We start from the raw sequence: 57671 nt of genomic DNA on the forward strand, positions 1-57671 counted from the left end.
TCAAAAGAAAAGGTGCAGGCTATTTTTGACCAAGTAGAGGCAGGCACACTAACGAAAGAAGAAGGCATGAAGCAACTTGATGCAGCGCTAGGCAAAAAAGGAGATAAAAAAGCTGTAACTAAACCAGCGAACTTTGATGAAATCTCAAAAGAAAAGGTGCAGGCTATTTTTGACCAAGTAGAGGCAGGCACACTAACGAAAGAAGAAGGCATGAAGCAGCTTGATGCAGCGCTAGGCATTAAGGAAGATAAAAATAAAGTGAGTGGTCCAGCGAGTAAACCTGTAAAGTAGCTTTCAATAAACCTTAAAAACAGAGAAACTATCCATTGTTAGCCAACAGGCAATCTGACATTTAGGGAATAAAAGTAAAAGTGACAGTATAGAAGCACCAATACATTTGTAGTTTTCACTTGTATTGGTGCTTTTTAAATTGAGAAAAATATGATTTCTCATCTTATAGATGATGATGAAAAGCACATTGCTTTAACGAAAGAAAACGAACTGTTTTCAGATTTCCTTCAACAGTTACGTATTTCTCGATTATCTAATTTTTGCTTTATTACCGTTTGTGATTTCTAGTCACCCTAAAAAAGCTTCATGCCCAAGCTAATCGACAAAAGGTCGTAGTTTTCAGTATAACCTGCTATTCTATCAATTGAACGGTTCTTTGAACAGCTATCTATTTTTGTTAAAACTACTTATTACTTTAACCTAACTATTCACACACTTTATTTCATGGTGAAGCCTAATGATTCAATTATGATAGGTGTTCCTCTAAATAGAGTACCATTGTAAGGAGTAATGGTTAAGGCAGTAGCTGATATTGTATAAATACCGCCTTCTTGCATGACAGCATTAATATACAGATTGACGTAGCCATTTGGTGAAAAAATCACAAATTCAGTAATGGGATCTGTATGATCATTCCAAAAGAGAGTTGCAGGCAAGGTTGCTCCGTTTGTTAAATCAAGATCGCTTGTTAAAATGTAAAAATATCTATTAATCGTTGGAATTATTATACCTTCTGGGACAATTTCGATGGGAGGAACGATTGGACCGTTAGTGGCTTTTATACGGGGCCAAATAAATTGCTCCTCATTGCTACAATCACAGCTTCCATTGTTTATTCGACCATGTTTAGGGTTGACCATGTGTTATCACACTCCATTCTTGTAAAATTAACCTTTGCCCCCAATTCGTTTACTATAAAATATGAAGAAAATAAAATTCAAGCTAGTTGAGCATCTATCATTCCATAAGGTTTCTTTCAGATAACCATGTTTTTTTAACAATACTAGTCAAATTGAAGCGTTGGCATACATGCCTTTTACCGTAAATTAGTGTTATACTTTGCTAGTTGAATAAGGTAGAATACTAATTATGAATAATTAACGAAAAAGGGGTTACTGGTTTCATGAAAGATTTTGATCAACAATTGGAGGGGCTACTAAAGCAAGCCGCTTTGCAATACATAATATATCAGCATAATGGTGATACGGAGCGCATGGATAAAACATCACTTTTTGCTCGAAAAATTCAGCAAAAAGAGTATGTGATTGGTTTTGCAGGCCATTTCTCCGCCGGGAAGTCGAGTATGATTAATGCGTTGTCTGGCGAGAATTTATTAGCATCAAGTCCGATTCCAACAAGTGCAAATATCGTTAAAGTGCATAAATCAGAGGAAGACTTTGCAGTTGTTTATATGCACAAGGAAAAGCCTGTTAAATTTGAGGCAGGCTATGATTTTAAAACGGTAAAAGAGCTTAGTAAAAATGGGGATTTGGTATCTCAAATAGAAATTGGCCATAGCGCATCAACATTACCGTTTGGTGTTACAGTGATGGATACACCTGGAGTAGACTCAACAGATGATGCTCACCGCATGTCGACGGAATCTGCACTCCATATTGCCGATATCGTATTCTATACAATGGACTACAACCATGTGCAATCGGAGTTAAATTTCCAATTTACGAAGCAATTAATGAAATATAATCCAAATGTTTATTTGATTGTTAATATGATTGACAAGCATAAAGAAAATGAATTGAGCTTTGAAGAGTTTAAAGCAACGGTTCATAATTCCTTTGCGGCATGGGGCGTTGTGCCGAAAGGTGTATTTTTCACATCTTTGAGAGAGCCTGAGCACCCACATAACGATTTTGAAGCCGTAAAGAAAATTGTTATGGATAGTATGAACGATTGGCAGGACCAGCTTGTCCAAACAGCAACAAATACATTGCGTTTATTGCAAAGTGAGCATGATAACTATTTAATAGAAGAAAGACAGGATCGTTTAGCGATTGATGAAGAAATTTTAAGTGCGGATGACTGGGCACACCATCAAGATATTTTAGAGCAATACAATAAATTAAATCGTCAGGTTGAATTATTCTCTGTTGAGGCGTGGAACGAAACATTTGAGGAGCAACGTAAAGAATTGCTTGCCAATGCTGCGATTATGCCAGCCGACTTGCGTGATCGCTTACGTCTTTATTTAGAAAGTATGCAGGAGGGCTTTAAGGTAGGGGGGCTCTTTACTGCGAAGAAAAAAACAGAGGAAGAGCGGAACCGTCGTAAAGAAGATGCTTATAGTGCTTATCAAAATGTCGTCCATGCGCAAATTACAGGGCATTTAAAGGGCCTTATGAAAAAAGCATTAAAGGACGTGGGTGCTTTAAATGAGGAACGTGCCTCAGCTATTGATGCTTATCCGTTTGACTTACCATTTGCATTGATTGAGCAGCAAGTTCAAGCAGGTGCACTGTTAACAGGTGATGCGGTATTAAACTTCGCCAATCGTGTGGCAGAGGCAACAAAGCGTTATTTTATTCAGGAAACAGATAGCTGGAAAAAAGCACAAGCGACAACATTAGAAGCAGTGGCAACAGAAACAGCTGCTCCTTCGAAATTAAAAATGGCAGGCATGCAGGATAAAGTGGATGCTATTAAGGCTGTACTTGAAATCGAGGGTTACCAACAATATAGTGCGAGCATTATGCATCAAGCGAGCAATGAAATCCGGAACGTAGCGAATGATCAGTTAACAAATTGGGAAAATTCCTTTAAACAGGATTTAGCAGAGATTCGTTTGTTTGATGAATCCATGCTACAACCAAAAGAACAAGTCATTCAGGAAGAAGCAGTGCAGCAAGCAGTTAGTGCAACGAGTTTGCCAATCGATGGCGTTATTAATCGTGCCCTGCATACCGCCAATGCTGTAAAAGAAGTACAAGGCTTTGCTGAAGTTGCTCAATATCTTGAAAATAAAGTGGAACGATTACAGAAAAAAGATTTTACCATCGCTTTGTTTGGGGCTTTTAGTGCTGGGAAGTCATCCTTTTCTAATGCATTAATGGGGGCGAAGGTATTACCTGTATCCCCAAACCCAACAACTGCAGCTATCAATAAAATTCGTCCTGTATCGCCTGAGCATCCACATGAAACAGCCGATGTACAGCTTAAAACAGCTGAGCAAATGTTAGAGGATATTCAAGGGTCCTATGCAGCGATTGGTTTATCTGTCCAGTCATTAGAGGAAGCGTATAATCGTGCTGACGAAGGGCTTGCAGTACAGTTGACAGATGAGCGTTTAAATGTGCACAAATCATTTATTCGTGCTTATAAGGAAGGGTATCCAACGTTTAAGTCTGAGCTTGGTACTATTATTCGTGTGGATCGCGTTGAATTTGAAAAATTTGTCGCGCAAGAAAATAAATCATGCTTTGTGGACAATATCGATTTCTATTATGATAGTCCATTAACGCGCATGGGCGTTACACTTGTGGATACTCCAGGAGCAGACTCTATAAATGCTCGTCATACAGGTGTAGCCTTTGAATATATTCGGAATGCCGATGCCATCCTATTTATTACGTATTATAATCATGCTTTTGCCAAAGCTGACCGTGAGTTTTTAATTCAGCTTGGTCGTGTAAAAGATGCCTTTGAGCTTGATAAAATGTTCTTTATTGTGAATGCTATTGATTTAGCAACAACGGATGAAGAGCAGGAAGATGTAAAAGGCTATGTACGTTCAGAATTACAGCGATTTGGTATTCGTTTCCCGAGACTGTATGGTGTATCGAGTCTTTTAGCGTTAAAGGAGAAGGTGGAAGGTTCAGATTTAACATCAGGCATGCCACCGTTTGAAAACGACTTCCATACATTTTTAAATGATGAATTGAGTGCATTAGCAGTGCAGGCTCTTGCGGAGGAAGTTGACAAAACAGAGCAACGCTTAGCGGATTTAATTGCACAAACGGAGGAAAACCTCAAACGTAAAGACGAGCGCTTAGAGGAATTAACCGTACTTGAAAAGCATGTGCAATCCAAGTTTAGTGTGCTGAATACAAGTATGCTGGAAAGTGAGACAAAGCAAGAGCTTGATGAGCTTCTCTATTATGTTCTACAACGTGTCTACTATCGTTACCCTGAATTCTTTAAGGAAGGATACAATCCTTCAACATTTGCGGCCATGCCAGCACAGCAGGCATTGGAGCATGCGTTGAAGGAAGTGATGCAAAGCTTACGTTTTGACTTTACACAGGAAATGCGTGTGACAAACTTCCGTTTATCACAGTTTATAAGCAAAAAAATGCAGCACCGATTTAAGGATGAAGTACGGGAGCTAAAAGAGCTTAACCGTAGCTTCTCGTTCTTAGCATTTGAATCTTCTGAGCCAAATTTACTTGATTTTGAAGGCCCATTTGGTGATATTTCGAAATATACTAGCGTAAAATCTCACTTCCGTAATCAAAAAGCTTTCTTTGAGAAGAATGAAAAAGTGAAGCTGAGCGATGCGTTAGAAGCATTAACAAAGCCGGATGCCCAGGATTATTTAGATGCACAGAAAGTTTCTCTCATGACTTGGGCCATTACGTTTATTGCAGAGGAAGCAGAAAAATTACGTTTATATATTTATCATCAAGCGCTTGAGCAAATTGAAACAGAGCGATTGGCGCTTCAAGAAGAAAGCCGTTTAGCTTCTTGGAAAGCGATTTACGCACAATTACAAAACGCATGAGGTGATTCCTATGGGAAAAGTATTCAAATCAGTAGATGAAATTCAGTTTGATGGTGTCCGTTTTATCGATGCTCGTTTTGATTTACAAGACAAAGAAGCTGGAAAAAAAGCATTTGAAGAAGGTCATGCAACAGGAGCAATCCATATGGATTTAGAGCAGCAGCTATCTGATATGGACAGTCAAGACGGTCGTCACCCAATGCCGAACAAAGAAAAATTGACATCTGTATTTCAAGAATTAGGCTTACGTTATGAAGATCAAATCGTTATCTATGATCAAGGAGCAGCACCTTTCGCTCCACGTGCTTGGTGGATGCTGACGTATGCTGGTTTCCCAAATGTTGTCATTGTTAACGGGGGAGCATCGGCATTGGAAACGAAAGTGCCATTTACAAAAGACGTCGTAAAATACCCACCAACAATCATTGATTTTGATTGGAAGGATGAGCTGTATGCACCACGCCAAGCAGTAAAGGCGATTGTGGACGGAGAAGTGAAAGCAACTTTACTCGATGCTCGTGCGGCTGAGCGTTATCGTGGGGAATTCGAGCCATTAGATAAAGTAGCAGGTCATATACCAACAGCAAAAAACTTTGACTGGGAGCAATTAAAGAAAGATGGACAATTGCAGGCTAACGATGCATTGCGTCAAAAAGTTGCACAAGATGAACATGTGGTTGTCTACTGTGGCAGTGGTGTAACCGCATCCCCGCTTTATGCCGTATTAGCAGATGAAGGCTATGAAAACATTCAGTTATACGTAGGTAGCTTTAGTGATTGGATTACACAATATGAGGTTGAAAAAGGTACAAATGAATAAGGGTTAAAGCAAAAACGCTCACTTTGGTGGGCGTTTTTTTGGTGGTGGATCGGGTGCGGGGGAAAGTGATGGATAGAAGTGGGAAAGTGACGGATAGGAAGGAGAAAGTGACGGATAGGATAATCCTGGAACGGACGGATAGAAAGGAGAAAGTGACGGATAGGATGCCAAAAGTGACGGATAGGAAGCTGAAACTGGGGGATAGAAAGCCAAAACCGACGGATAGAGCCAAAAAAGCGTCTCCCGTCTAGCTCGCTCGAAACAAATAGATAGAGTTACTGAATCTATGGCTCAAATGCCAAAACAAACGGATAGCCAACCCTTAAAAAAGCCGATCGAATTCAAAATGACTCACCATTCATTTTATGCTACACTCTTTTAAAAGGGGGAAAGTGGATGTTTAAACGTGAGACGAGCATAGGAGTTCAACGCCATGGTGATGTACAATGTGCACTTGGAAAGGTAGCTGTTCAGGGGTTTGGTATGAGTGTGTATAGCTTTTTTGTTGATGGCTTATTAATCGATACAGGCTCAAATTCGCTGGCACAGGAGTTTCAATCATTTTTTAAGGAGCTACCAATGGAGCAAATTGCCCTTACTCATTCGCATGAGGATCATGCGGGCAATGCCGCCTGGCTTCAACAGCAAATGGATATTCCTATTTATCTTCACCGTGAATCTCTTCAGGCTTGTACGAAGAAGGGTGATTATCCTTTGTACCGTCAAGCATTATGGGGGGAGCGGCCAGCTTTTCTAGCGCAGCCAATAGGCACTACATTGCAAACAAAAACAGCTGTCTGGGACGTTATTGAAACACCTGGGCATACGACAGATCATCTGGCCTTCTATAATCGTCAATCAGGTGCTATGTTCACGGGAGATTTATACATTCAAACGAAAACGAAGGTAGTACTCGATGAAGAAAATATTGTACATACCTTAGCATCGTTAAAAAAATTATTAACCTATGATTTTAACGAAGTTTATTGTTGTCATGCAGGCTATTTAACAGATGGCAGAAATAGAATACTAGAAAAAATAGCGTATATTGAAGAAATGGAAGAGAAGGTTCGTCACTTGTTTGTACAAGGTTATTCAGTAGAGGAGATGACGTCCAATATTTTCCCTCGAGAGTATCCCATTATTAAAGTGTCTGGCGATCAATGGTCTTCTAAGCATATAATCAGAGCATTTATTCGTCATTTTACTGAAGAGTCCTTGCAATAGGGCTCTTTTTTTGTTGGGCTTAAATGCGGTAACAGCAATAGTAAAAAACTTTGTGAAAAAATGTGAATAAATTGTGACAAACTCACTTGGCTCAATGGATACGCTTACAAAAGTTTGTGAAAAAATTCTCTTTTACACAAGAAAAATACTATGTGAAATATTGAACAGCTTGAAAGGCGATAGTTGTACATTTCCCAATATTCATCCTTATGATATTAACTATTTTAAAATAATTGATTGTGAAAAGTTTAATTTGACAGAAAGGCGTGTATGAAGTCTTGTAATGCTGTGTTTTCGAAATGAAAAATAAATTGACAGAAAATTCGTTGACTATATTTTCACAAAGTAATATGATTCTAAAATATAATGAAAAACAAAGGGAAAAGGATGGGATGGAATGGACGTCATGAAGAAAGCTTTAGAAATGCATGCACATTATAGCGGTAAATTAGAGGTGATTTCAAAAGTTCCAGTACAGGATTCTTATGATTTAAGTCTTGCTTATTCACCTGGAGTGGCTGCACCATGTGTGGAAATTGAAAGAAACCCATCGCTGGTTTATGACTATACAATGAAGGGGAATATGGTGGCAGTTGTGTCAGATGGTACGGCAGTTTTAGGATTAGGGGATATTGGTCCTAAAGCTGCATTACCAGTTATGGAAGGGAAAGCGATTTTATTAAAGCGTTTTGCCAATGTTGATGCTTTTCCAATATGTTTAGATACAAAAAGTACGGATGAAATCGTCAGCATTGTGAAGGCGCTTGCTCCGACGTTTGGGGCGGTGAATTTAGAGGATATTTCAGCACCTAGATGTTTTGAAATTGAGGATCGACTGCGTCAGGAATGTGATATACCAGTATTCCATGATGATCAGCATGGTACAGCTATTGTAGTAGGTGCCGCTATGATTAATGCGAATCGTATTGTGCAAAAGGATATTGCGACAATGAAGGTCGTCATCAATGGCGCTGGGGCAGCAGGGATTGCTATTTTACGAATCCTTGTGCAAATGGGCTATAAAAATATTTTTATGTGTGATACAAAAGGTATTATTTATGAGGGACGTAAAGAGGGGATGAATCCGATTAAAGAGGCGGTTACTCATTTAACAAATCCAGAGAAAATACATGGTACGTTGAGTGAGGCGCTCGTTGGTGCGGATGTTTTTATTGGTGTTTCGGTTGCCAATCTATTAACAGAGGGGCATATTGCGTCTATGAATGAAAACCCGGTGGTCTTTGCATTAGCTAACCCAAATCCAGAAATTACGTATGAAAATGCCAAGGCGTGGGGAGTTCGTGTAATGGGTACGGGTCGTTCGGATTATCCGAATCAAATTAACAATGTCCTGGCGTTCCCTGGCATTTTCCGTGGCGCATTAGATGTACGTGCTACGGATATCAATGAAACCATGAAACTAGCTGCTGTGGAAGCAATAGCTTCACTTGTTAGTGATGAAGAGCTTATGGAGGAATATATTGTTCCTAAGTCATTAGATGAACGTGTTGTTGCCATTGTCTCTCGTGCAGTTAGCGGTGCAGCGGTCGAATCTGGAGTCTCGGAACTGTTCCAACAAACTACAGCGCTAACAGTTTAACAAATTACAGATATCGAAATACGGCAAATGTAGAAAAGCAAAGAAATGCTTTTCTACATTTTTTTATCGAATTTGCTCGAAAAATGTTGTTGTTTGGTTTTTTATGTAATAAAATTGGTGAGTATAAGGTAATGACTTGTGCAATGGATTGAAAAGTATAAATACATAATTTTGCGATGTTTTTGAAACGAAATAGGTCTTAAGTCTATTTAAAGAGGAGAAAAAATACATGAATACATTCGTTCCATTTAGATCTATTAAAGCCAAACTGATTGCTTTCTCTTTATTGCTTTTAATGATTCCCTTGATTATTTTAGGCTATCTAAGCTATCAACAAAGTAAATCAAATTTAGAGTCGGTGGGAAAAGAAAACTTAAGAAACAGTGTGGAAATGACCATTGCCATGATTGAACAATTTAATCAAGAGGTAGAGGCAGGTAATTTAACTTTAGAAGAAGCACAAGAGAAAGTGAAGGTCGCTATTTTAGGGAAAAAGGATAATGAAGGAAAGCGACCTATTAATAAAAATATTAAACTAGGTGAGAACGGTTATATCTTTGTTGTAGACCAAAAGGGGACCTCTATTGCACATCCGAACATAGAGGGAAATAATGTCTGGGATGAACAGGATGATAATGGAGTTAAGTATATGCAAGAAATCATTGCCAAGGGGAATGAAGGTGGTGGATTTGTCTCCTATTCGTGGCCATTACCAAATTCAGATCAACTAGAGGATAAAGGGGTCTATGCAGAAACGGATCCGTATTGGGGATGGGTTATTGGTGCCAGTACCTATTTAGCAGACTTTAATAAACCAGCGGAGAGTATTTTGAAATTAACGATGATTGTAATTGGTGTCGCTATTATTATTGGGGTATTAGTTATTTGGCAGTATGCAAGTAGTATGGCTAAACCTATCAACCGAGTGGTCCAAGCGATGGAGCGATTTGCAGAGGGCGATTTGACGCAAGAAAGTATGTCTATTCGCTCAAAAGACGAAATTGGCAAACTGGCAAACGCTATGAATCAAATGCAATCTAAATTGAAGGACATGATACACAATATTGCTCAAGCATCTGATTTAATTACTACTTCTAGTAAGGAGCTTTCACAATCGGCCAATGAAGTGAATATGGGTGCAGAGCAAGTGGCGATAACAATGAATGAATTAGCATCTGGGGCAGAAGGACAAGCACATCATTCGAACGAATTAACTTCCTTGATGGAACGTTTTACTGCGGATTTGCGTGAAACAAATCAGTATGGTGAGCATATTCATCAATCTTCTTTTGAAGTGTTAGGCTTAACCAATGAAGGAAGTCAGCTCATGACATCTTCTAATTCTCAAATGAAAAAGATTGATAGTATTGTACAAAATGCAGTAGAGAAAGTAAAAAATTTAGATGCCCAAGCACAGGAAATTTCTAAATTGGTGGTGGTCATTAAAGATATTGCCAATCAAACCAATTTATTAGCTTTAAATGCCGCGATTGAAGCTGCTAGGGCAGGTGAACATGGCAAGGGATTTGCGGTGGTTGCGGATGAAGTACGCAAGCTTGCTGAACAAGTTGGCTATTCAGTCAATGATATTACAACAATTGTAGCAAATATTCAGCAAGATTTTGATGTTGTTACGAGCTCATTAGAGGATGGCTATCAGGAGGTAAAAGATGGGACAACTCAAATTAAAGCTACGAGTGAAACGTTTACGACGATTAGTGATTCTATTAATGATGTTGTAGAAAGTGTTCAATTGATTTCCAAAAATTTATCAAAAGTAACGGATGATGGTCAAAAAATGAATAGTGCTATTCAAGAAATAGCTGCGGTCGCAGAAGAATCTGCAGCAGGTGTGGAGCAAACGACAGCGACAACAGAACAGACAAGTAGCTCAATGGAGGTTATGGCGGGGAAATCAGCCCAATTATCAACATTGGCTATAGATTTAAAGACATTGGTTGCCCAATTTAAACTGTAAAAAAATCTCCCACTCTCTTAAATGAGAGGGGAGATTTTTTACATCATGCCTACTCCGATAGCCCCAACTAGGATAATGAAGAATAGAACGAAGAACAAGATGAATAAAATAATTCCTGGAATAAAGATCGTGAAAAAGGCCATCCAATTAGTGATTTGGTGTGCTTCTGCTACCACACCGACAGAAATGACGAAAGACCAAATAGTGACAACAATAGAAGCTAAAATGGCTGGCCAAAAAATCCATGGCAGTGAGCCCATAAAGTTTGGATCTAATAAGGATTCCGGAGAAGTGATTAACCAGATTAAATAAAATGGAATAAGCACTATAAATGGTACAGCTGTAAGGCTCAGCCCTTTAAATAAGTCTGAATACGTACCAGTACCCTTAAATAGCTTACCAAATAGCCATGTGATGAGAGCGGATATAGCTGTCCCAATAATACCAGCGATTGGAGCAAAAATTACACACAGTAAAGCCAATAACCAAGGGGAAAGTTCAGTGAAAAACTCCGAATCCGTCAGCCCTGACATGATAGAGCCGATATAACCGATGGACATAATCAAAATAGCAAAGCCGATTGATTTTTCGTTAATCATATAGCGAGCGGTTTGCTTTGGATGTAACCAAACGGATATAAACGGATTCATCTTTGGCCTTTCTTCATTTTGTGTGTCATTAAAATTTTCCATTAAACTACCTCCAAAATAATAGAATAATTGCATGTTACGCATAGTTAGTATACGAGCGACCCAGTGAAAAGTTTCGTAGAAAGTAAAAATAAGTTATTTTCATGACAAAAGAGCCGCACAACGGCGACTCTTCTTAGTTACTTAGTATAATTTTTTCAAGCTCTAATGGTTTAATATATTGCTCACCTTTGTAAGCACGCATATTACCACCAGAAATTTCATCGATTAATAAAATTTCATTAGTTTGGGCATCACGGCCGAATTCCAATTTAATGTCATAAAGCGTTAAGCCCTTTTTAGCAAGCTCAGTTCCTACAAATTTAGAAATTTCAATTGTACGTTGTTTTAAAATGGCATATTCTTCGTGTGTTAACAGGTTTAACATAGCTAATGCATCTTCAGAGATTGGAGGATCTTGGCGATCATCATCTTTAATGGTAACTTCCACAAAGGCATCAAGATCTTGGCCTTCCTGCGCATAGGCGCCGTAGCGTCGTAGGAATGAGCCAACTGCCTTAAAGCGGCAAATTACTTCTAAACCGTTCCCGAACACTGTTGCAGGTTTTACAGTCATTGTTGCATCATCAAAGTTTGCATCTACATAGTGAGTAGGAACACCTTGTTCATTTAATTTAGAATAGAAATAAGAAGTTAAGCGTAAACCCGCTAAGCCAGCACCATCCATTGTTAAGCCAACCGTATTAGCGCCTGGGTCGAACACGCCGTTTTCACCTGTTACATCGTCCTTAAATTTTAATAAATAATGACCGTCTTCTAATCTGAACACATTCTTCGTTTTCCCTGTATACAATAATTCCACAAAAAACCCTCCAATATTCATAGTACTCTAAAATTATAACACGAATATTTTAAATATTTAATATGAAAAATGTTCGTTTTGTGTGTTTATTTATATCATTTATTGCTGATTTGCAATAAAAAACAAGGTGATAACGAATAATCGTCATCACCTTGTGTGTTTGAAATGCTTCGTAACTGGGTGGTGGATTTATGCTAGATTGCTAGGTCAGTAATTAATAAATGCCTTCAGTAAGCATTCCATCTGCCACCTTAATAAAGCCAGCGATGTTTGCACCCATAACTAAGTTGCCAGGGAAGCCGTATTTTTCAGCAGCAGCTTTACTATCTGAATAAATATCTTTCATAATTTGATGAAGTTTCGCATCTACTTCTTCAAATGACCAAAATACGCGGCTTGAATCTTGTGCCATTTCAAGAGCAGATACAGCAACTCCTCCAGCATTCGCTGCTTTTGCTGGTCCGAATAATACACCTGCATTTAAGAATTCATTAATTGCTTCAAGATCAGAAGGCATGTTGGCACCTTCACCAATCGCTTTGACCCCATTAGAAATTAATGTACGAGCTGATTCACCATTAATTTCGTTTTGAGTTGCACATGGTAGAGCAATGTCACAAGGAATTGTCCAAATGCCAGTGCAGCCATTAGTAAAAGTAGCATTTGGTCGGTAACTTACGTAAGTTGAAATACGATCACCTTTTACTTCTTTGATTTCTTTAATGACATCTAAATCTAAGCCTTCTGGGTCATAAATATAGCCTGAGGAATCAGAGCAAGCAACTACTTTTGCGCCGTATTGCTGTGCTTTCTCAATTGCATACGTCGAAACGTTTCCAGAACCAGAAACGACCACAGTTTTTCCTTCAAATGAATCATTCACATCTTTTAACATCTCATTAACGAAATAAACTGTACCGTAACCCGTTGCCTCTTTACGTGCTAAAGAGCCACCATACCCAGGAGTTTTCCCAGTTAATACACCTGATTCACTAGCTTTCGTTAAACGTTTATATTGCCCCCATAAATAACCTACTTCACGAGCGCCTACACCAATATCACCAGCAGGAACATCGACATCTGGACCAATATGACGGTATAATTCAGTCATGAACGCTTGGCAGAATCGCATGATTTCAGAATCTGATTTACCTTTCGGATCAAAGTTTGAGCCACCTTTACCACCACCGATTGGTTGGCCTGTTAAAGCATTTTTAAAGATTTGTTCAAAGCCAAGGAATTTAATGATGGATTCATTTACCGAAGGGTGGAAGCGTAGACCGCCTTTATAAGGCCCCATGACATTGCTATATTGTACACGATATCCACGATTTACTTGGACTTGATTATGATCATCTTGCCAAGCGACACGGAAGGAAATGATGCGATCAGGCTCAACAATACGTGATAAAATATTGGCCTTAATATATTCAGGATGTTGGACGAATACAGGTACTAATGAAATAAAAATTTCTTCAGCTGCTTGTAGAAACTCCGCTTGATGACAGTTCTGTTGTTTAAGTTGCTCGAATACGCCATCTACGTATTCTTTAGCTAATTGTTCATTGCTAACAGTTGTGATTGTCATAGTAAAACCCCCATTTAGTTGATAGGTGTATCGTATATTTATTTTTCAAACTATTCAATAAAATACTTTTTGAGTTTGTGAAAAATTGAGCAAGAGGGGTCATGTAAATATTATTTTAAAATAATTTATTGTATTAGTATTCATCTAATTATGAGAAAGGAATGATGCCTTATTGTGAAGGTTCTTATAGATGCTGATGCCTGTCCAGTAGTGGATTTGGCGCTATCTGTATCATCTGAGTTTGAGATTGAAACTATCTTATTTTGCGATACATCCCACCGTGTGGAACGTGATAATGTAATAACAATTATTGTACCGAAAGGTCCTGATTCGGTTGATTTTACGCTAGTGAACGCGCTTTCAAAACATGATATTGTCATAACACAGGATTACGGGCTTGCGGCAATGGTTTTAGCAAGAGGAGGGTATCCTATTGATCAAAATGGACGAGAAATGTCTAATGAAAATATCGAACGTTTGCTCGATATGCGTCATGTCGGTCAAAAAATTCGAAGGGCAGGTGGACGTACCAAGGGCCCTAAAAAAAGGACACAAGAAAACAATATTTCGTTTGAAATGAAATTTCGACAAATTTGTGAACGAGCGATTTCTGCACAAAAAATGGAGGATTCTACAGGTGAAAAATGAACTTAAACATGATTTTTTAGAGCAGTTTCCACAGTTGAAATTGATGGCGGCAAAAGATACTGTACTTTGGGAAAATACAAATAGAGTGAAGAATCCGGCAACATCGCTTTTTACTATGGAAGAAGTGGAGGAGGCAGAGGAAACGTTACAACGCTTTTCCGCATATTTAAAGCTGGCGTTCCCTGAGCTTGTGGCAAGTAATGGATTAATCGAATCAGGTATTCAAGAAATCCCTGCTATGAAAGGTGCGATTGAGAATAAATATGGTGTGCTTATAGAAGGTCAGTTACTTTTAAAATCCGATCATGCTTTACCTATCTCAGGTTCCATCAAGGCGCGTGGAGGCATTTATGAGGTCTTAAAGCATGCTGAAAGGCTGGCGCTGGCGAGTGGAAAGCTCCAAAAAATAGATGATTATGGGCGTTTAGCATCTGCGGAGTTTCAATCCTTCTTTCAGCAATACACCATCGCAGTTGGCTCTACAGGAAATTTAGGCTTAAGTATCGGCATTATGGGCAAGAAGCTCGGCTTTAATGTCGTTGTACATATGTCGAGTGATGCCAAGGAATGGAAAAAAGCTTTACTCAGAGAAAAAGGTGCCACGGTTGTTGAATATGAGGGTGATTACAGTGCTGCCGTTGAACAGGGACGCCAAGAAGCAGAATTAGATCCGATGTGTCATTTCATTGATGATGAAAACTCTAAGGATTTGTTTGCTGGCTATGCAGTCGCAGCAATGCGTTTAAAAGGGCAATTAGAACATATGAATGTGCCAGTCAGTGCTACAAACCCATTGTTTGTTTATTTACCATGTGGGGTAGGAGGAGGACCAGGTGGAGTTGCCTACGGATTACGAGAACTATTTGGTGAACATGTGCATATTTTCTTTGCGGAGCCCGTGGCATCTCCTTGCATGACGCTAGGCTTAATGACTGGACTTCATGATGCTATTAGCGTAGAGGATATTGAATTAGACAATAAAACCGAAGCAGATGGTCTGGCAGTGGGCCGCGCCTCCAAGTTTGTAGGAAAAGTAATGGAAACGTATATAAGCGGCTGCTATACAGTGACGGATGAAGAATTGTTTACCTCATTAGGTTTAGCAATGGATAGCGAAAAATTATTTTTAGAGCCATCCGCACATGCGGGAATGTTTGGACCGATTCGATTAATGAAAAACGGGCAAAGCTATTTGGAAAAGCATAACTTAGCGGACAAAATGGAACAGGCAACACATCTGATTTGGGCAACAGGAGGGAGTATGGTCCCTGATAGCATGCGTGCCACGTATTTAGCTAAGAGCAGAGATTTAGTTTAACAATGACCATACTTTTTGTTTAAAAAAGAGAAGGTATTACCCAAATCAAGCTATTCAAAGCACAAAAATGCTTCACCTGTTTTCTTATTAACGTTGCAATGCTTTACGTTGAGCTGCTAAATATACCTCTTGAGCGGCAAGGACACCTGCGCCTGGCTGGAAGTCATAAGCGAAGTCTTGAAGCGCGGCCTCCAATAAGGATACAGCTTGTAGGATATCACTTGGGAAGCAGTAGCCCATATGGCCAAATCTGAAAATTTTACCTTGTAGGTGACCAAGGCCACCTGCAAAATCTAGGTGATATTGCTGCTTAAGGTGTGTTAAGAATTCACCAAGCTCAATTCCCTTTGGTGCCATAATAGCTGTAATGGTAGGGGAGGCATATTGATCTTCAGTTAAGAGCTCGATGTGTAATGCTTTCATAGCGCTACGTACCATGTTTTTCATGAGTTCATGACGGGCAATTGTTTGCTGGAAGCCACCTTCCTGTTCAATTAACTGACAAACCTCATGCAGGCCATCAATAAGCGTGATAGCAGGAGTATTTGGCGTCATCCCCTTTTCAGCCCAACTACGATAACTTAATAGATTTAAATAATAGGCTGGCGTTTGATTATCTTCAATGACTTGCCAAGCTCTTTCGCTCACACTGACAAGAGAGAGTCCAGGCGGTAGCATCATCGCTTTTTGAGAGCCTGTCACGAGAATATCAATACCCCAAGCATCCATTTCAGCCGGCGCGCCACCGATGCAGCTTACGCCATCCACGATAACGAGTGCATCTGTTTCGTCTTGAATCACTTGTGCTAATTCAGCAACAGGGTTTAAAATGCCTGTAGAAGTTTCGTTATATGTGATAAAAACCGCTTTGATATTTTGTAATGGCTGTAAAAATGCCCGTAGCTCCTCAGGTGTGCAAGCTTGTCCCCACTCTTTTTCAAGCTTATGTACATGGAAGCCGTATTGCTCGCAAATGGAAACGAAATAGTCACCGAATGCCCCGACCGTAATGACCACAACTTCCTCACCAGCGGCAACCGTATTGACTGCCGCAGCTTCTAGTGCAGCTGTCCCGCCCGATGGCAAGAGTAAAATGTCCTGTGTCGTGCCAAAGACAGGCTTTACCGCCTCAATCGTTTTTCGGTATAATTCTACAAATTCTTGACTCCGATGACTAAAAATATCCCGACTCATCGCTAGCTGAACTCTCTTTGGAATCGGTGTCGGCCCCGGATGTCTTAAAATATTTTCATACATATTATCAATCCCCTTTACTTGACAGAAATTCAAAATTTTCTAACTATAATAATAACATACTTTTTGTAGGGACTAGCTGCTTTTTGAATAAATAATGGAAGAGGTTAGTATAAAGCTATCATTTGAAAAGGAGACCAAGGATATGGAAACAGTGATGCACTACCCATTTATCTATTTTTTGTACGACCACAATCAGGTGCTTGTATATACAATTCAAACGCTCGATTCCATTACATTAGCAAATGTCGTGGAAAATGGAGAATGGGAGAGGTATGAGCTTCCGCCATCAGAGCCATTTACAACATTTCGGCATGAACAAAGTGATCCTAAAGAGGGATGGTCTTTTTGGGCTGCGGCGGAACACCTTAGCTATTTGGTAGAAACCATTAATGATTACATTCAGCTTCAAAGAAACAGGATGACGACAACTGCCCGAGTTGCACATATTGTTTGCTCAGAATCTGCAGCTGGCTCCTTACGAGTGGAACTTGCTCCGCCTAAATATGTCATTGGCTTTCCTGAGGATTTGTCTATAGGACCGCTGTGGAAGCTTGATGAAGAAAGAGGACAAGCATTCCGCCAAAAGTGGTTAATGGAAAATATTAACGATGAGATGGATGACTTTGTTGGTCCTACTAAAATAAGAGATGCCATTCGAGAGATACGTGATATCCCTAGTCACCTACCTATCTATATTTGGTGTGGGGACCATATAGAAGAACAATGTGGGCTTCGGTTTTTCCTCTATGTATTGCGTGATCAGCACAATGAAATATTTCTTATACATTCAAATGGACAGCAAGTGATCGAACGTCAGTGGAATCCAAATCTGTATGATATAAAGAGATTATCAGTAAAGGGACGTCAAAAATTTCTACAGCAATGGGAAGGTTTGGCAGAATCAACAGCAGTACTTCGTCAATGGGAGCATCAGCATATTCAAGAGGTGCCTGAAAATTTTTATGACTCTTTCATCGTGAAGAAGCTAAAAGAAATGCATCATGAGCAGGGACATGTGGATTTTATTCAAACTGGAACATTTCTTTTAGAGCTACTTGCTAGCATGGAGAAACAGCCAAACATCTTTTATTTAGAATATAGAATCCGATATTTAGTTTATAATGGCACTCTAGTATTAAAAGGAATTCCTAAATCTATGCGGCATTATTATGTGAAACTACGCCAAAAAACCTCTTTAGTCTGAAGACTTAAAGAGGTTTTAAGATGGTGAACTAGGCTACGAATGGTTTGTTCATGCGCATTAAACCGTAAATAGCAAAGAACAGCCCGCCTGTAATAACCATTAGAATTGTGAAAAGTACAGCCTTACCAGTTTCACCACACCAGCGATAGAATAGGCGATATGTGAAATACAATGTAAAGCCCACCATACCTAGTGATGCGAGTATACCGATAACTGGTATAAACGAAACGATAAACAAGCCTGCATAAATAAGCGTATTTTTTAGAGCCGTTGCACGAATCGTTTCTCGATTATCTCCACCAGCAGTCAGTAGGAAAAGACTGTATACATTAATGATAGGAATCCAAGCAATATAGGCTACATCTCCAAAACCATTTGTTTTAGATGTCATAAAATAAATTAGTGCACTAATAATGTAGGCGATTAGCCCAAGAACTAGAGATGCTAAAATTAGGATAAGAAATAAGCCTCCCATGGCTGCATCTAAATCAGAGTTATAATAATTATAGTCCATCAGAAAAACCTCCCTTCTTAAGAAAATACCTCCTAATGATACCAATCCTATTATGTTTAATCTACAAGCATTTATATGTAATTTTTAGTAGCAATCACACAAATGTACTAGAAAGAAAATGTCCATTATTTCTTTTATGATGATTTTTTGAGTAATGAAGGAAAGAAATGCAAAAAATATCCCTGGGAAAATTATTGTGCTAGTGTTGGAGAATCATTTTTTTAATTTTTCACCGTTTACTATTCGCAAACATTACTATCCTATGTTTGTAGTGGTACCTGACATGCCAGCCTATTCACAAAAAAGTCACCTTCCTATATAGAAAGGTGACCATTTTACATGTATTACATGAATTTGGCGATATGCTCGAGCTCAATACGTGAAGAATTATAGGCAGGGGCTGCTGCTTTACCAATCGCAATTAAAATAACGGGTACGATATGGTCAGCTAATTCAAAATGTTTGGCGAAGGCTTCTTTGTTAAAACCACCCATTGGTACTGTATCATAGCCCATGTCTTTTGCTAAAAGCATGATTTGCATGGAAATTAGACCAGCATCAAATGTAACGATATTTTTTAAAATCTCCTGAGGAAGCTGAGAATACAAGTTCATAGAATTAGTTATCATTAAATCCTTAGTTGCTTCATTAATATAACCAAGATCGTAATTTTTTGTAAAGATTGACTCCGCATTTTCGTACATTTTTGTATCGCCTAGCACAGCAATAACAGCTGAGGAAGTTTCCACTTGTTCTTGATTGTTAGCAATGGCACGTAACTCTTTTTTTATTACTTCATCTTGAATGACGATAAAGCGCCATGGCTGTAAGTTACTTGAAGATGGCGCAGAAGTGGCTTCTGTTAGTAATTCTTCTAGTTGTTCTTGAGGGATTTTATAATTTTCGTCGTATTTACGAACAGATTTACGGTCATGCATAACTTTATTTATATTGCTTTTTGTCACTGTCATCATTTTGACTCCTTCACTATAAGTTGCGTGTTTACTATACGATAAATGAACTCAAATTCCAAGTAAATTGCTCGAATTAGAGAGTCTTGAATGAAGGATTTCTGATGAGAGGATGATTGCCTGAATGTTATGACGCACCAAACTCGAAATTTGCAAGGAGAAACAACTGAATTTTTTCATGCTTTAGATAGAATTTATCTTTTAGAAAAAATGTAGAGGAGTGCTTTATGGAGAAGTTGATTGAACGGAGTGGGTGTTTTCTGTGCGAAGCAAAGCAGCTCCTCAATCTCCTATAGTGGAAAACAGCGTCCTTTCTTCATTAAATGGTTAAAAGAAAAAAGACTATAGTTCCACTCAAATGTTTTTGAGGTTGTCTATAGTCCGAAGGGGAACACTTGCTATCTTAGTTTAAATGCTTCCCATTCTATATGGCTAGTAGGCGCGGACGATTTGAAGTGCTTTATCATTTTTTCGGGTCCACATAGATAAATACTTGTATGAGCTGGTATGGTCATCCGGTCAAAGGAAAGCCTGTCCTCCTCTGTTGTATCAATAAAGGTGACCGTAAATTTATCATTGGATTGCGCATAGTTCAGTAAAAAATCTTTATATACCATATTATCCACACCATGAAAGGAATAATATAAATCAATTTTCTTAGTAGGTTTTGTTTGTAAATAGGCTATGAACGGCGTAATGCCAATGCCACCTGCAACCCAAAGTTGTTGATTGGCTCCTTTGGCAAAGTCAAAATGGCCAAAAGGACCATCTATGGCAACAGGGGTGTTCAATTGTATTTGTTTGTAGACCTGCTTTGTAAAATCGCCGACTGCTTTGATCGTCACCCTAATTTTTTCTCCATCCCCACCAGAAATAGTGAAAGGGTGGGGTGCTTTTTCAATGCCTTCCTGAAAGATTTTTAGAAAGATAAATTGTCCAGGTCGGTAATGAAGCTTTTTCGTAAGGGTCAGTTCTAATTCGATGACATGGATATTTAGTTTTTGAATGTTGGAAATGGAACCGTTATACCGGAAAAACATATCTTGATACATTGTCATCATATACAGGGCAGACATAAAACCAATAGTTGTTGTAAGAGCAGTGAAAATACCCAATGCTGAGGGCTGTAATAAATCATATTCGCTCGAAAAATAAGTATGGTAAATACCCAATGTATAAGGAAGAAGCAAAAAGCGGTGTAACCAGCGCCAATGCTCATATTTTAAAAATTTTGCTAGGAATGCAAGGGCGATTAGGATGATAAATCCATATTGCCCGAGCTCTCCAAGCTCTTTCGCCCATTCACGAAAAGATGTTTGCGGGAGTTCTTGATCAGGAACCATCTTTTGCAATTGCCCATGGATCATGATAGAACCAAGTGAAAACATGGCCAATACTTTATGATAAAAATTTAAGCGCCCTAGCCCATTAAACCAACGCTCTAGTAGTTTCATTCTTGTTGAGAAAAGAAACACAAGGAAGAGTCCTGTAATCGCTAAGCCTCCAATAATATGAGCAAGCTTGTTCAGTGGATGAATGGGGGCCAGGGGGATAGCAAAATACCAAAGGCACGCACTACTGCCCATTACCAATATAATAAAAAGTAGTCCTCTATAAGCTTTCATAAATAACCTCCATCCCTATTTTTAACCATATACTTTATGGCTATACAATTATTGGATGAAAATATTTCAGATCGTACGTTCGGAATGTATGTTCCCTTTTGGGCGTATTTATGTTACATTAAGATGGTTCGCAAAATGCGTAAGAAGGGTGGAAGTACTTTATGCAAGGGAATACCCATATGGTTGGGGGCATTACAGCAAGTCTAGCCTTTGCACAAATTTCAAATGATAATCCGCTTGTTTTGGTAGGGGCAGGCGTTATCGGTGCATTACTTCCAGATATTTGCCATGGTGGTAGCAAAATCGGCAGGAAGCTTCCTATCATTTCAAAAATAGTTAATTCGCTGTTTGGGCATCGTTCCTTTACACATAGTTTGCTGTTTTTATTTTTGATTGGGATGCTACTACATACATTTATACCTTATAAGTCCGTTACAATAGGTATTTTATTAGGGATGGCAAGCCATGTTTTATTAGATATGGGGACCAAAAAGGGTGTAAAGCTATTTTTCCCAGTCTCCATTTCGGTGCGTCTACCGCTTACTACAAAAACAGGTAGTAAAGTGGAAAAAATAGTGTTTACATTGTTAACAATGCTGTCAGTCTTTTTTAGCTATGAAATCATTGTGCAGCTTCTTGCTACAAATTAAGGAAAGAAACCCACTAAAGTGTAAGACCCCCCGGTAGGTAGCAGTTTATTTAAGGGGAGTAATGTTTGTAAGCTTTGTTTGAGTTGAAGCTTTGTGCAAGCAGAAAGTATGCGTACCAATGGGAGATTGTCCGTAATTTTTATGGAGCTTTAAAAAATATCTGAAACTAGCGATTGACCTTTGCGTAACGCAAACCTTTATAAAGTGCTGCTCAAAAAGGAACCCCTGAACGAGAAAATTCTCATGCAGGGGTTTTATTGGTATTACATATTAATGGGTCATTCTAGAAATGAGAGCCGCCCATCAGTCTGCCTGTACCTCTTCAACGGTTTGCTCAACCTCTGTACGTGTTATTTTTTCACGACCGTCTTGCATGGCTTTTAATGTTTTATGCGCTAATGCAAGTGGTAATCGACAGAATAATAATACTGTGCGTTTATTAATATCTTTCATATAAAGATCAGCTTTCGCGAGATTTTCCTCTGCATAAGTAAATAAATCCTCGCGTGTCCAGCCGTCAGGAACGAAACTTACGCCACGCTCATCCATATCCTCATGCTGATTGCGTAAAATATTGACAGCCTGGAGACCTCGACCATAGCCAATTGCTAAATCGCGATCTGTTTGAATGTCTGCACCCCACGCCCAAAGCTCAGACAGCATTGTCCCAACAAGCCCTGCTACGTAGTATGTATAATCATCTAAATCCTCGCGTGTATGCACCTGCCAATTAGCTTTAGCCCACTTCGCCATACCAAAGGCCATTTCACTTGTAGAAGCTTGGACAATTTTTCGAGATTCCTCAGGGCAGAATGCTAGCCAATCTGCTAAGCGAAGGGTTACCTCAGGTAACTGTGCCGCATAAGGCGCTACCAATTCTTGATATGCCTCATTATTAAATGTGTCCTTTAAAAGGTCACTAGTTGCCGATAATAAATCAAACTTTACATCATTGGAAAGCTGTTCATGATCCTCTATTTCATCGATGGCACGCATCGCTAAATAGGCAGCTGCTACCGATACCTTTAAATCATTTTTTAAGAAAGTGATGGGTATATAAAAAGTGCGACTTGTATCTTTTAAAACCTGCATCGCTTCTTTATAAAGTCTTTTTTGATCTTTCACTTGTATTCCTCCGTTCAAATGGTTCCACATCTATAGTATATCGTATCGTAAAAATGGGGAAAGATAAAACAGATTGTTCATGAATATGGAGATATTCTTTGAAAACGGTTACTAAAAATGATATAGTTTAATAGTAAACTATTTAAACCTATACTTTTATTGTGGTCTAAAAGGGACGGTTTATACTAGTACGACAGACAAATTTCAAGTGAGAGGAAGTATAAAGTAATGGGACGTTTAAATAATAAAATTACAATGATTACAGGTGGAGCATCTGGAATGGGGGCAGCGATGGCAAAGTTGTTTGCACAAGAAGGTGCGACAGTCATTGCAGCAGATATTAACGAGGAGAACCTAGCGAAAATCTCAGAGCTCGAAAATGTAGAGGGCATGAAATTAGATGTTTCTTCTGACGAAAACTGGGTAGAAGTGACAAAAGCGATTGTCGAAAAATATGGTCGTATCGATATTTTAATTAACAATGCTGGTATTTCTTCAGAAAAAGGTCCAGATCAAATTACACAAGCGGACTGGTCCATCATGCACAATATCAATGCTTTTGGTCCATTCCTTGGCATTAAACATGCGTCTAAATATATGAAGGAAGCAGGGAAGGGCTCAATCGTAAATACATCATCTTACACAGCCATTATTGGTGCAGGATTCAATGCATATACAGCATCTAAAGGCTCTTTACGTGCGATCGCTCGTGCAGCGGCTTCCGAGCTTGGTGCTTTCAATGTTCGTGTCAATACCGTATTCCCAGGTGTTATTGAAACACCGATGACAGCAAAATTATCGGAAGCAAAAGAAGCTATGGATATGTTAGTAAAAACTACGCCAATGGGTCGTCTTGGTCAACCAGAAGAAGTAGCGAATGCAATCTTATTTTTAGCATCCGATGAAGCTTCTTATATTACAGGTGCTGAGTTAGTTATTGATGGTGGTTATTCAGCACGTTAATTAATTGCATCGTAAAAGAAAGTGGAAATGCCTGTTTGCAAGCAGTGCATTTTCACTTTTTTTGTTTTTTTAGTAGAATGATGTTAAAGTATTATAATTCGTCAAGATTCACTTGTAGATGAGAAATAAATTGATATTTTTCGTGATTTTTTTATGAATGTTTATGAAGTTATTGCACAATTATTTCAACAGCGTTAAAGTTTAGAAAGGGCGAAAATGTCATTACAAGATTTGGGGGACTGGACGAGGCGTTATCGTTTCGGACAATGACTAGTTAGTCAGGATTTTGGCACACCAAAACTCCTTGCAAAATCCTTGACACCAATGAAGGCATGGAACTTATTTAGTTGCCTGACTACTAGCGTAATGATCATTCGTAATAGATGAGGTTACGTAATAAACACAAAGGAGAATTGTATGCCAAAGGCTATAGGTATTGATGCAGGTGGCACATTGACAAAGGTTGCTTATTTAGATGAAGACAATGAACTTATTCTAACAACCTTCCCGTCAAATGATTTGCTATCTGTGAAAAATTGGATTATTGATCATCCAGATATTGAGGATATTGGTGTTACGGGGGGACGTACAGAACAATTACTTGATGTCATTAAAACAATGAAATCGATTCATTATATAGTAGAATTTGAAGCTACATTAAAAGGTGTTCGTTTTTTGTTAAATAAGGAAGGCTACTTGTTTGAACGTAGTATGATTACTAATATCGGAACGGGTACTTCTATACATTATATGGAAGATAATACACATATACGTGTTGGTGGGACAGGCGTTGGTGGCGGAACATTAATAGGATTGTCAGCGCTTACAACAGGCATTACAGATTATAATGAAATTCGTGAAATGGCTGCTAATGGTCATCGAGAAGGTATAGATTTATTAGTCAAAGACATTTATCAAGGAATGGATACACCCATTGATGGGCATTTAACTGCGAGTAATTTTGGTAAAGTGGGCATTACACAATCCATGAAGCATCCTGCTGAGGATATTATTGCAACTGTACAGGGACTTGTTGGTGAAGTGATTACAACATTAAGTATTCAATATGCTGAGGAAAAAAATACACAGCATATCGTTTATATTGGATCGACTCTCAGCAATAATGAACATCTTGCCCGCGTAATTGCCAATTATACACGCACGAAAAAGCATACACCTGTCTTTATTAATGATCATGGCTTTTCTGGAGCTGTGGGAGCATTGTTAAATATAACGGAATATACCATTGTCTAGAGACAGATTAGAATGAACATGACTAACTTGGGTTAGGGATGTTCATTTTTTTTTTACAAAAATGCCCGAAAAAAATACCTCATATAAACGCGAGTACCTGAGCAAATTATATGTAGGAGGTGATATCTGTGGGCAATCGAAATAATAAAAACAGCAAAAAAACCATGAATGCCAGAACGCATAATCCTTTTGGCACCTACAAAAGCAAAGACCTCGATAGAAGTAATAGTAATAATAACAACCCGAATGACAACTTGAATGAGGAGTTCGCGGCAGAGTTTGATGCGAAGGCCAAAAATAAAAACAATAAAACCAATCATGATAAAAATCAACAATCCAATAAAAAGAACTAATTATTTTTTGGAGGTGTAAGCAATGGCGAAGAAAAGGAAAACAAGCTTTAAAAAGAAAAAGAAAGAGGATACACATAAAAAGAATGATCGAGAAGAATACTCAGCTGAGTTTAACCAAGTCATTCATAATAATCCTCAACAGCCCAAACAATAAACAACGCTGCTCCATTAGTAATTACTTTTGGAGCTCTTATTTTTTACTTCGTTCATCATTTTATACCGTTAATTAGGAGGGTTTTCTGTGAAAAATGTGTATGTAATGCTTGGACTTCTGTTTGCCGTGCCATTACATATTCCAGAGATAGTTTTGGCACAGCAAGAAACACCTGCCTATGCGAAGTGGGGAAAGCTAGCGGTAGAAGAAGTGAAGGGGAAGTATCCCCATGCAAAGATTGTGGACTATTTACATGAGGGAAAGGAAGTACATGGAGCGTCAACCATTGAAAAATTTAAGCTTTGGCTGAAGCAACCTGACAAAGAATTTGGAGTTCATGTACGAATTAGCTACCTTACATCGACGCAAGAAGTAGAGAAAATTGAATTACAGGAAAGCCAGTCATAAAAAAGAGGATGCCTATGCTTAGGCATCCTTAATGCTCATCCCTCTAGTTTTTTAATAAATTCACGCATTAGCCCTGGTAAATCTGGCCAAGCATGACCGCTTACTAAGTTGCCATCTGTGTGAAGATTGGCATCTATATAGGTGGCCCCAGCTACTTGAACTTCTGGTTTGCAAGCAATGTAGGCTGTAAGTTCGCGTCCTTTTAGTACTTCGGGGATGGTTGCGAATATTTGTGCTGCATGACAAACAGCGGCAATCGGTTTATTGGTTTCAAAAAAATGACTCACAATGGTCGGTACATATTCATTTAAACGGATATATTCTGGCGCCCTTCCCCCTGGAATCATTAAACCATCAAATTGTGATGGATCAATATCTGCAAAAGAAGCATGTGCCTCTAAGCCATAGGCAGGACGCTCAATATATGTGTCGACGCCCTCTACAAAATCATGTAATACTGTCTGTAATTTCTTTGCGGATGGTGCTGCGATTGTGACATCAAAACCTGCCTCAAGACAACGATAATAAGGATAAAAAATTTCTAAAGCTTCTACTGCATCTCCTGCAAGTATTAAAACCTTTCTCCCCATGATTCCATCTCCTTTTCCTTGTGATCTCCTTGCTTAATTCGACATATGCAAAAAATTCCCTGCAAAGATAGAATGACCTTTGCCAAATTAGTTGCTTTACAAAGGAAAAAATGAAGCGTATAGTTTATTTAGCTAGGTAAATAATTTTTAGGAGGAAGACCATATGAATCCGATATTCCATGCTTTATTTCAAAAAAGTCGGTACTTAACGAACTGCTTAAATGAAGTGTTGAAGCAGCATCAATTATATAGCTCCCAGTGGACCATTTTATATTGCTTACATAAAAACGGGCCTATGACCTTAACGCAAATATGGAAATATTTAAATGTAGAGGCACCAAGCATTACAAGAGCTATCACACGATTAGAGACATTGGGCTGGGTCGAACGATTAGACGGGGAAGATAAGCGTGAAAAAATTGTAACCTTAACTGCACAAGCCAATGACCGCTTACCAGCCATTACAGAAACAATTTTAGCTTTTGAGGAAGAAATGGTAGGATCACTTACTGCTGAGGAGCAGCAGCAGTTTATGATATTACTGGAAAAAATGAAAGGTTGATTAACTTGCAGCAAGGGGAGAATACACAAATATGGACAAAGCGATTTATTAGTCTCTTTTTAACAAATATATCTGTCTTTTTTGTTTTTTATGGGCTAGTAACGACTTTGCCGCTTTATGCCATCGGTGAACTACACCAAACAGATAAGGAAGCCGGCTTGTTATTGTCAGGTTTTTTACTATCAGCGATAATTGTACGTCCGTTTTCAGGGAAATTATTAGATGTGTTTGGGAAGAAAAAATTGCTAGTGCTATCCATAGCCGGCTATTTTGCTTGTACTGTCTTATATTTATTTATTCATCCATTTGGACTTTTACTGGGTCTTCGTTTTATTCAGGGGATCTTCTTTAGTATCATTACAACAGCCGCAGGATCATTAGCTGCAGATATTGTACCAGCCAAGCGAAAAGGGGCAGGTTTAGGTTATTTCACGATGTCTACAAATCTAGCGGTTGTCATTGGGCCATTTATTGGTCTATTATTAATTCAATATAGTACTTTTAACGTGTTATTTATTGTCATGAGTTTTTGTATACTAGCTGGAGGCATTTTAGCATTAACGGTTCATACTGACGATTTACCGCAGCCAGCACATAAAGGGAAATTAACGTTCACCTTCCATGATTTATTTGAGCGAAAGGCATTGCCCGTTGCAGCAATTGCTAGTTTAGTAGCTTTTTCGTATGCTAGTGTTTTATCATTTTTATCGGTCTATGCACAGCAAAAAGGTTTAATGGCGGTTGCCAGTCTTTTTTATGCCGTGTTTGCAGCAGCTATGTTAATTACACGTCCATATACAGGAAAACTTTATGATACAAAGGGGCCTCAATTTGTTATTATTCCAGGTATTATCTCTTTTGCTATCGGACTTATCATGCTAGCCTTCGTTGAAGGACCCATGTTATTTTTAAGTGCAGCTATTTTTGTAGGCTTTGGCTACGGAGCGGTGACAACGAGCTTACAAGCATTAGCGGTTCAATCAACAGCCATCCAACGAAGCGGCTACGCAACAGCAACCTATTTCACGATGTTTGACCTTGGGATTGCTCTAGGCTCTTATATTTTAGGAATGGTGGCCGTACAGGCAGGATATGCTTCTGTCTACTTATCAGGGGCCGGTTTACTAGGAGTGGTCTTTATTATTTATCTCCTACGTCTTGCCAAGATGAAGCCGAAAAAAGTAGTGAATATATAGTAAAACAGTTGGGATGACCCCAACTGTTTTTTACTTTTATATGCGGCCATAGCCAACGAAATATTTTTATCAATAGGTGTTCTTAATATTAGCAATAGAAACGCCTTCATTACTAGCATTAATCAGTTGATTATAGCCAATATAGATGCCGGCATGAGAAATTCCTGCTTTCTATGTATGAGCAAAAAACACTATATATCTTGATGCGTGCTTACTTTTTTAGCTGACTGATAAAATCCAGCTACTGTTTTACGTGGTGTTGACTTACCAGCTCCGACAAAATAACAAGGCGGAAACTTTTTAGAATGGGATTAACATGGTTCTTTTTCTGATGATTTAGGGCGATATGAAGGAAGACAGACAATGACCTACAAAGGTTTGAGAGAATCACTAATTGGATGTAACGAGGAAAAGATTTAATAAGAAGATATAAAACAAATAACCAGATACTCATAGGAGTACCTGGTTTGATTTTATTCCAATCCTAACTGAGTTTTGTTCATTAATTTTCCACCTTGGAACATTAATGAGGCATTGCCACCTAAGGATTTACCATTATAAGTGTACATAACGATATCCCCTGATTCAGAAAGAACCGCACCTTCTCCACCTAGGATATTGAATACTTGTTCTTTTGTCATTCCATTTTCTAGCTTGTTAAATTGTTCAAGAGTAATTTCGATATCAGACGTTTCAACACCGAATTGTGCTTTATTGATTAACTTACCTCCTTGGAACATCATTGTAGAACTTGACATGACGCCATCAGTTTCAAATTCATACATTACAGTGTGGTGGGGTTCACCGGCTGAACCTGTTTCAGACATAATAGTACCTTCGGCACCAATAATTTTTACAACTTCTTCATATGTCATGCCATCTTTAATTTGTTTGAATTTCTCTTCAGTCAATTTACCTTCTGCTTTTGCAGCTGGTGCTGATGCCTCTTGTTTAGAATCATTGGTTGAGTCATGCTTAGTAGCAGTCTCTCCACATCCTGCTAAACCAAGGCTTAATAAAAGTGCTGCACTAAAAATTAGTTTTTTCTTCATCATGAATTCCCCTTTAAATAAAGTATGATTAAATTGTATCAATAATGGAAAGTATTGTCATTGTGAAAAAACTACCTACCCTAATAAGAATAGCCTGATTTTCTATCCAATAAACCGGGACTAATTTATATCTATTGAGGTTTCCATTCCATGACTCTTTGTTCTGAATAGCATGATGGCAAGAAATAAAGCAATGATTACTGCACCCAATCCTACCCAAATCAAACTGAGGACAGAAATACAGCTGATGACGAGTCCGCCTAATCCAGAACCTAGCGCAAAACCAAATTGAATAAAGGACGTATTGATGCTTAAGGCAATATCTGGATTTCGAGGTACCAAAGTGACTAAAAATAACTGCTGAGCAGGGGAAATACTCCATGTTGCTAGCATAAATATCATTAAAACCAAGACCAAAACAAAGAGATTGAAACCTGCTAGAGCGAATAAAGGTAAGGTTACTCCCTGTAAGAACAGTCCGACATAAATGGTAAATTTCGAACCTTTTGCATCTGCTAATTGTCCGCCCATTCTTGATCCAATGAAGCTACAAATTCCTGCTAGAAATAAAATCCCACTAATTTCAGTGATGGAAAGGGTGGATGTAGCTTGCAAAAAAGGCGTAATATACGTGAAAAGAGTAGAGTATCCACCAATGTAAAATAAAGTGATAGCCAGAGCAGTGAGAATTTTGGGGTTTTTTAAAATAGAGAGCTGCAATCTAAGAGTAACAGCTTCTTCTTCTTTGATTGCTGGAACTCTTTTATAAACGGTCAGCAAGGGGAGAATCGTTAATAAACCAATCAAAATAAATAAAATTCTCCATCCAAACATGTCACTAAAAAAGGTGCCAATCGGAACCCCAAGCACGAGTGAGCTGCTTAGACCCATCAAAATAATGCCGATAGCACGGCCTCTTTTTTCTTTTTCAGCTAGTCGAGTGGCCACTGCCATGGCTACCACTGTAGCAATTCCTCCGCTGATCCCTTGCATAATCCGTATCCATAGTGCTGCTTCATAAGTAGGGCTTATAAACATGAGTATGTTACTGGCAATGAACACACCTATAGTTATAAGGAGTAGCTTTTTACGATCCATATTAATGGTGAGTGCGATTAGAATAGGCGCGATAATGGCCGCAGCCAGGGCAAATACAGTCACCAACAATCCAGCATCAGAAACGGTTACTCCAAAGTCCACGGCAATCATTTCAATGACTCCTGTAATAATGTATTCAACAGTTCCAATTAGAAAAACAACAAATGCTAATACATAGATAATCACAGTATTTTTCAATTCAATCCACTCCGCTTTTTAGTTTCTATTAATAATGGGAATTTGTATTTCCATTAATTGCGCACCCTGCGAGGTAGATAACGGTAAATATATTTCCCTACCAGGTTCGTTTTCCTTAATCTGATAGTTATTTTTTACAATCCATTTTGCTAAATCTACACAGGCTGTACTAGCAAAATTAGCATCCGAGCGAAACGTCATGGTGGCCATCATTGGCTCAGGTGGAAGAGTTCGTAATTGAAATGTATCTGGAAACAATGGAAGCTCCTGGCTTAAAAAATAACCGACTTCAAATTCGAATTCATCTTCTTTATCCTCTATTTCTTTCCATAAAACGACCTGAGGACTTTGAGCCAATTGGCGAATTTCTTTTGATAATATTCGATTAAATGTACGAAATAGGTCTGGAATGTCTTCTTCTTTCCCATGCGCCTTCAAAGAAAGGAACTGCTGGGCATTTTCAGCTTTGATTCTGATTTCTTGTATGGTTTCCACTTGCCCCTCACTTTCTAAAAGCTGCATACGTTCCTCAATTCGAGCAAGTTTGGCTTGTTCCATATCGATAATGCCTTGAATTTCATTTTTTTTCAGCTTAAACATTCCTTGAATATCCTTTATTGTAATATCTTCATGGAGTAAATGAATGATTTGTGGCAAAGTGAATCCTAATTCCTTATAAATAAAAATTCGGTTGATTTCAAGGAGCTGGTCTGCCGAATAGTAACGATAGCCAGTTTCGTGATCCACCTTTCTTGGCTTTAATAGGCCGATTTGATCATAGTAGCGCAATGTTTTTAAGGATACTTTGCTTAGCCTAGAAAACACACTAATTTTAAACAAAATATCACCTCCAATCTCTATCATAATGGAAGTATATAGTTTCCCGTGCAGGGGAAAGTCAAGAGTAAAGTGGTTTTTATTCAAGCAGGAGCATTTTCAGGTTTTTATCAATAAATTCAGAATCTGGCTCATGCTGTCCAATCCCTGCACAATGTCCCCACTTCGATTCAATAGGGAGGAAGCGCGCATTTGGCATATGTAGTGCATCATAATTATTGTCCTCTGGAGGAAAGAAAAGATCAGTACTTCCTGGCATGACCAATGCACGAGCTGTAATCTTGCTTAATGCAAGCTCGAAATCACCATCATACGTCGAATTGGCACTAATATTTCCAGTAATGCCGGTACGTAGCATGGAGATTAAATCATTGGCGTCAAAGCTTAAAAACACTTGATCCCAGTAATCCACGAGGTATTCCTCCAGCGTTTCATAGCCTTCTTGCTGATAGAGCTGTTCTAAATAATAAGCCTGTGAGAATCCCCAAGCTGCATAGACGCGTCCCATGGCAGCCAATCCCTCTTTAGGTTGCTCGGTGTAAAAACCATTTTTCCAGTTAGAATCAGCTTGAAGGGCAGCAATCATTCCTTCAAATACAACCTTGGCATGGGGTCTGGTCATGGCAGTCCCTCCGAATGGAGCGATTCGTTCGACCATCTCAGGGTAACTTGCTCCCCATTGAAAGGTTTGTACAGCCCCTAACGACCAGCCAACTACGAGTGCTATTTTACTAATACCAAACTTTTGAGTAACCAATTGATGCTGTAGTCGCACATTATCATAAATTGAAATGAGTGGGAAATTTGCTTGATGATAGGGCGCTGGTGTATTGCTTGGAGAAGAGGATAATCCATTGCCAAGCATATTCGGTATGATGATAAAATACTTTTCTGGGTCCAGTGCCTTACCAGTTCCGATTAACCATTCATTATCAGTATGCAAGCCTGCAAACCATGTAGGATAAACAATGGCATTATTCTTTTCCGCATTTAGTGTCCCGTATGTTTGATAGGCAAGAACAGCATTTGGCAGTATGTCACCTGATTGTAGCTGAATGTCTCCCAGTTCATAAAGTTTATAATCTTTCATGTGAAAAACTCCTTTTTGTCATTAAAGATGGGATAGATGGTCTTTCTTGTCATTACTCTACGAGAATGCTATTGTGAAGTCAAAGAAACGTTTTTGAATAAAACATTCATTTTTTTTGAATCATGGGGTGAACTATACAATGGAATTGCGTCAATTAAAGACCTTTTATACACTCGCTTCAACACTCAACTTTAGCCGCGCTGCAGAGGTGCAAAACTATGTTCCATCAACGGTTACGATGCAAATGAAGGCATTGGAAGAGGAACTAGGTGTAAAGCTGGTGGACAGATTAGGAAAAAAAGTAATCTTGACTGATGCGGGTAGACGTTTTCTAGATTATGTAGTCCGTATATTGAGTGAACTTGAAGAAGCGGAGCATGCGGTTAAGCAATCTGGCGAAATGACGGGGACGTTGGTCATTAGTGCAGATGAAACGTTGTGTACGTACCGCCTGCCTGCTATACTGCGTCTGTTTCGCTTACGATATCCAGGAATTCGGCTTATTTTTAAGCCGCTGTCACATGCGAACTTGAAACAAAGTTTGCGAGAAGGGGACGCGGACATTATTTTTATGCTAGATGAGGACAAGCACGAGATTGGGTTTTGCGGAGAAAAAATGCAGGATGAGTCCTTTTATATTTTGGTAGCGCCTGATCATCCATTAGCTTCACGTACTGAATTGGACATTGAAGATTTTAATGGGGAGACCTTTTTACTGACGGAGAAAGGGTGTTCCTATCGCACATTTTTTGAGCGAAGTCTTTCTCAAAAGGGCATGGGGGGAATTACGGAATTGGAATTTAACAGTGCGGAGGCGATTAAACAATGTGCGAAAATAGGGATGGGCATCGCCATCTTGCCTGAAATGGCTGTGACAGCAGAATTGAGTAGGGGGGAACTAGTCTCGTTGCCGTGGGATATGTCGGCCACATCGTTTGCCACCCAAATGTTTTGGCATGAAGAAAAGTGGATTTCGCCTGCCATCCAAGCTTTTTTAAACTTGGCACGAGACTTTGCTTGAAGTTTAATCACAATAAACAATTTAAACAATGACTCTCTCAATTTTCACAATCAATATTTTCTTTATCAATACATTAGGTTATAAAGATAATCCGTTTACAATGATTGTAGGTGTTCAATCAAATAGTAAATATAGACCTGTATCAAGTGTAGAGTTTGGATTTAAACCTGAAAACAGCATTTAGAGAAATAGCTAATCAAATAGTAACCACCGTGGAACGAGATGTAATGTGGCTAGAACCAAGATTATTCTGTAAGATAAACAAACACAAGGTCTTTAAGATTCGTTTCATTTAAAGGGTTTAATTTAGAAGTTAATGAGCTTTAAAATACGAAATTAAGTAAAGGGTGGTATTTATGTGTTAAGAAAAATAATTATTATTTCATTTGCATTGATTTTTCTATGTGTGGGATGTTCTAATGATACAAAGAAAATTATTTTAGAGATGGCTGATGAAAATGGAGATTTTAAAGAAAGTTTAGAAATCCTAGATAAAGATCAAGTCTCAATAATAAATAAAATTCTTACTAAAGTTAAATGGAAAGAAAAAAGTGAAGAGTCATTTGGACTATTAAAGTTTAGAATGTCTTTTGATTTTATAGACCCTGATAAGGAGTTGAAGTCTTCTTATTATTTAATCTATGTCAATTCAAAAGAACAAGTAACTCTGGTAGAAAATGATATGAAATATACTAAATTATCAAAAGAAGAATCAAAAGAATTACTTGAAATACTAGCAAATAAATAACTTAAAGGACAAAGATAGTGAAATTAAAAATCAATACATTTTTAATGAAGAACTTTATGAAGAACAAATGCTTTAGTGAAAGAATATTGATTTTTCAAAACTAAATGTTCACAACTATTGAGAGAGTCTTAAATGACTCTCTTTTATGCAATAATATTTCCCATTAAATAAAACTAAAAGATAGATTATCTATTCAATAGCATGTTGTTCCTAAAGAGAGAAACTATAGCTTGATAAAGAAATGAAAGGAGAGCAGCAAAAGTTATCAAGACCTAAATTGAAAAAAAGTAGATAAAATAAAGAGCATAACATATTAGTCATATAAAATATGTTATGCTCTCGGTTTTTAACTAAAATAACGGGCCACTGTTTCACATTAAAGAATATTTTGTTGCTCTACTATCTGGTACCAATCAGTTTTAAGAAAGTCATTCATCATATACTAACCCTCTACTAAACCCACTAAACTGTATTACTTGCTTATCATCCGCCTTTTTAATGTCGTTAGGTAGAAATTTATGAGCTTTAAACACTCTTATACCTTCTTCGACTTGGAGATATGATACTTTTCCGACATCCAAGAGACTTTGTATTAGTTTTTCAATGTATAATATAAATGTAGCCTTTTCATCATATTGTAGATTTAAAATAAAGTTGTACCGTTTATAAAAAAGATGTATCGTTTAAAATAAAGTTCTACTGTTTTTAAAAAAGTTGCACCATTTTGTCTCTTTTTGATGTAAGAATTCTAAGTGAGTTTTAATCAAACTTTTTTATAAAAAATAACTCCTTCACAAAATTAAATCCATCCATTGTGATTAATCTTTTTTCAAAATGGATGGGTTTCTTCTATTGTAAAATCAGCATTTGTAGCACGGTTTTAATTAAACTTTATTTTAAACCAGCACAAAATGGATTCTTCTTATTTACCGTAAAATACGGGTTTGTAAGGTGTTTTTAATTAAACTTTATTTCAAAGTAACAAAAAGCTTTTATAATCGCCAACAAAAAAACCGAACTATCCACCGAAAAGCTCGGAATAGTTCGGTTTTTCTATTTATCGTGTTTTGGTAATTTAGAGATTATTCGGCTTTATGAAGGAACCAATTAGTTATGTCCAGCCTCACTTCTTTTTCTTACATTCAAATTTATATCCACCTGCTTTAGTTGCAGCTCCACCATCAGTGGTTCCTTTAGCTCCTGCTTTGTCCTTTGAATCAATTTCTGGATAACCACCGTTAGCGTAACACTTATCAATTAGGGTCATTTTTTCTTTATGAGAAAAGTAAAGGGCAGAAAAGATAATACCACCAGCAACAATAATTGCACCAACTACTATTGGAACAAACCAAACAATATTTGCGTGACCTAATTCTGTGTCGATTTTTATATCGTCCAAATTGTACCCGTTCTGTATCAAGATTTCATCAATTTCTTCATCGCTTAAATTTTTCAGATAATTTTTAACGTAATTTAATTCTTGATTCTCTAAATATGGATTTAAACTTAAAGCCTCTTCTTCAAATAAAACTATTTCGTGAGTTTTCACTGAATAGTAAGTAGAATTATTTATTGCATCATCTTTTGCTGCTACTTCATTTGCTTTTGAGATAGGAGAAGCGATTGCGCTAAATAATAGTGTCAATATTAGCAATGGTACTAGTTTAAACATTTTTTTGATCATAATAACATTCCTCTCATTTGTTTGTATTTTTGTTAAATATTAGTATATTTATTACTCTACCATTAAAATTAAAAAATTCAACATTATCTTGTAAATAGATTTCTTTTTTGTCTATATTTTTATTTAAATAGATTGATAAAACACCCGTGAAGTTTGCCGAAGCTATTGATGAACCTTCGGTTCTTATATAATTTCCTTTGTTATTTTTAGCTATAACATCGACTCCTGGAGCAAAGAAATCTATTTTCCCTGTAGAAGAAAATCCAAATAACTCCTTATTTTTATCTATAGCAGCTACTGATATTACATTTTTATATTCGGCTGGATAATCGGATATATCACTCATAGTATCTCCACTAGAGGCTACTAGAATAATATTATTTTTGTGGGCTTTATCTATACATTCTTTTAGCTGTTTGTTGTTTGTATTAAAACCTAGGCTCATATTGATCACGTCAGCTTCATATTCTATTGCTTTAGATATTCCGTCACAAACGTTATTTATTGTGGTTTGTCCTTTATTATTAATTACCTGGATATCAAATATCTCTACATTAGTATTAATACCTATTTTTTCATCAATAATAATACTAGCAATTTTTGTTCCATGATCGAATTCGTCATTAGTTTTATTTTCGTTTGTAATAACGTTATAGCTTTTTGTGATAAGATTCTTTGCGAAATGTCTCTTATTTATACCACTATCAAGTATTGCTATTTTTATTTTTTTATCACCGTCTTCTTTAGAGTAATTTCCAACATTCTGAATCTTTAAATTCCAGCTATCCTTGTTTTCATTGTTAGTACAAGCGTTTAAGAAAAATAAACTAATAAAACACATGAGAATTAACCTCGATTTCATAGAAATCCCTTCCTTTATTACAATATTTTGGGTAAAATCTAATTAATTATAGCTTAAAGGGGGAGATTTATGTGAAGAATGTTAATGGGGATTATAATTATATTCAAATTGCCATAATAATTGTTTTTACTTTGTTATTGGTATTTGCAATATTAATTGCTGTAAAAAGTTATTTTAATAACAAAGAAATAGGCTTGCTTTCTTCAGGATGTTTGAAAAATGATGGAGAGTACGAATTAGTAATTACTAATAAGTTAACTCAGAGTTATGAGTTTTCTTGTAATGAGAAAGAGGAACAGTAAAGATTCAATGAGTAGCGCTAACCATTCTTGTTCGTTTTTTGTCGGAGTTGTGTGAGGGGGGAAATACAGGGGAAGTGACAACTATAAATGGCAAATAATTTATTGATGAAGCAGATCATAAGAACCTTTCATAAAGGGTGAGAGCAAGATTTGTTAAATTATACATGTTGCATTAATTTACGTGAATGATGTGCCTGTGATGTACTATGAGAAATCCCTATGTCCTAACCGTCCGTAGAAAAAGGGCAAAATCTACTCAATTGAAGATTAGCCCTTTGTTTTATTTAAATTTTTAGCGACCAAATAAGAAAATAGGTCATCTTTGTTTATACCTTGTTTAATTGAATATTCGGAGGATTTGCTTCATCCAGTTACTCCTTTCAGTCTTTTTTCTTTAGGTTAAATTCGGATTGTGCTTTATTCCAATCTTCCCGAATATCTTCATCCGAGGGATGTAGGTATAGGTTCATTGTCATTTGAATTTGAGAGTGACCTGATCGTTCTTGCACTTGTTTAATGTCCTTTGTTTTCTGATAATAGATGGTAGCGTGTGTATGGCGAAATAGGTGAGGGTGTAGGTTTATCCCTGTCTTCTTTTTTAAACGCTTAAATAAGGATTCTACGTTCCAATATTCCATCGGTTTCCCCACGTCTTTTCCTCTCAATTTTACAAAAACAAAGTTTGTGTCCAAATCTAATTCATCCAGCACTTCATACAAATAATCGTCATATAAATCCATTAAGCACTGGGATACATAAATTTCTCGCTCACCAGTCTTTAACATCGCACCGTTTTCTAATTCTCCACGATCCACTAAACGAATTCGATGTCCCTTGCCATGATCAAAAATGAAATCCTCTATGAAAAGAGCGAGAGCTCCCCCCAATACGCAATCCTGTTTCAAATAACAATTGAATTAAGAATCTATCTCGAATATTAGTAGTTGCTTCTAATACTTGCTGCACTTGTTCTTTTGTGAGTGTATCTACTTTTTTTCGTGGTTCTTTTAATTTCAGTATGTTTCTGATAGAGGGCTTGTCCTTATTTATATGGTGTAAAAAACTCTTGTAATGTGAGTGTCCCCCTGTAAACACTTGCTTCATCAGCTTTTCCATTATGTCATTTTGCACTTCTTCATTACGGTAAAGGTAATCATAAAAGTTTACTATTACTGTAATTGTAAGGTTAATTGTCTTTTCCGTTCGTTTTGCTTTCTCTTGTTGAAGGGGAATAACGTTTAAACTCTGATAAGGGCTTCTTAACCATCCCACAAAATCAACTAAATCTTCTAATCTAATGAACTTATAATCCTTATCTTTTTCCACTAAGTAGTCATAAAAAATGCTTTAAGGAGTAACAATATGTCTTTTGAGTATTAGGGCTTTTTCCTGTCTTATCTAAATACTTTATATATTTCATCACTGGCATTACAGGAAACCCCTCTTGATCCAATAATATGTATCTCCTCTTGTTATTTTCAATGAGAACTTCTTGTACCCTCATAGCACATCTCTCCGAAAAGATATTAACGCTCGGTCTAAAGACCTCACTACGCCTCCCGCTGTGGGCTATATCCTCCACCAAAAAGAACGTATGTTCCTTAATGTTTTATACATACTATACGATATTTTCAATATCTAATTAACAAATCTAATATATAAAAGAAAAGAGGATATATGCTCATATATTGAACATAATATCCTCTTATTAGTTTAGTCTATTTAACTATGTCCGCCCTACTTTTTATTTTAGGTTCTTTTGTAAAAATGCCTTAGTTCGGTCGTTTTGTGGGTTTGTAAAGAAGTTATCGGGGTGGTCAGATTCGATAATTTGTCCATCATCCATAAAGACAACCTTATTGGCTACTTCACGCGCAAAGCCCATTTCATGTGTAACGACAATCATAGTCATTTGGTCTTCAGCTAAGCTTTTCATGACCTTTAATACTTCTCCTGTCAGCTCAGGATCTAAGGCAGATGTTGGCTCGTCAAATAATAAAATTTGAGGGTTCATCATTAAAGCACGGGCAATTGCCACTCGTTGCTTTTGACCACCGGATAAATTAGCTGGATAGGCATTTGCCTTCTCGGAAAGCCCAATTTTTTTCAATAAATCTAGACAACGGCTCGAAATGGCTTCAGCTGATTCTTGTTTTAATAAGCGAGGGGCCATTTCAAGGTTTTGCTGCACTGTTAAGTGGGGGAATAGGTTAAAATGTTGAAAGACCATCCCCATTTTAGCTGTCAGGTTTTTGATTTCCTGTGGCTTGGCATACACGCCGTCCTGCACAAGATAATCACCATCTACTAAAATGCTACCACCATCAATTTCCTCTAAATGAATTAAGCTTCGGAGCATGGTACTTTTACCAGACCCAGAGGGACCGATTACCGCAATGACATCGTTCTTCTCTACAGAAAATGAAATTTGTTTAAGAACCTCGACTTGATTAAAAGATTTTTTTAAGTTGGTTACTGCCATCAATGCCATATAGATCACCTCTATTCAAATTTAAAACGTTTTTCTAGCCATTTAAAGAATACGGTCAAGATCAGCGTCATGATTAAATAAATAGCACCAGCAATAAAGAAAGGTACAATCGTAAAGTCACGATTGACGGCTGTTTGCGCAAAATGTAGTAATTCTGGAACTGCTACAGCATAGAGTAGGGCTGTGTCCTTAATTAGCGTAACAGATTCATTCGATAAAGCTGGTAAGGCTACGCGGAACATTTGTGGCAAAATGACACGTGTTGTGGTTTGCCATTTTGATAAACCGAGTACTTGTGCTGCCTCATATTGTCCTTTATCGATGGCGAGTAGTCCACCACGAAAAATTTCAGCAAAGTAGGCAGCATAATTTAAAATAAAGCCAAGGCACGCGGCTACAAAACGATCCAATACTAAATATTCACCGATTACTGGCAGCATAGGTAGACCAAAGCAAATTAATAATAATTGTAGCAATAGTGGTGTACCACGCATGATATAAATATACGTATGTGCAAGCCAAGAAAGTGGTTTAATGCGACTTTTCACTGCAAGTGTCAATAAAAAGCCAAATGGAATCGATATAAGAATGGCGATGAAAAACAGGATAACGGTCATTTTCGCGCCCTCTAGCATCGGCCATATCATAGTTTGCCAGTAATCTGTCATAGTGATGTCCCTCCAAAGAGAGTAAGAGTTTCGCAGAGGAAACTCTTACAAAAAATATCCTGTCTTTATTTTAATACTTTATCCTCACCGAACCATTTTGTAGAAATATCAGCTGCTGTACCGTCTTCATTCATTTTGTCTAATGCAGCTTGCAATTTTTCCAATAATGCTTCATTCCCTGGTTTTACACCAATACCGTACTGTTCTGGAGCAAGTGTTTCCTCTAATAATTTAAATGTATCAGGCTCTTGTGTCATGTAATATTCTGCTACAACAGCATCAATTACTACGGCATCAACACGTCCTGTCTTTAAGTCTGATAAAGCTAAAACGTTATCCGAGAATTCTGTAATTGTTTTTATCTCTTTGTGGATTGGGTTACCATTTAATGCGTCTGCAGCAGAAGAAAGAGATTGAATGCCTACTTCTGTGCCTGCTAAATCAGTTAATTTTACAATCTTAGAATCTGCTTTAGTCATAACCACTTGAGAGTTTTCGAGATAAGGCTTTGTAAATAATACTTTTTCCTTGCGCTCATCTGTAATGGTATAACCGTTCCAAATTAAATCAATACGTCCGCTGAGTAATTCAGCCTCTTTCGTTTTCCAGTCGATTGGTTGGAATTCAGCTTCTACGCCCATATGCTCAGCTGCCGCGCGTGCTAAATCAATATCAAATCCCACGATTTCATTTTTATCATCGCGAAAGCCCATCGGTGCAAATTTATCGTCAATGCCAATAATGATTTTTTCCTGATCAGCTGAAGATGGGTCTTTCTCTGTTGATTTTTCTTTTGATGTGCCACATGCTGCTAAAACAATGACAGCTGTTAGCATCATCACTAAAGTTATTATACGTTTCATCCTTATTTCCCCCTATATAAAACTATCACTTTCGTTTGCTAAACTACTAATGTGTTAAAGGATATCACCGCGTCTAATGTATGTCAATATCGTTTTGGATTAATCAGAAAATTTTATGCGTATTAGAGCTAATTTTGTATGATCTTTGTAAGAAAATTGACTTCATAAAAACAATGGATTAGGGGATATTAAGTATCTGAATAGAAGGGGAGAAAAGGGACTGTCCATAACAGTCCCTTGGCATGCATTGTTTAATGATTATTGTTTTGGATAGCTTTTCGTGCCAAGGCATCAGCAGCTTTGTTTTGAGAATCAGGCACCCATTTAATAAAAAATAAATCGAAGGTGTTGGAGAGCGATAATGCTTTTTCCAGAAAAGGTTTAAATTCCTCGTTTTTCACATATTCTTTTTCCATAGAGGCGACAACGATTTTAGAATCAGAGCGAACGGAAACAAGCGTAGAGCTAAGCTTTTGTGCTTCCTCAAGGCCACGGACTAAAGCAGTAAATTCAGCAATATGATTATTTGTTTCCCCGATATACTCACTAATTTGTATATGTTGGCCTTCACCTTTAATAAATATACCGATACCGCTTGGGCCAGGGTTACCTGCACTAGCAGCATCTATATAAACCTCTAACATAACATCCCTACTTTACTATTTGACTTCCATATAATTGTACAACAAGGATACGCTGTAAAACATCTATGTGCTAGTAGTGATGGACTTGAAAAAATTGCTGAAGTGGATAAACAAAATAGTTGCTTGTTCAAAATGAACGCTTCATAATAGTAGGAAGTGAATTTTGGACGTGAAAGGAGCGAGAGTTCACATGGATAAAGTGACGGTTATGAAGGATATAGACGAACTGCATGATACGTATTGCGCAGATTGCTTAGTCATTCAGCAATTACGTAAAGAACGTGGTAAACCAGGAGCTCATCGCTTCTGTATTGAAGCCTGTTCAATTGGAGAAAAGCTACAGTTTTTAGGTGAAGAGCTTTTAAAAGTTTACAGTAAATAAGGAATCGTTTGGAAAAAAGCTACATTTATTAGCAATTGCTGATAAATGTAGCTTCTTTTATAGGATTATTTTGTTTCGACATAGCTATTTAAATCTTGGTAATACTTTGTAAGTGAAGAAGCAGAAATATCAAAAGTTGCGGCAATTTCTTTTACCGTCATAGAAAGAGATTCAAAGAGCTCTTTTTCCTGCCCGTAACGGATTGCACCAGCAACAATGGCCGCTTCTTTGCGTGCAGTAGGTTGTCCTTCTATTAAATAGTCCTCTAATAGCTCAAGCATTGGAGCTGTTTCACGATCATTTTGCTCCAAGAATTCTTTTACTTGTGATAGGACTGTGCTTTCAAAATTAGTGAATTCTTCCCCTTTGTAGCCGTTGGAGACCAGTAGCTCCCAGAATGCAAGATGTTCTTCTTTTAAGAATGCTCCAACTTTTTTCTCAGATGCTTCAAAGTTTTTCTTAAACTCTTCAAATACTTTTAGATGATCCTCAGGGAAGAAAATCAATGTAGACACAGCTAAATAATGTGACAATTTCTTCGTTCCATCCGGTAAAATAAAGGCAAAGACATGCATGCCTTCCGGAATTGGTTTATCATTTTCACGACGAATATAAAGCTCTTCATTTGTAAGTAAATGACTTGCTTTAAAATAATTTTCCTCAACAACAGATACCGTACCAATAAATAATGCAGGGTGAGACCAGTCATCAAGTACTTTTACTGTAGAAGGTCTTACTGCTTTTTTCTTCGTTTTCTTTAAATAACTTTTCCAAATCGATGGCTCTTGATGGAAGAAAAAGTCGTCTAAAGCGATGGCTTCAATCAGCTCACGCTGTAGCACGCTCTCTAATTTAGGTTGCCATGTGCCCACATGCTCGATATAAGCACGAACATCTTTACGCTCAGGGTATTCTAAATAAAATGTTTGTAGCACACGCTCTAATTCTTCGATTTGTACTGTTTCCACTGTTACTTGCTGTTTACCTTCACAACATTTTTTATATTTTTTGCCGCTACCGCATGGGCATGGATCATTACGTTTTACCATAATTAGAACACTTCCTTTGACAATTGTTAATCGTATATTGCTAAATAATTTGCGTACTCTTAATAATAACGGTACTTTTGTATGAAGAAAAATGATTGTCTATTTTGAAATATCTAAAAAGTGTGGAGGGACGCCCTAATTCAAGTATATGTATGCACGTTTTCACTTAGAACTAAAAAAAGAAAACGATCTGTACGTTGCAAGAACAGAACCGTTTTCTAGAGCATTTATGATTGTTGGACAGCCTCAATCTCGAGTGTGAGACGTTCTAGCTCGTCTACTAAATGACCGATGTAGGCAATCGTATCTCGAAGTGGTTGATCCGTTGTAATATCTACACCTGCCATTTGTGCCAATTCCACTGGGGATTTTGTTCCACCAGCCTGCAGGACTGCTAACCATTCTTCAACGGCTGCATCACCTTCTTTTAAAATGCGCTGAGATACTTGTGTTGAAATCGTTAAGCCCGCACTATAGGTGTATGGGTAAAGGCCCATATAGTAATGAGGCTGACGCATCCACGTCAGTTCAGCACCTTCCGTAATATCCACTGCATCGCCCCAAAAATCTTCTAGTACAGAACGTTTTAACTGGTTTAAAATATTCGCGTTGACAGATTCACCAGCGTCCACCAATTCATATACTTTACGTTGGTATGCGGCTTCAAGTAAGTGCGTGACGAAGTTATGATAATACGTTTTAGAGACAATATTTGAAATGACCCATCGTTTAAAGCGCACATCTTCATTATGCGTTAATAAATAATTTGCTAGCAGCATTTCATTCATCGTAGATGGTGCTTCAATAAAGTATAGGGAAGGACGACTATTAAAATAGGATTGATGAGCATGCGTATTCGCAAAATGACCTGCATGACCAAGCTCATGAATGAGGGTGAAGACTTCATTCATACGTTCATTCCATGACATTAAAATATAAGGGTGACTACCGTAAGGACTTGAACAGAATGCCCCTGTCGATTTACCTTTATTAGGTGCATAGTCAATCCAGCGTTCCTTGAAGGCTCTGTCCATTAGGTGATTGTAGTCTTCACCCATAATCGCCAATGCTTTATCGACATATTCCTTCGCCTCGTCCATCGATAATTTTGGATCATAGGCAGCATCTAAAGCAATTTTTAAATCTGCAAATGTCATGTGCTCAATACCATTCGCTTTTTGAATTAATTTTGCATATCGACGCATATGGGGGGCAAGTTCTTTAGAAATCAAATCGATTTGGCGATTATAAAGGGAGCGATCGACATCTTGATCGAATAGTAAATAATCAAAGATGGAATCAAATCCTCGAAGATCAGCCATGGTTTTTTCTTGTTGAATATGAGTGTTGTAAACTTGTGCAGTTGTATGTTGATAATCGCTCAACTTGCTGGAAAAAGCTTTAAAGGCAGCACGGCGAACTTCTGTATTGGCTTCAAACTCCCAATCATTTTCATAAAGGACAAAGCTTAATGGATGCTTTTCACCATTTGCTTCAAATTCGCCAAAATTCATATCCACTAATTTTGTCGTATTATACGTTTCGTAAGGTGCATCAAAAGTAGAACTAAAGGCAGCAAGCGCTTTTTCAACTTCTGGATGTAACTGGTGAGGTTTTCGTTTTAATAATTCCTCTAAATAATGTTTGTAAAGAGGGCTTAATGTTGCCGCTTCTTGTAATACTGCTTCATCCAAAGCAAGTAATTCACTTCTTACGAATGATAGGGCGCTACTTATTTTACCGATAGCTGTACTAAATTTTGCAGCACGCATTTGGGCTACATCATCCGTGCGATCTGCTTGTAGGTTTAAGCTCGCATACGTACCAATTGGAACGATACTTTTTTGCAAGTTTTCGAAAGCTGTTAATACATCAATCACCTTTTGCGCATCTGTAATGGTACCTTTATACGTTTGTTCGAAGCTAATTGCTTCTTCAACAAGCTGTGCTAAAGTAGGTTCAAAATCTGCATCATTTTTTAATAAATCAGTTAAATCCCATGTTTCTTCTACTGCAACATCTTTTCTTAATGGTAAAACTTCCATTTATAAACACCCCTTTACATGTAAGTGATTTCATTATAACGAAACTATTTCGGAAAGTGAAATAATTTAATAGAATAGTAGAAATATTCTTAAAGAAAAGTATTTGGTTTTTTCATTCAATTGTATGGGGTATGTTTGAAATACTGTTAGTCGGGAACAATGTGTGTATAGCCAACATTATTTGCAACACATATTAAAGGCTAGAACAATTGATACATTGGAGGAGAACTTATTATGACACAAAACTTAAACAAACAATTAAATAAGCTAGTAGCAACATGGTCTGTGCTTTATACAAAGCTGCACAATTATCATTGGTATGTCACAGGGCATGCATTCTTTACACTACATGCAAAATTTGAAGAATTGTATAATGAAACAACGTTAAATTTAGATGAAATTGCAGAACGTATTCTTTCAAAGGATGGCAAGCCTGTGGCGACATTAAAAGAGCATCTAGAGCTTTCCTATGTAGAGGAAGCAACAGGAAATGAGACGACGGAGGAAATGGTAGCAACGACAATTTCGGATTTCCAAAAGCTCATGAAAGCTCTAAATTCTACTATGGCACTGGCAGCAGAGGAAGGGGACGATCGTACAGAGGATTTACTGAATGCGATGTACCAATCTCTTGAAAAGCATACATGGATGTTAAAAGCCTTCTTAGACAAATAAACGGATTAATAGCATTCCCATACTAGGTGGGGATGCTTTTTTTGTAGGGTTTCTTTCCCTATATGACAAAAAGAGAACTTGTATAAAAGCAGAGTAACAATTATTACAGTTTGGTAACGAAGCGACAAAAGGAGTTTGTTTCCTAATCATCAGGGTAATTATTTAGTAAGCCATACAAATAGGAGGAATTGAACATGAACATGAATATGATGAATGAACAAAATCCAAAAATTGAGGTGGCCCATACAAGGGATGAAATGCTTCATATTTTAGAAACTATGCGAACGGAAGGTTTCCATAAAGAGGATATCCATATTATTGCGAAAGATTCCCAGCAGTTGGAGGATGTGAAATGGGATGATGATGTCCACACACATGAGGCTGGTAACTGGGTGGACCAATTTAAATCTTGGTTTACAGGTGATTCAGCTGTAACAGAAGGCTTAAAACGCTTTAATCTTTCCGAAGGGCAAATAGCTTACTATGCTCATCTTGTAGAGCAGGGGAGTATCGTATTATTTGCAGAACGTGATGATGATTATGATACGCTACAATCACAACACCCGGAAACAGCTGCTGAGCAGGAAGAACGTTTAAGACAAGAGCGCATGAATGAGGCTGAGCAACTTAGAAGATTTTTATAAAGGGAAAACAGAGTGATCTACTCTGTAAGATTAAGTACATGTAATTGTACATTAATTCTTATTTAATAGTATTTTATTTATAATGTTACACATTAAATAAAAAAGCACATTACTAAAAACAAATTTTAGTGATGTGCTTTTTATTTTTATTAACTCTTATTTACAATTACTAAGAAAAATATTAAAGAAGAAAAAAGAACGTACGTTCTCGATGAAGGAGAATAATTTTATTGGTTTGAGTATTGTCCAAGCATGTTAGAAGTAAATATCAGTTACAAAAATTTACTTTTCAACACCCTATGTAGATGGAGTACTTTATGTAGAAGTTGATGGGAACGAAGGGGGGCGACTCCTGCGGGAAAAGCGGGAAAGTCGAGAATCCTGGACTGAGCGAAGCGAGGGAAGCAGCTCGACCCCGCCCGCGGAAAGCGTCCGCCCGTAGTGAAAATCAACGGCTTTACTTTATTTCATTGTAAAAGAAAAAAGACTGTAGGCAAACTCTCAAATTTTTTGAGTTTGTCTACAGTCTGAGAAGAGTGATCATTGTGGATCACTCTGCTTTTTAATGAATGACTTTTTCTGGAGCATCCTTTTTAATAAAGCGTAATACATGGAAATGCTCTAATTGGGCAAATAAATTACCAATTAAAATAAAGCTACCACCAATAACTAGTTTCATTGTCAATCCTTCACCGATGAACATCATCGCAAACATTGCTGCAAATATAGGTTCTAAGGAAAAAATAAGACCTGTATGTGTAGCAGAAGTATACTGTTGTGCAACAGTTTGGCCAACGAAACAAAACGCACTACAAATGATGCCAAGTCCTAAAATAGCCATCCAGGATGTCGTATTATTCGGTAAAGCTGGTGTTTCAAATAATAAGGTTAAGATCAGGGCATAAATACCCGCAAAGCCTAATTGGTAAATGCCGTACGAAATGGACTCCACATTCCGTGTAAATGAACTGTTTAAAAGTAAATAAATAGAATAACATAGCGCAGCGATTGCGACTAACAAATCTCCTTTATGGAAGGAGAAAGAGCCTTGCGCCGTTAACACTGTAATACCTATCATGGTACAAATAATCGCAAAGCTCACGGCTCTGGAAGGTAATTTTTTATCAATGAAGCTACTGAAAATCGGCACTAGTACAACAGTTAGGCTTAAAATAAAGCCTGCATTTGAAACGGAAGTGGATTGTAATCCAAATAAGCTTAATGCGAACACAATGAATAATAAAAATCCTTGGATAGCTGCATATTTTAAAGTCTTACCATCTACTTTTATCATCCGTTTATAAAAAATAAGCCCAGCTACTATAAATGCGATGATACAACGTAAAGCCACCACATTATAAACAGCCAATGTTTCAAGCCCCATGACCATAAAGGTATAAGATAGTCCCCAAAACATTGTGACAATAACCATCAATACATTTGCTTTTCCTTGGATACTCAATATGTTCACCTACCATCTGTGTACTAAAACAGTTTGTATACTAAAAATTACTATATATGTTGTATTGAGATTAGTAAAACGAATGTTTATAATGATTAGGATTAAAAAAATTCATGTATGTAGAGGGAATGCCGATGAGCTTAGTAAAATATGAGATTTTAACAAAGGTAGCAGAAGTCGCAAGCTTTACAAAAGCAGCAGATGCACTAGGATTAACTCAGTCTGCTGTCAGTCATGCCGTATCAAGTTTAGAAAAAGAATTTGGGTTTGCCTTAATACATCGAAGTAGAGCCGGTGTCACCCTAACGAGTGAGGGGCAAACAATGCTAAGGGCAATGCGTCAGGTTTTAGACGCACAGGAATTATTGCAACAAGAGGCAGCTCATATTCATGGAGTGACAAGAGGAAACGTCCGTATTGGCGTTATTTCAAGTATATCTTCTAATTGGATGCCAGAAATTATTAGGATTATGGACAATCAGTTTCCTGGAATACAGGTGGAATTACGCGAGGGAGATTATTACGAAATTGAACAATGGTTACTTAGTGGGGAAATTGAGGCAGGATTTTTAAATGGTCAAAAATCTGAGCAATATCAATATACAGAATTACAGCAGGATCCCTTATTATGTATCGTTTCAGATAAAAGCCCACTATTTAATAAGTCAGAGATAGATATTGTTGATTTGGAAGATATGCCTTTTATTATGACTTCCTATAAAGGGACCAATGATGTCAAAGTGTTGTTGGAACAATATCATGTGAAGCCAAATATTCGCTTTGAACTTTCAGAGGAGGTAGGTATTGTTTCTATGATTTCTCATCAACTAGGAATCAGTATTTTACCACAATTGGTCATTCAAAATTTGCCGCCTACATTAAAAGCAATTCCACTAAAGCAAGGTGCCTACCGTACAATCGGAATTGCCATGAAGCATAATGCATCACCTGTAACAAAGAAATTTGCGGAGATTTTAAGTGCATGGCTGATGGAACAAAAAAGTGCAGTCTGATGGAATCTATTGAAGCCTATCCGTGCATTACGGTAAAATAGTAGGTGTATATATTTTAGAAAATAGGTGAGTGGATGGGGACATTACAAGGTAAAACCGTACTCATTACAAGTGGGGGAACACTTGAAAAATGGGATCGTGTACGAGGGCACACGAATTTATCAAAAGGGACAATGGGCTGTTATTTAGCGGAGGCGGCACTCGCTGCTGGTGCTAATGTAGTATATATGCATGGCTATTTTGCACAGCTTCCAGTGAATCACGATCAAATGAAATTGATTAAATTTGAGGGCATTGACGATTTAGGAGAAAAAGTTCGTCATGCTGTCCAACAAGAACATGTTGATATTGTGATTATGGCTGCTGCTGGCTCCGATTGGGTCATTGATAAAGTGTATGATCAATCGGGCAACTTGATGGAGGAAGCAGGGAAAATGCCTTCCGATGAGCCACCTATTATTCATTTTAAAAAGGCGCCGAAAGTCTTAGGACAAATCAAGGGCTGGCAACCAAATGTGACGTTAGTAGGGTTTAAGCTAGAAGCAACCAATGACGAGGAGTTTTTGTTAGCACGTGCACGACTGCGAATGGAAACAGCCCATGCTCAATTAATGGTAGCCAATAGCTCTCAGTCTTTATATGGCGGGGACGAGCCCCATTGGATTGTACCTGCTGATGGACAGCCAACTAAAGTAATGGGCAAGCAAAAAACAGCCGAAGCTTTAATGCTGTATTTGCAAAATCAATAAATATGAACTGTGTAGAGAAATATTTCTACACAGTTTTTTCTTGTTTAAAAGCGGAGTATCATTTATTATTTACTTAACGGTCGGTAAAAAAGGAGGATTATAATGGGGAATAAAGAACAAACTTTTCAAAAAATCATAGATGTGGCTTATGTGATGTTTGCAACTAAAGGGTTTGAAAAAACAAGTTTAGCAATGATTGCTGCAGAGGTCGGTATATCAAAACCAGCCATTTACTATTATTTTCAATCAAAGGATCAATTAATTTCTTACTTATTTGATGCACTGTATAAAGAAATTCAACAGGATATCGCTGTGAATTATAAGGAGCTTTCTCATACGAATTTCAAGGAGAAATTACTCGAGCTAGGCTATAAGTCTATTGAAGCGCAGGGGAAGGATCCTTATTTTAATAAAATATTTAATCAATATGTACTATTAGCAGCTCGCGATGAAAACTATAAGAAACAATTAGTGGAGCTAGAAACTAGCTTTTTAACAAGCTTTGTTGAAGTCCTACGATATGGCGTGAAGCTAGGGGTGCTAGAGGATACTCCCCATATAGAAGCAAAGGCACAGATGCTAGCCCTGGTTTATGATAATATCGGTAATTTCATGTTAACAGGCAACCAATTGAACTATAGAGCTATTTGGAAGGAGGCAGTACATAGCGTTATCCAAGGGGACAAAAATGATCAATAACAATCGGCGCATTGAAGGTCTTGATTTTGCAAGAGCTCTCGCCATGCTAGGGATGTTCATTGTAAATTTTGGAGTCATAACAGGTTCTACAACGAATGGTTCAGCATGGATGATTACCTTACAAAATCTTTTCGAGGGGCGTGCTTCCGCTGTATTTGTCATGTTAGCAGGAATAGGGATAGCTTTAATGACTCGTCAGGCTAGAGAGACTAAGGACCCACTGCTTCTTCGTCAGAATCGACTTACTTTATGGAAAAGGTCGTTTTTGTTATTTACGATTGGGCTAATATTATATGTGATCGGCTGGACAGGAGATATATTACATTATTATGGCGTGTATATGTTTGTGGCCGCATGTCTGATTGCGCAATCCAAGAAAATGATGATCTTCATCATAGGTGCTATCCTCATCCTTTCACAATGGCTTCAAATTCAATTTAATTACCTTGCTGGTTGGCATCCAACATATGTCTTACTAGAGTATCTTGATTTTTGGACACCAGCAGGATTTATAAGAAATTTGATGTTTAATGGCTATCACCCACTATTCCCCTGGATTTGCTTCTTTCTGATGGGGATGTTAATCGGCACATTAGATTTAACAAATCGTACTATAAGAAAAATCTTACTAGTGACAGGTTTATTGCTAGTCATAATGACTGAGACTTTTTCAACATTATTTATTAAGATAACAACAACCATCCATTTATTAGATGTAGAGAGTGCATTGTATTTATTTGATACGGGACCGATTCCACCAAATATGATGTATGTCCTATCTAATTCGGCTTCGGCTATAGTCCTCATTGTAGGCTCCATCTATCTTGTAGAGACATGTAAAAATAAAGTCATTGAAGCTTTCATCTTAACCGGGCAAATGTCTTTAACCCATTATGTTGGCCATGTTTTTATAGGGATTGGGATACTAATTGTTTGCCAAAAGCTGGAGAATCAAACGCTTGCTTTTTCCATGCTGTATGCCTGCTGTTACTTTTTAGGATGTGTGTTTACTTCTGTTTGGTGGAGAGCTAAACATCATCGCGGTCCACTTGAATCCTTGATGAGGAAATGGAGTTCGAAATAAATTAGTAGATAGCCATCTATTTCTTACTGATTAGGCATAAAATACTTTAGGTATAGGCAGTTTTCTAATCTAAAATACACATTACAAAGTATTCAGCTAGGTTTTCTAATATTTTATATTGACAATCGTATAACAGAATTATAGAATTATTTTCAAGAAACGCAGTACTCTTATCGAGAGAGGTGGAGGGACCTGGCCCAATGAAGCCTCGGCAACCGAAAAAATAGGTGCCAAATCCAACAGATGTATCTGAGAGATAGGAGGGGCTATCAATTAGCTTGATGCATTGGCCTCTTTTGTACAACAAGAATCAGAAAGAAGGGGTGTATCGTATGGCTCAGTCGACAAAGGTAGAAGATAAGAAATTAGAGGCTATTGCAAAGGCCATTCAAAATCTTGAATTTGGTGAAGTGCATATTACGATTCAGGATGGTGTAATTGTTCAAATTAATAGGCTTGAAAAGCAGAGATTTCCACAAAAGAAATAAAGATCATTTCAGATGAACGATGTGAAAAGGCCACCAATAAGCATGGTTTCCGTTGCTTACAAGTGGCCCTTTTTTTATGAGAATTAGCTATAAAAGCTTTTTGGAATCTGACCGATATGACGGCGATGGTAGAGAAGCGGTTCCTTTTGAGAATTTGTAATATCTAGTACTTGCCCAATAAAAATAGTATGATCGCCAGCATCTATCTGTTGAAATGATTTACATTGTAAAATAGCTGCTGTATCATGTAAAATCGGTAGCCCAAATGATGAAGTAGACCATTTTGCCTGAGCAAAGCGATCTGGGACTTTACTTGCAAATAATGTACATAAATGCTCTTGATCACTCGCTAAAATATTAACAGCGAATTTTCCAGCACCCATAAAATAAGGATGGAGCTGAGATTTTTTATCCAGTGACCATAAAATAAGTAGTGGGTCAATGGAAACAGATGCAAAAGAATTGACGGTTAAGCCAATTGGATTCGTTTCATGACATGCTGTAACAACCGTTACACCTGTAGGATAGTTACCTAATGCCAATTTAAAAGCAGCTACATGATCTGTCATTCAAATCACCTCTTTATAGTGAGTAATAAATTAGTTAACGGAGTTAGTAGGGAAATTGCACTTTTTTTCATACCAGCTAGTAACTCCTTTTCTTAAGTAAATATTAAATCAATTACACATCTAGGTAAAGCTAATGGGGGAAAGAAAGGGGAATTGCCATGACTTTATATTTTGATCATCTGGTACATCAAGTAGAATCTCCGGAAAATATAAAGGTTTTCTTCAATAAACGAAATGTCCATACAGTGAACGGTGGTCAACACACGATGTGGGGGACTTACAATACGCTAAGCTACTTTGGCTTAAGCTATATTGAACAAATCGCTATTTATGATCGTGATTTATTTGAGCAAGCGGCCCAGTACCCATATTCCCTACATTATACGTTTAAACGTAATCATGAGCGCCAAGGATTTTCACGAATTGCCTTGCGCACCCAAAATATTGAAGAAGAGGGTCAACGATTGCGTGCATTGGGCTTTGATGTATATGGTCCCGATGCTTGTAGTCGAACAAGACCAGATGGCACGATAATCGAATGGAAGCTATTGCATTTTGGCAGGGCTGACCTTGCATTGGATTTCCCATTCTTAATTGAATGGGCAGATGAAGATGAGAAACGTCTTGCTCAATTAAAAGCTAGTGGCGCGATTGATGAAACGCAAGCTATTACCATGGAATCGATTCAGTTTTATGTCAGGGATGTGGAGAAGACGGTGCAGCTTTGGCAGAAGGTATTACAGCTACCCAAGTTTGTGCAGCATGAGCAGTTTGTGTCTCTACAGCTACCGAATATGCGCTTGGATTTTTATGAGGAAGCGGCAGCATCTAGCATGACGCTCGGGCATTTAAAAGAAGGGCCTATCGGTGTAACATTGAACGATCCACACAGAACCAAGGAAACATTAGTTTGTCCAGGTGCTTTTTATTGGATTAATAGATAAATTAAAAATCCACTTCAATCGTTGAAGTGGATTTTTATGTGTAAACATGTCAAAAAGCGGATTGAACTATTTTTAAATATTTCATCCACCTTCAGTTTCCTAGCTTATAATTTTACAACATTTGATGCTTGCGGGCCGCGATTGCCTTCCACAACATCAAATGAAACCTTTTGACCTTCTTCAAGTGTACGGAAGCCTTCCTCCTGGATGCCCGTAAAATGTACAAATACATCTTCTCCATCATCACATTCAATAAAGCCATAGCCCTTTTCATTATTGAACCACTTTACGATCCCCTGTTGCATAAGCATTCGCCTCCAATGCGCTTGAAAGTAAAATAAAGTTAAAGAAATCGTGCTATCAATGAGAAAATGTGAAAAAATAGCATTTTCTCTTAGAACATACATGAATTGAACAAAAATGTCAATTGATTGTCGGAATGCGAGCATATCTGGCTTTCTTTTTTTTCACAATTAAGACTATAATGGAAATGAACAACATAGAAAGTAGGATGCCAAATGACAACGAAAAATCAACCATTAACAGATTTAGAAATCGCGAGTCAAGCAGTAATCAAACCTATTACGGAAATTGCCCATGCTGCAGGTATTCCAGAGGATGCACTTGAGCAGTATGGCCGCTACAAAGCAAAGATTGACCCATTAAAAATTACAGCTCAAGGTGAGGACGCAAAGGTTGTGTTAGTGTCAGCTATTAGTCCAACCCCAGCAGGTGAAGGAAAGTCAACTGTGACTGTAGGACTAGCTGATGCCCTTCATCAATTAAATAAGAAAGTGATGGTAGCGTTACGTGAACCTTCGCTTGGTCCAGTAATGGGCGTAAAAGGTGGCGCAACTGGTGGGGGCTACGCACAGGTTGTACCAATGGAGGATATTAACTTACACTTCACTGGTGATCTTCATGCGATAACAACAGCCAACAATGCTTTATCTGCATTTATTGATAATCATATCCACCAAGGGAATGTCTTAAACATTGATCCACGACGTATTATTTGGAAACGTGTGATGGATTTGAATGATCGCTCATTACGTAAAGTGATTGTGGGATTAGGTGGACCTGTTCAGGGCATGCCGCGTGAAGATGGCTTTGATATTACGGTTGCCTCGGAAATTATGGCAGTGTTCTGTTTAGCAACAAGTATTGAGGATTTGCGCGAACGCATCGCTAGCATCGTGATTGGCTATACCTTTGAGCGTGAGCCTGTCTTTGTGCGTGATTTACAGGTAGAGGGTGCCTTAACATTATTATTAAAGGATGCCTTTAAGCCAAACTTAGTACAAACATTGGAAGGGACACCAGCAATTATACACGGTGGTCCATTTGCAAATATTGCCCACGGCTGTAACTCCATTATGGCGACACAAACTGCTCGTAAACTAGCGGATATTGTGGTGACGGAAGCGGGCTTCGGCTCTGATTTAGGTGCTGAAAAGTTCATGAATATTAAAGCACGTAAAGCAGGCTTTAAGCCAAGTGCCGTTGTGATTGTAGCAACGATTCGTGCATTAAAAATGCACGGTGGTGTTCCAAAAACATCACTTGTCGGTGAAAATGTGGAAGCACTGCTCCAAGGGATTGAAAATTTAGCTAAACACGTCGACACGGTACGTACATTTGGTGTTGAACCGATTATTGCATTAAATCGTTTCATTACAGACACAGAGGCAGAGCTGGAAGCAGTTCTAAACTGGTGCCAAGAAAACCATGTACGTATTGCCCGAACAAATGTCTGGGAAGAGGGCGGTAAAGGTGGAGTAGCCTTAGCTGAACAAGTACTAGCTGTGTTGGAAGAAGAAAACAACTTCTCACCATTATATGATGTAACAGAATCCATTGAAGAAAAAGTACGCACTATTGTACAAAAGGTATATGGTGGGAAAGATGTCCAATTCACTGACCAAGCTAAAAAACAAATGGCTCAAATCGAAAAATTTGGCTGGGATTCTTTGCCGATTTGCATGGCGAAAACGCAATACTCTTTATCCGATCAACCAAGTTTACTTGGACGTCCTGAAGGCTTTACAGTGACAATTCGTGAGGTGATACCGAAGCTAGGTGCAGGTTTCCTAGTTTGCCTGACAGGCGATATTATGACAATGCCGGGCTTACCAAAAGCTCCTGCTGCGTTACGCATGAATGTCGACAATGACGGACATGCGGTAGGATTGTTCTAATAAAATGTTGAAAGGCTGCCCTTTAAAATAGGGGCAGCTTTTTTTATTGGTTGGCTGATAGGAGCCTAAACATTTTTTATTTCACTACTATTTCTCCCACCAGTGCCACTAAAATAGGCATCTCCCCTTATAGTTGAAAATTGTCTAAACATTCATCATCACTTTTTTAGAAAATTTAAGTTTCTAGTTTAAAAACTAGGATTTCTTTTCATGCCATTACAAACTCGAGAAGCTTCCTTATATAAATGTGTTTGGTAATTTTTATTTATAATTATCTAATATTGGAAAGGAAAAGCGGAATTTTACAACGCTGTGCAATTGTCAAATGAATTTTTATTTAAAAAATACATTGAATTTTCTTTTTATTTTAAATATAATTTACTTAATTCTAATTCGGAACACTGTACCGATTATAGGAACGCGGAGGGATGGAGTCTTGAAAATCGCAACAGATATTGGCGGTACTTTTACCGACCTAGTTTATACAGATGAGAAAGGAAATCTTCATTTTGACAAGGGGCATACGACGCCAGGGCATTTTGAGGATGGTATATTAAACGTATTAGGACGACATGTAACAGAGGATTCTCTCATTGAATCATTTATTCATGGTTCTACTGTTATTATCAATACATTAACAGAGAGAAAAGGGGGCGTAGTTGGATTAATTACAACAAAAGGCTTCCGTGATGTATTAGAAATTGCACGTGGTAACCGACCAGACTTATATAATTTTAAATATACAAAGCCAGCACCTTTTGTAGAGCGTTATTTACGACAAGAAATTGATGAACGCATTGATTTTAAAGGAAATATTATGAAAGCGCTTAATAGGGATGAAGTTGGTAAGATTGTCCGTCAATTTAAGGAGTTAGGTGTAGAGGCAATTGCCATTTCCTTAATTCATGGCTATAAAAATCCCATTCACGAGCAGCAATTAAAAGAAGAAATATTGAACATTTGGCCTGAGGTGTATATTACGCTTTCAAGCGAAACCATTAAAGAATATCGTGAATATGAAAGAACCAATACAACTGTTTTAAATTCATATGTAAAGCCAATTGCTCATGCTTATTTAAAAAGCTTAAAAGAAAAATTAAGTACAATTGGTATTACCGACCATTTGAAAATTATGCAATCAAATGGTGGTACAACAAGCTTTGATAAAGCGATGGAGCTGCCAATCAATCTAGTAGAATCTGGCCCTGTAGCCGGAATGTTTGGAGCTGCAAAATTAGGTGAGCTTCTAAATGAATCCAATATTATCGCCTTTGATGTGGGGGGGACGACAGCGAAATGCTCACTTATTACAGATGGCAAAGTAAATGTTACGACAGATTACTATATTGAAAGAAATGAAAAATTTGCTGGCTATCCCATTAAAACACCAGTTGTAGATATAGTGGAAATCGGCAATGGTGGGGGCTCTATCGCTCGTGTGGACCAGTTCGGTTCCTTAAAGGTTGGTCCAGATTCTGCTGGGGCAAACCCAGGTCCAGTAGCCTATGGGTTAGGTAATACACAGCCAACAATTACAGATGCTAATGTTTATTTGGGAAGATTATCATT

General features: G+C 37.8%; 56 protein-coding genes, 2 pseudogenes and 1 riboswitch (1 of these 59 running past the window's edge). Of the genes and pseudogenes, 31 read left to right on the forward strand and 27 right to left on the reverse strand.

What is annotated here, in order from left to right:
- Positions 1 to 291: pseudogene (locus AC3CH7_RS13790) on the forward strand (hypothetical protein); the annotation flags it as partial.
- A 437-nt stretch (positions 292 to 728) separates the two neighbouring features.
- Here the strand turns inward: AC3CH7_RS13790 and AC3CH7_RS13795 are convergent.
- Positions 729 to 1151 (reverse strand): DUF4183 domain-containing protein, encoded by a 423-nt coding sequence (locus AC3CH7_RS13795; RefSeq protein WP_447402810.1) that lies wholly within the window; start codon positions 1149 to 1151, stop codon positions 729 to 731.
- Between the two features lie 263 nt (positions 1152 to 1414).
- Between AC3CH7_RS13795 and AC3CH7_RS13800 the strand changes: the two genes are divergently transcribed.
- From AC3CH7_RS13800 to AC3CH7_RS13820, 5 genes are all read left to right on the forward strand, one after another.
- A complete protein-coding gene (locus tag AC3CH7_RS13800; protein WP_012293805.1) occupies positions 1415 to 5026 on the forward strand; it encodes a dynamin family protein in 3612 nt (1203 codons plus the stop codon).
- A 10-nt stretch (positions 5027 to 5036) separates the two neighbouring features.
- Positions 5037 to 5846, forward strand: coding sequence for a sulfurtransferase (locus tag AC3CH7_RS13805; protein WP_031419476.1), 810 nt, complete (start codon positions 5037 to 5039; stop codon positions 5844 to 5846).
- 396 nt (positions 5847 to 6242) lie between these two features.
- Positions 6243 to 7073 carry an MBL fold metallo-hydrolase gene (locus tag AC3CH7_RS13810; RefSeq protein WP_031419480.1) on the forward strand — a complete coding sequence of 277 codons (831 nt, stop codon included), beginning with the start codon at positions 6243 to 6245 and terminating at the stop codon, positions 7071 to 7073.
- A 397-nt stretch (positions 7074 to 7470) separates the two neighbouring features.
- Positions 7471 to 8673: an NAD(P)-dependent malic enzyme gene (locus AC3CH7_RS13815; protein WP_488381542.1), complete on the forward strand. Its 1203-nt coding sequence runs from the start codon at positions 7471 to 7473 to the stop codon at positions 8671 to 8673.
- A 229-nt stretch (positions 8674 to 8902) separates the two neighbouring features.
- Positions 8903 to 10651, forward strand: coding sequence for a methyl-accepting chemotaxis protein (locus AC3CH7_RS13820; RefSeq protein WP_488381541.1), 1749 nt, complete (start codon positions 8903 to 8905; stop codon positions 10649 to 10651).
- A 38-nt stretch (positions 10652 to 10689) separates the two neighbouring features.
- On the opposite strand, the gene AC3CH7_RS13825 is transcribed toward AC3CH7_RS13820, so the two are convergent.
- The 3 genes from AC3CH7_RS13825 to gdhA all read right to left on the reverse strand — a co-directional run bounded on the left by AC3CH7_RS13825 (position 10690) and on the right by gdhA (position 13751).
- On the reverse strand, positions 10690 to 11343 hold the full coding sequence (locus tag AC3CH7_RS13825) for a Yip1 family protein (protein WP_031419485.1): 654 nt from the start codon (positions 11341 to 11343) through the stop codon (positions 10690 to 10692).
- 133 nt (positions 11344 to 11476) lie between these two features.
- Positions 11477 to 12163, reverse strand: coding sequence for a phosphoribosylaminoimidazolesuccinocarboxamide synthase (locus AC3CH7_RS13830; protein ID WP_031419487.1), 687 nt, complete (start codon positions 12161 to 12163; stop codon positions 11477 to 11479).
- 214 nt (positions 12164 to 12377) lie between these two features.
- A complete protein-coding gene (gene gdhA, locus AC3CH7_RS13835) occupies positions 12378 to 13751 on the reverse strand; it encodes an NADP-specific glutamate dehydrogenase (protein ID WP_012293812.1) in 1374 nt (457 codons plus the stop codon).
- Positions 13752 to 13925: 174 nt separating this feature from the next.
- Between gdhA and AC3CH7_RS13840 the strand changes: the two genes are divergently transcribed.
- Both AC3CH7_RS13840 and dsdA read left to right on the forward strand, forming a co-directional pair.
- The gene (locus tag AC3CH7_RS13840; protein ID WP_031419490.1) at positions 13926 to 14399 is read left to right on the forward strand and encodes a YaiI/YqxD family protein; all 474 of its coding nucleotides are present in this window, start codon (positions 13926 to 13928) and stop codon (positions 14397 to 14399) included.
- Positions 14389 to 15717, forward strand: a complete 1329-nt coding sequence (dsdA, locus tag AC3CH7_RS13845; RefSeq protein WP_012293814.1) for a D-serine ammonia-lyase — start codon at positions 14389 to 14391, stop codon at positions 15715 to 15717. Before AC3CH7_RS13840 ends, dsdA begins: the two co-directional genes overlap by 11 nt.
- An 87-nt stretch (positions 15718 to 15804) precedes the next feature.
- Here dsdA and AC3CH7_RS13850 read toward each other — a convergent pair whose 3' ends face one another.
- Positions 15805 to 16974 carry a pyridoxal-phosphate-dependent aminotransferase family protein gene (locus AC3CH7_RS13850; RefSeq protein WP_099805987.1) on the reverse strand — a complete coding sequence of 390 codons (1170 nt, stop codon included), beginning with the start codon at positions 16972 to 16974 and terminating at the stop codon, positions 15805 to 15807.
- A gap of 142 nt (positions 16975 to 17116) precedes the next feature.
- Here AC3CH7_RS13850 and AC3CH7_RS13855 point away from each other — a divergent pair, with 142 nt between their 5' ends.
- Positions 17117 to 18178 (forward strand): DUF1835 domain-containing protein, encoded by a 1062-nt coding sequence (locus AC3CH7_RS13855; protein WP_488381540.1) that lies wholly within the window; start codon positions 17117 to 17119, stop codon positions 18176 to 18178.
- Positions 18179 to 18206: 28 nt separating this feature from the next.
- On the opposite strand, the gene AC3CH7_RS13860 is transcribed toward AC3CH7_RS13855, so the two are convergent.
- From AC3CH7_RS13860 to AC3CH7_RS13870, 3 genes are all read right to left on the reverse strand, one after another.
- Complete coding sequence (locus tag AC3CH7_RS13860) at positions 18207 to 18692, reverse strand: hypothetical protein (RefSeq protein ID WP_012293817.1); 486 nt, start codon at positions 18690 to 18692, stop codon at positions 18207 to 18209.
- A gap of 344 nt (positions 18693 to 19036) precedes the next feature.
- Entirely contained in the window at positions 19037 to 19663 is a 627-nt protein-coding gene (locus AC3CH7_RS13865) for a nitroreductase family protein (RefSeq protein WP_031419498.1), read from the reverse strand.
- A 398-nt stretch (positions 19664 to 20061) separates the two neighbouring features.
- Entirely contained in the window at positions 20062 to 21288 is a 1227-nt protein-coding gene (locus tag AC3CH7_RS13870; RefSeq protein ID WP_036215484.1) for a ferredoxin reductase family protein, read from the reverse strand.
- Positions 21289 to 21449: 161 nt separating this feature from the next.
- Between AC3CH7_RS13870 and AC3CH7_RS13875 the strand changes: the two genes are divergently transcribed.
- Complete coding sequence (locus AC3CH7_RS13875; RefSeq protein WP_012293821.1) at positions 21450 to 21938, forward strand: metal-dependent hydrolase; 489 nt, start codon at positions 21450 to 21452, stop codon at positions 21936 to 21938.
- Between the two features lie 303 nt (positions 21939 to 22241).
- Here the strand turns inward: AC3CH7_RS13875 and AC3CH7_RS13880 are convergent, their stop codons facing one another.
- Positions 22242 to 23063 carry a squalene/phytoene synthase family protein gene (locus tag AC3CH7_RS13880; protein ID WP_080695181.1) on the reverse strand — a complete coding sequence of 274 codons (822 nt, stop codon included), beginning with the start codon at positions 23061 to 23063 and terminating at the stop codon, positions 22242 to 22244.
- A gap of 228 nt (positions 23064 to 23291) precedes the next feature.
- Here AC3CH7_RS13880 and AC3CH7_RS13885 point away from each other — a divergent pair, with 228 nt between their 5' ends.
- The 5 genes from AC3CH7_RS13885 to AC3CH7_RS13905 all read left to right on the forward strand — a co-directional run bounded on the left by AC3CH7_RS13885 (position 23292) and on the right by AC3CH7_RS13905 (position 26195).
- Complete coding sequence (locus AC3CH7_RS13885; protein WP_488381539.1) at positions 23292 to 24026, forward strand: SDR family NAD(P)-dependent oxidoreductase; 735 nt, start codon at positions 23292 to 23294, stop codon at positions 24024 to 24026.
- 417 nt (positions 24027 to 24443) lie between these two features.
- Positions 24444 to 25280 (forward strand): type II pantothenate kinase, encoded by an 837-nt coding sequence (gene coaW, locus AC3CH7_RS13890; protein WP_012293825.1) that lies wholly within the window; start codon positions 24444 to 24446, stop codon positions 25278 to 25280.
- A gap of 128 nt (positions 25281 to 25408) precedes the next feature.
- A complete protein-coding gene (locus AC3CH7_RS13895; protein WP_031419509.1) occupies positions 25409 to 25633 on the forward strand; it encodes a hypothetical protein in 225 nt (74 codons plus the stop codon).
- 22 nt (positions 25634 to 25655) lie between these two features.
- Positions 25656 to 25787, forward strand: a complete 132-nt coding sequence (locus AC3CH7_RS13900; RefSeq protein ID WP_004269370.1) for a hypothetical protein — start codon at positions 25656 to 25658, stop codon at positions 25785 to 25787.
- 87 nt (positions 25788 to 25874) lie between these two features.
- Positions 25875 to 26195 (forward strand): DUF3889 domain-containing protein, encoded by a 321-nt coding sequence (locus AC3CH7_RS13905; RefSeq protein ID WP_031419511.1) that lies wholly within the window; start codon positions 25875 to 25877, stop codon positions 26193 to 26195.
- A gap of 35 nt (positions 26196 to 26230) precedes the next feature.
- Here AC3CH7_RS13905 and AC3CH7_RS13910 read toward each other — a convergent pair whose 3' ends face one another.
- Complete coding sequence (locus AC3CH7_RS13910; RefSeq protein WP_197150684.1) at positions 26231 to 26785, reverse strand: DJ-1/PfpI family protein; 555 nt, start codon at positions 26783 to 26785, stop codon at positions 26231 to 26233.
- A gap of 163 nt (positions 26786 to 26948) precedes the next feature.
- On the opposite strand from AC3CH7_RS13910, the gene AC3CH7_RS13915 reads away from it, so the two are divergent.
- Positions 26949 to 27347 (forward strand): MarR family winged helix-turn-helix transcriptional regulator, encoded by a 399-nt coding sequence (locus AC3CH7_RS13915; protein ID WP_012293828.1) that lies wholly within the window; start codon positions 26949 to 26951, stop codon positions 27345 to 27347.
- A 5-nt stretch (positions 27348 to 27352) separates the two neighbouring features.
- Complete coding sequence (locus AC3CH7_RS13920) at positions 27353 to 28543, forward strand: MFS transporter (protein ID WP_373561634.1); 1191 nt, start codon at positions 27353 to 27355, stop codon at positions 28541 to 28543.
- Between the two features lie 69 nt (positions 28544 to 28612).
- Here the strand turns inward: AC3CH7_RS13920 and AC3CH7_RS13925 are convergent, their stop codons facing one another.
- The 5 genes from AC3CH7_RS13925 to AC3CH7_RS13945 all read right to left on the reverse strand — a co-directional run bounded on the left by AC3CH7_RS13925 (position 28613) and on the right by AC3CH7_RS13945 (position 32818).
- Positions 28613 to 28705 (reverse strand): NlpC/P60 family protein, encoded by a 93-nt coding sequence (locus tag AC3CH7_RS13925; protein ID WP_207890049.1) that lies wholly within the window; start codon positions 28703 to 28705, stop codon positions 28613 to 28615.
- A gap of 311 nt (positions 28706 to 29016) precedes the next feature.
- Positions 29017 to 29595 (reverse strand): DUF3862 domain-containing protein, encoded by a 579-nt coding sequence (locus AC3CH7_RS13930; protein WP_207890050.1) that lies wholly within the window; start codon positions 29593 to 29595, stop codon positions 29017 to 29019.
- Between the two features lie 120 nt (positions 29596 to 29715).
- Positions 29716 to 30891, reverse strand: a complete 1176-nt coding sequence (locus tag AC3CH7_RS13935; protein WP_200991100.1) for an MFS transporter — start codon at positions 30889 to 30891, stop codon at positions 29716 to 29718.
- A gap of 18 nt (positions 30892 to 30909) precedes the next feature.
- Positions 30910 to 31731, reverse strand: a complete 822-nt coding sequence (locus AC3CH7_RS13940; RefSeq protein ID WP_207889803.1) for a MerR family transcriptional regulator — start codon at positions 31729 to 31731, stop codon at positions 30910 to 30912.
- A 76-nt stretch (positions 31732 to 31807) separates the two neighbouring features.
- The gene (locus tag AC3CH7_RS13945; protein WP_012293832.1) at positions 31808 to 32818 is read right to left on the reverse strand and encodes an alpha/beta fold hydrolase; all 1011 of its coding nucleotides are present in this window, start codon (positions 32816 to 32818) and stop codon (positions 31808 to 31810) included.
- Positions 32819 to 32957: 139 nt separating this feature from the next.
- Between AC3CH7_RS13945 and AC3CH7_RS13950 the strand changes: the two genes are divergently transcribed.
- Both AC3CH7_RS13950 and AC3CH7_RS13955 read left to right on the forward strand, forming a co-directional pair.
- Positions 32958 to 33839, forward strand: a complete 882-nt coding sequence (locus tag AC3CH7_RS13950) for a LysR family transcriptional regulator (RefSeq protein ID WP_031419520.1) — start codon at positions 32958 to 32960, stop codon at positions 33837 to 33839.
- A 358-nt stretch (positions 33840 to 34197) separates the two neighbouring features.
- A complete protein-coding gene (locus tag AC3CH7_RS13955) occupies positions 34198 to 34587 on the forward strand; it encodes a hypothetical protein (protein WP_036167837.1) in 390 nt (129 codons plus the stop codon).
- A 1123-nt stretch (positions 34588 to 35710) separates the two neighbouring features.
- On the opposite strand, the gene AC3CH7_RS13960 is transcribed toward AC3CH7_RS13955, so the two are convergent.
- Both AC3CH7_RS13960 and AC3CH7_RS13965 read right to left on the reverse strand, forming a co-directional pair.
- Complete coding sequence (locus AC3CH7_RS13960) at positions 35711 to 36271, reverse strand: hypothetical protein (RefSeq protein WP_036161260.1); 561 nt, start codon at positions 36269 to 36271, stop codon at positions 35711 to 35713.
- A gap of 13 nt (positions 36272 to 36284) precedes the next feature.
- The gene (locus AC3CH7_RS13965; RefSeq protein ID WP_488381538.1) at positions 36285 to 37133 is read right to left on the reverse strand and encodes a S8 family peptidase; all 849 of its coding nucleotides are present in this window, start codon (positions 37131 to 37133) and stop codon (positions 36285 to 36287) included.
- A 71-nt stretch (positions 37134 to 37204) separates the two neighbouring features.
- On the opposite strand from AC3CH7_RS13965, the gene AC3CH7_RS13970 reads away from it, so the two are divergent.
- Positions 37205 to 37435 (forward strand): hypothetical protein, encoded by a 231-nt coding sequence (locus tag AC3CH7_RS13970; protein WP_036161262.1) that lies wholly within the window; start codon positions 37205 to 37207, stop codon positions 37433 to 37435.
- A 380-nt stretch (positions 37436 to 37815) separates the two neighbouring features.
- Here AC3CH7_RS13970 and AC3CH7_RS13975 read toward each other — a convergent pair.
- From AC3CH7_RS13975 to AC3CH7_RS13995, 5 genes and pseudogenes are all read right to left on the reverse strand, one after another.
- Positions 37816 to 38939, reverse strand: a pseudogene (locus tag AC3CH7_RS13975) (tyrosine-type recombinase/integrase).
- Between the two features lie 240 nt (positions 38940 to 39179).
- On the reverse strand, positions 39180 to 39926 hold the full coding sequence (locus AC3CH7_RS13980) for an amino acid ABC transporter ATP-binding protein (protein WP_012293839.1): 747 nt from the start codon (positions 39924 to 39926) through the stop codon (positions 39180 to 39182).
- 11 nt (positions 39927 to 39937) lie between these two features.
- The gene (locus AC3CH7_RS13985) at positions 39938 to 40594 is read right to left on the reverse strand and encodes an amino acid ABC transporter permease (protein WP_031419525.1); all 657 of its coding nucleotides are present in this window, start codon (positions 40592 to 40594) and stop codon (positions 39938 to 39940) included.
- 65 nt (positions 40595 to 40659) lie between these two features.
- Entirely contained in the window at positions 40660 to 41457 is a 798-nt protein-coding gene (locus AC3CH7_RS13990) for an amino acid ABC transporter substrate-binding protein (protein ID WP_036167840.1), read from the reverse strand.
- Between the two features lie 251 nt (positions 41458 to 41708).
- Positions 41709 to 42101, reverse strand: a complete 393-nt coding sequence (locus AC3CH7_RS13995) for a ribonuclease HI family protein (RefSeq protein ID WP_031419527.1) — start codon at positions 42099 to 42101, stop codon at positions 41709 to 41711.
- A 190-nt stretch (positions 42102 to 42291) separates the two neighbouring features.
- On the opposite strand from AC3CH7_RS13995, the gene AC3CH7_RS14000 reads away from it, so the two are divergent.
- Positions 42292 to 42483, forward strand: coding sequence for a zinc-finger domain-containing protein (locus AC3CH7_RS14000; protein WP_012293843.1), 192 nt, complete (start codon positions 42292 to 42294; stop codon positions 42481 to 42483).
- Positions 42484 to 42548: 65 nt separating this feature from the next.
- Here the strand turns inward: AC3CH7_RS14000 and AC3CH7_RS14005 are convergent, their stop codons facing one another.
- Both AC3CH7_RS14005 and pepF read right to left on the reverse strand, forming a co-directional pair.
- Complete coding sequence (locus tag AC3CH7_RS14005; protein WP_036167843.1) at positions 42549 to 43532, reverse strand: SEC-C domain-containing protein; 984 nt, start codon at positions 43530 to 43532, stop codon at positions 42549 to 42551.
- Between the two features lie 227 nt (positions 43533 to 43759).
- The gene (pepF, locus tag AC3CH7_RS14010; protein WP_036167845.1) at positions 43760 to 45577 is read right to left on the reverse strand and encodes an oligoendopeptidase F; all 1818 of its coding nucleotides are present in this window, start codon (positions 45575 to 45577) and stop codon (positions 43760 to 43762) included.
- A gap of 234 nt (positions 45578 to 45811) precedes the next feature.
- Between pepF and AC3CH7_RS14015 the strand changes: the two genes are divergently transcribed.
- Both AC3CH7_RS14015 and AC3CH7_RS14020 read left to right on the forward strand, forming a co-directional pair.
- Complete coding sequence (locus AC3CH7_RS14015) at positions 45812 to 46252, forward strand: Dps family protein (protein ID WP_012293846.1); 441 nt, start codon at positions 45812 to 45814, stop codon at positions 46250 to 46252.
- A gap of 194 nt (positions 46253 to 46446) precedes the next feature.
- Positions 46447 to 46896, forward strand: a complete 450-nt coding sequence (locus tag AC3CH7_RS14020; RefSeq protein ID WP_012293847.1) for a general stress protein — start codon at positions 46447 to 46449, stop codon at positions 46894 to 46896.
- Positions 46897 to 47458: 562 nt separating this feature from the next.
- Here AC3CH7_RS14020 and AC3CH7_RS14025 read toward each other — a convergent pair.
- Positions 47459 to 48358 (reverse strand): DMT family transporter, encoded by a 900-nt coding sequence (locus AC3CH7_RS14025; RefSeq protein ID WP_012293849.1) that lies wholly within the window; start codon positions 48356 to 48358, stop codon positions 47459 to 47461.
- A 134-nt stretch (positions 48359 to 48492) separates the two neighbouring features.
- On the opposite strand from AC3CH7_RS14025, the gene AC3CH7_RS14030 reads away from it, so the two are divergent.
- The 5 genes from AC3CH7_RS14030 to AC3CH7_RS14050 all read left to right on the forward strand — a co-directional run bounded on the left by AC3CH7_RS14030 (position 48493) and on the right by AC3CH7_RS14050 (position 52391).
- Entirely contained in the window at positions 48493 to 49371 is an 879-nt protein-coding gene (locus AC3CH7_RS14030) for a LysR family transcriptional regulator (protein WP_031419531.1), read from the forward strand.
- A gap of 74 nt (positions 49372 to 49445) precedes the next feature.
- Positions 49446 to 50120, forward strand: coding sequence for a phosphopantothenoylcysteine decarboxylase domain-containing protein (locus tag AC3CH7_RS14035; RefSeq protein ID WP_031419532.1), 675 nt, complete (start codon positions 49446 to 49448; stop codon positions 50118 to 50120).
- Positions 50121 to 50222: 102 nt separating this feature from the next.
- The gene (locus AC3CH7_RS14040; protein ID WP_031419533.1) at positions 50223 to 50819 is read left to right on the forward strand and encodes a TetR/AcrR family transcriptional regulator; all 597 of its coding nucleotides are present in this window, start codon (positions 50223 to 50225) and stop codon (positions 50817 to 50819) included.
- A complete protein-coding gene (locus AC3CH7_RS14045; protein ID WP_036170277.1) occupies positions 50809 to 51903 on the forward strand; it encodes a DUF418 domain-containing protein in 1095 nt (364 codons plus the stop codon). The genes AC3CH7_RS14040 and AC3CH7_RS14045 overlap by 11 nt, the downstream gene beginning before the upstream one ends.
- Positions 51904 to 52070: 167 nt before the next feature.
- Positions 52071 to 52166: riboswitch (SAM riboswitch) on the forward strand.
- A 69-nt stretch (positions 52167 to 52235) separates the two neighbouring features.
- The gene (locus tag AC3CH7_RS14050) at positions 52236 to 52391 is read left to right on the forward strand and encodes a YezD family protein (protein ID WP_012293853.1); all 156 of its coding nucleotides are present in this window, start codon (positions 52236 to 52238) and stop codon (positions 52389 to 52391) included.
- A gap of 83 nt (positions 52392 to 52474) precedes the next feature.
- On the opposite strand, the gene AC3CH7_RS14055 is transcribed toward AC3CH7_RS14050, so the two are convergent.
- Positions 52475 to 52960 carry a flavin reductase family protein gene (locus AC3CH7_RS14055; protein ID WP_012293854.1) on the reverse strand — a complete coding sequence of 162 codons (486 nt, stop codon included), beginning with the start codon at positions 52958 to 52960 and terminating at the stop codon, positions 52475 to 52477.
- A 158-nt stretch (positions 52961 to 53118) separates the two neighbouring features.
- Between AC3CH7_RS14055 and AC3CH7_RS14060 the strand changes: the two genes are divergently transcribed.
- Positions 53119 to 53904, forward strand: coding sequence for a VOC family protein (locus AC3CH7_RS14060; protein WP_031419536.1), 786 nt, complete (start codon positions 53119 to 53121; stop codon positions 53902 to 53904).
- Between the two features lie 104 nt (positions 53905 to 54008).
- On the opposite strand, the gene AC3CH7_RS14065 is transcribed toward AC3CH7_RS14060, so the two are convergent.
- The gene (locus AC3CH7_RS14065; protein WP_004269397.1) at positions 54009 to 54209 is read right to left on the reverse strand and encodes a cold-shock protein; all 201 of its coding nucleotides are present in this window, start codon (positions 54207 to 54209) and stop codon (positions 54009 to 54011) included.
- Between the two features lie 213 nt (positions 54210 to 54422).
- On the opposite strand from AC3CH7_RS14065, the gene AC3CH7_RS14070 reads away from it, so the two are divergent.
- Both AC3CH7_RS14070 and AC3CH7_RS14075 read left to right on the forward strand, forming a co-directional pair.
- Positions 54423 to 56102 carry a formate--tetrahydrofolate ligase gene (locus tag AC3CH7_RS14070; RefSeq protein WP_031419539.1) on the forward strand — a complete coding sequence of 560 codons (1680 nt, stop codon included), beginning with the start codon at positions 54423 to 54425 and terminating at the stop codon, positions 56100 to 56102.
- A 436-nt stretch (positions 56103 to 56538) separates the two neighbouring features.
- Positions 56539 to 57671, forward strand: partial view of a hydantoinase/oxoprolinase family protein gene (locus AC3CH7_RS14075; RefSeq protein WP_036167864.1) — the 5' portion only. Its footprint extends 904 nt past the window's final position; only the first 1133 of its 2037 coding nucleotides appear in the window; the start codon lies at positions 56539 to 56541; the stop codon falls past the right edge of the window.

This window comes from Lysinibacillus sp. F12, from assembly GCF_057773605.1.

What these genes read in the sequence shown, in the direction of transcription:
- AC3CH7_RS13795 (WP_447402810.1), bottom strand. Translation starts at nt 1,151, where the DNA reads ATGGTCAACCCTAAACATGGTCGAATAAACAATGGAAGCTGTGATTGT.
- AC3CH7_RS13800 (WP_012293805.1), top strand. Translation starts at nt 1,415, where the DNA reads ATGAAAGATTTTGATCAACAATTGGAGGGGCTACTAAAGCAAGCCGCT.
- AC3CH7_RS13805 (WP_031419476.1), top strand. Translation starts at nt 5,037, where the DNA reads ATGGGAAAAGTATTCAAATCAGTAGATGAAATTCAGTTTGATGGTGTC.
- AC3CH7_RS13810 (WP_031419480.1), top strand. Translation starts at nt 6,243, where the DNA reads ATGTTTAAACGTGAGACGAGCATAGGAGTTCAACGCCATGGTGATGTA.
- AC3CH7_RS13815 (WP_488381542.1), top strand. Translation starts at nt 7,471, where the DNA reads ATGGACGTCATGAAGAAAGCTTTAGAAATGCATGCACATTATAGCGGT.
- AC3CH7_RS13820 (WP_488381541.1), top strand. Translation starts at nt 8,903, where the DNA reads ATGAATACATTCGTTCCATTTAGATCTATTAAAGCCAAACTGATTGCT.
- AC3CH7_RS13825 (WP_031419485.1), bottom strand. Translation starts at nt 11,343, where the DNA reads ATGGAAAATTTTAATGACACACAAAATGAAGAAAGGCCAAAGATGAAT.
- gdhA (WP_012293812.1), bottom strand. Translation starts at nt 13,751, where the DNA reads ATGACAATCACAACTGTTAGCAATGAACAATTAGCTAAAGAATACGTA.
- AC3CH7_RS13850 (WP_099805987.1), bottom strand. Translation starts at nt 16,974, where the DNA reads ATGTATGAAAATATTTTAAGACATCCGGGGCCGACACCGATTCCAAAG.
- AC3CH7_RS13855 (WP_488381540.1), top strand. Translation starts at nt 17,117, where the DNA reads ATGGAAACAGTGATGCACTACCCATTTATCTATTTTTTGTACGACCAC.
- AC3CH7_RS13860 (WP_012293817.1), bottom strand. Translation starts at nt 18,692, where the DNA reads ATGGACTATAATTATTATAACTCTGATTTAGATGCAGCCATGGGAGGC.
- AC3CH7_RS13865 (WP_031419498.1), bottom strand. Translation starts at nt 19,663, where the DNA reads ATGACAGTGACAAAAAGCAATATAAATAAAGTTATGCATGACCGTAAA.
- AC3CH7_RS13870 (WP_036215484.1), bottom strand. Translation starts at nt 21,288, where the DNA reads ATGAAAGCTTATAGAGGACTACTTTTTATTATATTGGTAATGGGCAGT.
- AC3CH7_RS13875 (WP_012293821.1), top strand. Translation starts at nt 21,450, where the DNA reads ATGCAAGGGAATACCCATATGGTTGGGGGCATTACAGCAAGTCTAGCC.
- AC3CH7_RS13885 (WP_488381539.1), top strand. Translation starts at nt 23,292, where the DNA reads ATGGGACGTTTAAATAATAAAATTACAATGATTACAGGTGGAGCATCT.
- coaW (WP_012293825.1), top strand. Translation starts at nt 24,444, where the DNA reads ATGCCAAAGGCTATAGGTATTGATGCAGGTGGCACATTGACAAAGGTT.
- AC3CH7_RS13900 (WP_004269370.1), top strand. Translation starts at nt 25,656, where the DNA reads ATGGCGAAGAAAAGGAAAACAAGCTTTAAAAAGAAAAAGAAAGAGGAT.
- AC3CH7_RS13910 (WP_197150684.1), bottom strand. Translation starts at nt 26,785, where the DNA reads ATGGGGAGAAAGGTTTTAATACTTGCAGGAGATGCAGTAGAAGCTTTA.
- AC3CH7_RS13915 (WP_012293828.1), top strand. Translation starts at nt 26,949, where the DNA reads ATGAATCCGATATTCCATGCTTTATTTCAAAAAAGTCGGTACTTAACG.
- AC3CH7_RS13930 (WP_207890050.1), bottom strand. Translation starts at nt 29,595, where the DNA reads ATGAAGAAAAAACTAATTTTTAGTGCAGCACTTTTATTAAGCCTTGGT.
- AC3CH7_RS13945 (WP_012293832.1), bottom strand. Translation starts at nt 32,818, where the DNA reads ATGAAAGATTATAAACTTTATGAACTGGGAGACATTCAGCTACAATCA.
- AC3CH7_RS13950 (WP_031419520.1), top strand. Translation starts at nt 32,958, where the DNA reads ATGGAATTGCGTCAATTAAAGACCTTTTATACACTCGCTTCAACACTC.
- AC3CH7_RS13960 (WP_036161260.1), bottom strand. Translation starts at nt 36,271, where the DNA reads ATGATCAAAAAAATGTTTAAACTAGTACCATTGCTAATATTGACACTA.
- AC3CH7_RS13965 (WP_488381538.1), bottom strand. Translation starts at nt 37,133, where the DNA reads ATGAAATCGAGGTTAATTCTCATGTGTTTTATTAGTTTATTTTTCTTA.
- AC3CH7_RS13980 (WP_012293839.1), bottom strand. Translation starts at nt 39,926, where the DNA reads ATGGCATTGATGGCAGTAACCAACTTAAAAAAATCTTTTAATCAAGTC.
- AC3CH7_RS13985 (WP_031419525.1), bottom strand. Translation starts at nt 40,594, where the DNA reads ATGACAGATTACTGGCAAACTATGATATGGCCGATGCTAGAGGGCGCG.
- AC3CH7_RS13990 (WP_036167840.1), bottom strand. Translation starts at nt 41,457, where the DNA reads ATGAAACGTATAATAACTTTAGTGATGATGCTAACAGCTGTCATTGTT.
- AC3CH7_RS13995 (WP_031419527.1), bottom strand. Translation starts at nt 42,101, where the DNA reads ATGTTAGAGGTTTATATAGATGCTGCTAGTGCAGGTAACCCTGGCCCA.
- AC3CH7_RS14000 (WP_012293843.1), top strand. Translation starts at nt 42,292, where the DNA reads ATGGATAAAGTGACGGTTATGAAGGATATAGACGAACTGCATGATACG.
- AC3CH7_RS14005 (WP_036167843.1), bottom strand. Translation starts at nt 43,532, where the DNA reads ATGGTAAAACGTAATGATCCATGCCCATGCGGTAGCGGCAAAAAATAT.
- pepF (WP_036167845.1), bottom strand. Translation starts at nt 45,577, where the DNA reads ATGGAAGTTTTACCATTAAGAAAAGATGTTGCAGTAGAAGAAACATGG.
- AC3CH7_RS14015 (WP_012293846.1), top strand. Translation starts at nt 45,812, where the DNA reads ATGACACAAAACTTAAACAAACAATTAAATAAGCTAGTAGCAACATGG.
- AC3CH7_RS14020 (WP_012293847.1), top strand. Translation starts at nt 46,447, where the DNA reads ATGAACATGAATATGATGAATGAACAAAATCCAAAAATTGAGGTGGCC.
- AC3CH7_RS14030 (WP_031419531.1), top strand. Translation starts at nt 48,493, where the DNA reads ATGAGCTTAGTAAAATATGAGATTTTAACAAAGGTAGCAGAAGTCGCA.
- AC3CH7_RS14035 (WP_031419532.1), top strand. Translation starts at nt 49,446, where the DNA reads ATGGGGACATTACAAGGTAAAACCGTACTCATTACAAGTGGGGGAACA.
- AC3CH7_RS14040 (WP_031419533.1), top strand. Translation starts at nt 50,223, where the DNA reads ATGGGGAATAAAGAACAAACTTTTCAAAAAATCATAGATGTGGCTTAT.
- AC3CH7_RS14045 (WP_036170277.1), top strand. Translation starts at nt 50,809, where the DNA reads ATGATCAATAACAATCGGCGCATTGAAGGTCTTGATTTTGCAAGAGCT.
- AC3CH7_RS14050 (WP_012293853.1), top strand. Translation starts at nt 52,236, where the DNA reads ATGGCTCAGTCGACAAAGGTAGAAGATAAGAAATTAGAGGCTATTGCA.
- AC3CH7_RS14055 (WP_012293854.1), bottom strand. Translation starts at nt 52,960, where the DNA reads ATGACAGATCATGTAGCTGCTTTTAAATTGGCATTAGGTAACTATCCT.
- AC3CH7_RS14060 (WP_031419536.1), top strand. Translation starts at nt 53,119, where the DNA reads ATGACTTTATATTTTGATCATCTGGTACATCAAGTAGAATCTCCGGAA.
- AC3CH7_RS14065 (WP_004269397.1), bottom strand. Translation starts at nt 54,209, where the DNA reads ATGCAACAGGGGATCGTAAAGTGGTTCAATAATGAAAAGGGCTATGGC.
- AC3CH7_RS14070 (WP_031419539.1), top strand. Translation starts at nt 54,423, where the DNA reads ATGACAACGAAAAATCAACCATTAACAGATTTAGAAATCGCGAGTCAA.